This is a genomic window from Xenorhabdus lircayensis, assembly GCF_016306625.1.
GTDB classification, from domain to species: Bacteria; Pseudomonadota; Gammaproteobacteria; order Enterobacterales; family Enterobacteriaceae; genus Xenorhabdus; species Xenorhabdus lircayensis.
Window position 1 is genome coordinate 1 of record NZ_JACOII010000038.1, and the last position, 57,671, is coordinate 57,671.

Annotated in this window: 50 protein-coding genes and 3 pseudogenes (1 of these 53 running past the window's edge); 33 read left to right on the forward strand and 20 right to left on the reverse strand. The window is 44.9% G+C overall.

What is annotated here, in order from left to right:
• Nucleotides 1-5: 5 nt before the first annotated feature.
• The 4 genes from H8A87_RS10485 to fruB form a co-directional block, all read right to left on the reverse strand.
• Nucleotides 6-473 (reverse strand): hypothetical protein, encoded by a 468-nt coding sequence (locus tag H8A87_RS10485; RefSeq protein WP_198689922.1) that lies wholly within the window; start codon nucleotides 471-473, stop codon nucleotides 6-8.
• A 267-nt stretch (nucleotides 474-740) separates the two neighbouring features.
• Complete coding sequence (gene fruA / locus H8A87_RS10490; RefSeq protein WP_198689923.1) at nucleotides 741-2,444, reverse strand: PTS fructose transporter subunit IIBC; 1,704 nt, start codon at nucleotides 2,442-2,444, stop codon at nucleotides 741-743.
• Nucleotides 2,425-3,381, reverse strand: a complete 957-nt coding sequence (gene fruK, locus H8A87_RS10495; protein ID WP_198689924.1) for a 1-phosphofructokinase — start codon at nucleotides 3,379-3,381, stop codon at nucleotides 2,425-2,427. Before fruK ends, fruA begins: the two co-directional genes overlap by 20 nt.
• Before the next feature lie 11 nt (nucleotides 3,382-3,392).
• Nucleotides 3,393-4,523 carry a fused PTS fructose transporter subunit IIA/HPr protein gene (gene fruB / locus H8A87_RS10500; RefSeq protein ID WP_198689925.1) on the reverse strand — a complete coding sequence of 377 codons (1,131 nt, stop codon included), beginning with the start codon at nucleotides 4,521-4,523 and terminating at the stop codon, nucleotides 3,393-3,395.
• 737 nt (nucleotides 4,524-5,260) lie between these two features.
• Between fruB and potA the strand changes: the two genes are divergently transcribed.
• The 3 genes from potA to potC are packed head-to-tail and all read left to right on the forward strand — an operon-like array spanning nucleotide 5,261 to nucleotide 7,996.
• Nucleotides 5,261-6,376: a spermidine/putrescine ABC transporter ATP-binding protein PotA gene (gene potA, locus H8A87_RS10505; RefSeq protein WP_198689926.1), complete on the forward strand. Its 1,116-nt coding sequence runs from the start codon at nucleotides 5,261-5,263 to the stop codon at nucleotides 6,374-6,376.
• Nucleotides 6,360-7,220 carry a spermidine/putrescine ABC transporter permease PotB gene (gene potB / locus H8A87_RS10510; protein WP_198689927.1) on the forward strand — a complete coding sequence of 287 codons (861 nt, stop codon included), beginning with the start codon at nucleotides 6,360-6,362 and terminating at the stop codon, nucleotides 7,218-7,220. Before potA ends, potB begins: the two co-directional genes overlap by 17 nt.
• The gene (gene potC / locus H8A87_RS10515; RefSeq protein WP_198689928.1) at nucleotides 7,217-7,996 is read left to right on the forward strand and encodes a spermidine/putrescine ABC transporter permease PotC; all 780 of its coding nucleotides are present in this window, start codon (nucleotides 7,217-7,219) and stop codon (nucleotides 7,994-7,996) included. Before potB ends, potC begins: the two co-directional genes overlap by 4 nt.
• Nucleotides 7,997-8,102: 106 nt before the next feature.
• On the opposite strand, the gene H8A87_RS10520 is transcribed toward potC, so the two are convergent.
• Nucleotides 8,103-8,261, reverse strand: a complete 159-nt coding sequence (locus tag H8A87_RS10520) for a hypothetical protein (protein ID WP_198689929.1) — start codon at nucleotides 8,259-8,261, stop codon at nucleotides 8,103-8,105.
• 220 nt (nucleotides 8,262-8,481) lie between these two features.
• Here H8A87_RS10520 and potD point away from each other — a divergent pair, with 220 nt between their 5' ends.
• Both potD and H8A87_RS10530 read left to right on the forward strand, forming a co-directional pair.
• On the forward strand, nucleotides 8,482-9,534 hold the full coding sequence (potD, locus tag H8A87_RS10525) for a spermidine/putrescine ABC transporter substrate-binding protein PotD (RefSeq protein ID WP_198690032.1): 1,053 nt from the start codon (nucleotides 8,482-8,484) through the stop codon (nucleotides 9,532-9,534).
• Nucleotides 9,535-10,078: 544 nt separating this feature from the next.
• Nucleotides 10,079-11,647 (forward strand): ATP-binding cassette domain-containing protein, encoded by a 1,569-nt coding sequence (locus tag H8A87_RS10530; RefSeq protein WP_198689930.1) that lies wholly within the window; start codon nucleotides 10,079-10,081, stop codon nucleotides 11,645-11,647.
• A 217-nt stretch (nucleotides 11,648-11,864) separates the two neighbouring features.
• Here the strand turns inward: H8A87_RS10530 and H8A87_RS10535 are convergent, their stop codons facing one another.
• Nucleotides 11,865-12,737 carry a phosphorothioated DNA-binding restriction endonuclease gene (locus tag H8A87_RS10535; RefSeq protein WP_198689931.1) on the reverse strand — a complete coding sequence of 291 codons (873 nt, stop codon included), beginning with the start codon at nucleotides 12,735-12,737 and terminating at the stop codon, nucleotides 11,865-11,867.
• A 276-nt stretch (nucleotides 12,738-13,013) separates the two neighbouring features.
• Nucleotides 13,014-13,922 (reverse strand): hypothetical protein, encoded by a 909-nt coding sequence (locus tag H8A87_RS10540; protein WP_198689932.1) that lies wholly within the window; start codon nucleotides 13,920-13,922, stop codon nucleotides 13,014-13,016.
• Between the two features lie 631 nt (nucleotides 13,923-14,553).
• On the opposite strand from H8A87_RS10540, the gene H8A87_RS10545 reads away from it, so the two are divergent.
• The 6 genes and pseudogenes from H8A87_RS10545 to H8A87_RS10570 all read left to right on the forward strand — a co-directional run.
• Nucleotides 14,554-15,219 (forward strand): phosphatase PAP2 family protein, encoded by a 666-nt coding sequence (locus H8A87_RS10545; protein WP_198689933.1) that lies wholly within the window; start codon nucleotides 14,554-14,556, stop codon nucleotides 15,217-15,219.
• A 646-nt stretch (nucleotides 15,220-15,865) separates the two neighbouring features.
• Nucleotides 15,866-16,864 (forward strand): 3-oxoacyl-[acyl-carrier-protein] synthase III C-terminal domain-containing protein, encoded by a 999-nt coding sequence (locus H8A87_RS10550; protein ID WP_198689934.1) that lies wholly within the window; start codon nucleotides 15,866-15,868, stop codon nucleotides 16,862-16,864.
• A complete protein-coding gene (locus H8A87_RS10555) occupies nucleotides 16,861-17,880 on the forward strand; it encodes an NAD-dependent epimerase/dehydratase family protein (RefSeq protein ID WP_198689935.1) in 1,020 nt (339 codons plus the stop codon). Before H8A87_RS10550 ends, H8A87_RS10555 begins: the two co-directional genes overlap by 4 nt.
• Entirely contained in the window at nucleotides 17,873-18,679 is an 807-nt protein-coding gene (locus tag H8A87_RS10560) for an MBL fold metallo-hydrolase (RefSeq protein ID WP_198689936.1), read from the forward strand. The genes H8A87_RS10555 and H8A87_RS10560 overlap by 8 nt, the downstream gene beginning before the upstream one ends.
• Complete coding sequence (locus H8A87_RS10565; protein ID WP_198689937.1) at nucleotides 18,676-19,953, forward strand: F390 synthetase-related protein; 1,278 nt, start codon at nucleotides 18,676-18,678, stop codon at nucleotides 19,951-19,953. Before H8A87_RS10560 ends, H8A87_RS10565 begins: the two co-directional genes overlap by 4 nt.
• 136 nt (nucleotides 19,954-20,089) lie before the next feature.
• Nucleotides 20,090-20,185, forward strand: a pseudogene (locus H8A87_RS10570) (AbrB/MazE/SpoVT family DNA-binding domain-containing protein); the annotation flags it as partial.
• Here the strand turns inward: H8A87_RS10570 and H8A87_RS20475 are convergent.
• Nucleotides 20,184-20,303 (reverse strand): hypothetical protein, encoded by a 120-nt coding sequence (locus H8A87_RS20475; protein WP_408646910.1) that lies wholly within the window; start codon nucleotides 20,301-20,303, stop codon nucleotides 20,184-20,186. The pseudogene H8A87_RS10570 and the gene H8A87_RS20475 sit on opposite strands and share 2 nt — an antisense overlap.
• 851 nt (nucleotides 20,304-21,154) lie before the next feature.
• Between H8A87_RS20475 and H8A87_RS10580 the strand changes: the two genes are divergently transcribed.
• Together H8A87_RS10580 and H8A87_RS10585 are read left to right on the forward strand one after the other, a co-directional pair.
• Nucleotides 21,155-22,375, forward strand: coding sequence for a tyrosine-type recombinase/integrase (locus H8A87_RS10580; protein ID WP_198689939.1), 1,221 nt, complete (start codon nucleotides 21,155-21,157; stop codon nucleotides 22,373-22,375).
• Nucleotides 22,376-22,501: 126 nt separating this feature from the next.
• Complete coding sequence (locus H8A87_RS10585; RefSeq protein ID WP_198689940.1) at nucleotides 22,502-22,786, forward strand: helix-turn-helix transcriptional regulator; 285 nt, start codon at nucleotides 22,502-22,504, stop codon at nucleotides 22,784-22,786.
• 117 nt (nucleotides 22,787-22,903) lie between these two features.
• On the opposite strand, the gene H8A87_RS10590 is transcribed toward H8A87_RS10585, so the two are convergent.
• Nucleotides 22,904-23,089, reverse strand: coding sequence for a YlcI/YnfO family protein (locus tag H8A87_RS10590; protein ID WP_198689941.1), 186 nt, complete (start codon nucleotides 23,087-23,089; stop codon nucleotides 22,904-22,906).
• 311 nt (nucleotides 23,090-23,400) lie between these two features.
• On the opposite strand from H8A87_RS10590, the gene H8A87_RS10595 reads away from it, so the two are divergent.
• The 3 genes and pseudogenes from H8A87_RS10595 to H8A87_RS10605 all read left to right on the forward strand — a co-directional run.
• Entirely contained in the window at nucleotides 23,401-23,760 is a 360-nt protein-coding gene (locus tag H8A87_RS10595) for a hypothetical protein (protein WP_198689942.1), read from the forward strand.
• A gap of 3 nt (nucleotides 23,761-23,763) precedes the next feature.
• Nucleotides 23,764-24,000 carry a hypothetical protein gene (locus tag H8A87_RS10600; RefSeq protein WP_198689943.1) on the forward strand — a complete coding sequence of 79 codons (237 nt, stop codon included), beginning with the start codon at nucleotides 23,764-23,766 and terminating at the stop codon, nucleotides 23,998-24,000.
• Nucleotides 23,904-24,914 (forward strand): annotated as a pseudogene (locus tag H8A87_RS10605) (DNA primase family protein); the annotation flags it as partial. The gene H8A87_RS10600 and the pseudogene H8A87_RS10605, both read left to right, overlap by 97 nt.
• A 745-nt stretch (nucleotides 24,915-25,659) precedes the next feature.
• Here the strand turns inward: H8A87_RS10605 and H8A87_RS10610 are convergent.
• Together H8A87_RS10610 and H8A87_RS10615 are read right to left on the reverse strand one after the other, a co-directional pair.
• Nucleotides 25,660-26,994, reverse strand: coding sequence for a reverse transcriptase domain-containing protein (locus tag H8A87_RS10610; RefSeq protein WP_198689944.1), 1,335 nt, complete (start codon nucleotides 26,992-26,994; stop codon nucleotides 25,660-25,662).
• Nucleotides 26,994-27,557: an SLATT domain-containing protein gene (locus H8A87_RS10615; RefSeq protein ID WP_198689945.1), complete on the reverse strand. Its 564-nt coding sequence runs from the start codon at nucleotides 27,555-27,557 to the stop codon at nucleotides 26,994-26,996. Before H8A87_RS10615 ends, H8A87_RS10610 begins: the two co-directional genes overlap by 1 nt.
• Before the next feature lie 441 nt (nucleotides 27,558-27,998).
• On the opposite strand from H8A87_RS10615, the gene H8A87_RS10620 reads away from it, so the two are divergent.
• From H8A87_RS10620 to H8A87_RS10665, 10 genes and pseudogenes are all read left to right on the forward strand, one after another.
• Complete coding sequence (locus tag H8A87_RS10620; protein WP_198689946.1) at nucleotides 27,999-29,150, forward strand: phage major capsid protein; 1,152 nt, start codon at nucleotides 27,999-28,001, stop codon at nucleotides 29,148-29,150.
• Nucleotides 29,151-29,194: 44 nt separating this feature from the next.
• Complete coding sequence (locus H8A87_RS10625) at nucleotides 29,195-29,743, forward strand: HK97 family phage prohead protease (RefSeq protein ID WP_198689947.1); 549 nt, start codon at nucleotides 29,195-29,197, stop codon at nucleotides 29,741-29,743.
• A 2-nt stretch (nucleotides 29,744-29,745) separates the two neighbouring features.
• On the forward strand, nucleotides 29,746-30,963 hold the full coding sequence (locus H8A87_RS10630) for a phage portal protein (RefSeq protein WP_198689948.1): 1,218 nt from the start codon (nucleotides 29,746-29,748) through the stop codon (nucleotides 30,961-30,963).
• A complete protein-coding gene (locus H8A87_RS10635) occupies nucleotides 30,960-31,298 on the forward strand; it encodes a phage head closure protein (RefSeq protein WP_198689949.1) in 339 nt (112 codons plus the stop codon). Before H8A87_RS10630 ends, H8A87_RS10635 begins: the two co-directional genes overlap by 4 nt.
• Nucleotides 31,291-31,592, forward strand: a pseudogene (locus H8A87_RS10640) (head-tail connector protein). Before H8A87_RS10635 ends, H8A87_RS10640 begins: the two are co-directional and overlap by 8 nt.
• Nucleotides 31,592-32,026 (forward strand): HNH endonuclease signature motif containing protein, encoded by a 435-nt coding sequence (locus H8A87_RS10645; RefSeq protein ID WP_198689950.1) that lies wholly within the window; start codon nucleotides 31,592-31,594, stop codon nucleotides 32,024-32,026. Before H8A87_RS10640 ends, H8A87_RS10645 begins: the two are co-directional and overlap by 1 nt.
• Nucleotides 32,027-32,152: 126 nt before the next feature.
• Nucleotides 32,153-32,506, forward strand: coding sequence for a phage terminase small subunit P27 family (locus H8A87_RS10650; RefSeq protein WP_086954148.1), 354 nt, complete (start codon nucleotides 32,153-32,155; stop codon nucleotides 32,504-32,506).
• The gene (locus H8A87_RS10655; protein ID WP_198689951.1) at nucleotides 32,503-34,164 is read left to right on the forward strand and encodes a terminase large subunit; all 1,662 of its coding nucleotides are present in this window, start codon (nucleotides 32,503-32,505) and stop codon (nucleotides 34,162-34,164) included. Before H8A87_RS10650 ends, H8A87_RS10655 begins: the two co-directional genes overlap by 4 nt.
• Before the next feature lie 323 nt (nucleotides 34,165-34,487).
• Nucleotides 34,488-35,327 carry a phage tail protein gene (locus H8A87_RS10660; RefSeq protein WP_198689952.1) on the forward strand — a complete coding sequence of 280 codons (840 nt, stop codon included), beginning with the start codon at nucleotides 34,488-34,490 and terminating at the stop codon, nucleotides 35,325-35,327.
• Between the two features lie 412 nt (nucleotides 35,328-35,739).
• Complete coding sequence (locus H8A87_RS10665) at nucleotides 35,740-36,003, forward strand: helix-turn-helix domain-containing protein (RefSeq protein WP_198689953.1); 264 nt, start codon at nucleotides 35,740-35,742, stop codon at nucleotides 36,001-36,003.
• A 378-nt stretch (nucleotides 36,004-36,381) separates the two neighbouring features.
• Here H8A87_RS10665 and fis read toward each other — a convergent pair whose 3' ends face one another.
• The 5 genes from fis to H8A87_RS10690 all read right to left on the reverse strand — a co-directional run bounded on the left by fis (nucleotide 36,382) and on the right by H8A87_RS10690 (nucleotide 40,538).
• Nucleotides 36,382-36,678: a DNA-binding transcriptional regulator Fis gene (gene fis, locus H8A87_RS10670; protein WP_010847912.1), complete on the reverse strand. Its 297-nt coding sequence runs from the start codon at nucleotides 36,676-36,678 to the stop codon at nucleotides 36,382-36,384.
• A gap of 7 nt (nucleotides 36,679-36,685) precedes the next feature.
• Complete coding sequence (gene dusB, locus H8A87_RS10675; RefSeq protein WP_198690033.1) at nucleotides 36,686-37,669, reverse strand: tRNA dihydrouridine synthase DusB; 984 nt, start codon at nucleotides 37,667-37,669, stop codon at nucleotides 36,686-36,688.
• Nucleotides 37,670-37,953: 284 nt separating this feature from the next.
• Entirely contained in the window at nucleotides 37,954-38,835 is an 882-nt protein-coding gene (gene prmA, locus H8A87_RS10680) for a 50S ribosomal protein L11 methyltransferase (protein WP_198689954.1), read from the reverse strand.
• A 25-nt stretch (nucleotides 38,836-38,860) separates the two neighbouring features.
• Complete coding sequence (gene panF, locus H8A87_RS10685; RefSeq protein WP_198689955.1) at nucleotides 38,861-40,306, reverse strand: sodium/pantothenate symporter; 1,446 nt, start codon at nucleotides 40,304-40,306, stop codon at nucleotides 38,861-38,863.
• The gene (locus H8A87_RS10690) at nucleotides 40,296-40,538 is read right to left on the reverse strand and encodes a YhdT family protein (RefSeq protein WP_198689956.1); all 243 of its coding nucleotides are present in this window, start codon (nucleotides 40,536-40,538) and stop codon (nucleotides 40,296-40,298) included. Before H8A87_RS10690 ends, panF begins: the two co-directional genes overlap by 11 nt.
• A 737-nt stretch (nucleotides 40,539-41,275) precedes the next feature.
• Here H8A87_RS10690 and H8A87_RS10695 point away from each other — a divergent pair.
• A complete protein-coding gene (locus H8A87_RS10695) occupies nucleotides 41,276-46,459 on the forward strand; it encodes an inverse autotransporter beta domain-containing protein (protein ID WP_198689957.1) in 5,184 nt (1,727 codons plus the stop codon).
• Nucleotides 46,460-46,688: 229 nt separating this feature from the next.
• On the opposite strand, the gene accC is transcribed toward H8A87_RS10695, so the two are convergent.
• From accC to acuI, 4 genes are all read right to left on the reverse strand, one after another.
• Nucleotides 46,689-48,038 (reverse strand): acetyl-CoA carboxylase biotin carboxylase subunit, encoded by a 1,350-nt coding sequence (gene accC, locus H8A87_RS10700; RefSeq protein ID WP_198689958.1) that lies wholly within the window; start codon nucleotides 48,036-48,038, stop codon nucleotides 46,689-46,691.
• Between the two features lie 12 nt (nucleotides 48,039-48,050).
• A complete protein-coding gene (gene accB / locus H8A87_RS10705; protein WP_198689959.1) occupies nucleotides 48,051-48,497 on the reverse strand; it encodes an acetyl-CoA carboxylase biotin carboxyl carrier protein in 447 nt (148 codons plus the stop codon).
• A gap of 27 nt (nucleotides 48,498-48,524) precedes the next feature.
• Entirely contained in the window at nucleotides 48,525-48,977 is a 453-nt protein-coding gene (gene aroQ, locus H8A87_RS10710; protein WP_198689960.1) for a type II 3-dehydroquinate dehydratase, read from the reverse strand.
• 155 nt (nucleotides 48,978-49,132) lie between these two features.
• Nucleotides 49,133-50,107 carry an acrylyl-CoA reductase (NADPH) gene (acuI, locus tag H8A87_RS10715; protein WP_198689961.1) on the reverse strand — a complete coding sequence of 325 codons (975 nt, stop codon included), beginning with the start codon at nucleotides 50,105-50,107 and terminating at the stop codon, nucleotides 49,133-49,135.
• Between the two features lie 721 nt (nucleotides 50,108-50,828).
• Between acuI and mreB the strand changes: the two genes are divergently transcribed.
• From mreB to yhdP, 6 genes are all read left to right on the forward strand, one after another.
• Nucleotides 50,829-51,872, forward strand: coding sequence for a rod shape-determining protein MreB (mreB, locus tag H8A87_RS10720; RefSeq protein ID WP_099142737.1), 1,044 nt, complete (start codon nucleotides 50,829-50,831; stop codon nucleotides 51,870-51,872).
• A 108-nt stretch (nucleotides 51,873-51,980) separates the two neighbouring features.
• Complete coding sequence (gene mreC, locus H8A87_RS10725; RefSeq protein ID WP_198689962.1) at nucleotides 51,981-53,036, forward strand: rod shape-determining protein MreC; 1,056 nt, start codon at nucleotides 51,981-51,983, stop codon at nucleotides 53,034-53,036.
• Entirely contained in the window at nucleotides 53,036-53,524 is a 489-nt protein-coding gene (gene mreD / locus H8A87_RS10730; protein ID WP_198689963.1) for a rod shape-determining protein MreD, read from the forward strand. The genes mreC and mreD overlap by 1 nt, the downstream gene beginning before the upstream one ends.
• Before the next feature lie 62 nt (nucleotides 53,525-53,586).
• The gene (locus H8A87_RS10735) at nucleotides 53,587-54,174 is read left to right on the forward strand and encodes a Maf family protein (protein WP_198689964.1); all 588 of its coding nucleotides are present in this window, start codon (nucleotides 53,587-53,589) and stop codon (nucleotides 54,172-54,174) included.
• Nucleotides 54,171-55,640 (forward strand): ribonuclease G, encoded by a 1,470-nt coding sequence (rng, locus tag H8A87_RS10740; protein WP_198689965.1) that lies wholly within the window; start codon nucleotides 54,171-54,173, stop codon nucleotides 55,638-55,640. The genes H8A87_RS10735 and rng overlap by 4 nt, the downstream gene beginning before the upstream one ends.
• Before the next feature lie 76 nt (nucleotides 55,641-55,716).
• Nucleotides 55,717-57,671: the 5' portion of an AsmA2 domain-containing protein YhdP gene (yhdP, locus tag H8A87_RS10745; protein ID WP_198689966.1), read on the forward strand. Its footprint extends 1,882 nt past the window's final position; the window shows 1,955 of its 3,837 coding nt (coding positions 1-1,955); its start codon is at nucleotides 55,717-55,719; its stop codon lies beyond the right edge, outside the window.

The following is a 57,671-nucleotide window of genomic DNA, read 5'->3' on the forward strand; positions in this document are numbered from 1 at the left end:
ACCATTTAATACATGACCGAAATTAGAGGTATGTCAGGTAGAAGTTTAGGTGCATTAAGTAATTTCTTATCTGTAATGGTCATTATCAAAACCCCTACGGGGAATCCTCTAAAATTTGTTACAAAACACTGGTATTTTTCTTGTTGGCTAATATCTTCCTTTAATACTTCACATACTCTTTCCTTTATAGATTGAAAAACACCACAAGAGTATATGCATCTATCATTCCAATTTCTCAATTCTACATCCCTTCTTTCTTTTTTATTCAGTTTAAGTTTCCATTTATCATTTTCTATTTGAAGTTGTATGTGTTTTGCAATCTCATATGCTTTTGATAAAGAAACTTTCTCTGGGACTAAAGATGCTTTAGCATCAAAAGACATTGAAATCAGATCAGGGCTAGATTTAGAACGATTTAACGAACTGAAATAATCTGGTCTATTAGTACTGAACGATTTTGACCTGAATATCATAAATAGTCTCCCTTAGTCATAAGAATGAAGGGCTTACTAATTACCTATTGGCATGGCGTAGTGTGAATTAAATTGCATAATAGTAGAATATAAAGGAATCCGCTGTTATTACTGTGGCTTAAATCGCATTAGCAGTTATTTATGGCAGAAAATCTCTGACAAGAGAATTCATTACTGTTATCAGTGTCACGAAGAGCTATACCGAACTGGTGATTAGATAAATTTCTGGAGTTGCGGTTATTCGCAACTCCTCCTACACAATAAATCTCAACCAACGACCTCAACATCTTTCCTCTTTACCACCCCATAAACCCCAGCGGTAAGTATCGTGCCAACCAAAATAGCCCCCAAATAAATCAACACCGGCGTAATCGCTCCCGGTATCAACAACACAAACAGCCCGCCATGCGGAGCCATCAGTTGCACGCCAAAGTACATCGAAAGCGCCCCCGTAACCGCACCGCCCAGAATACAACTCGGCAGCACCCTTACCGGATCTTTCGCCGCAAATGGAATCGCTCCCTCGGAGATAAAACACAGCCCCAACACCAGCGCCGCTTTTCCTCCTTCGCGTTCACTCTGGTCAAACTTATTCCGCGCAATGACTGTTGCCAGCCACATTGCCAAGGGGGGGACCATCCCCGCAGCCATAATCGCTGCCATCGGGCCATACGTTTGGGCACTCAACAATCCCACCCCAAACGCATATGCCGCTTTATTCACTGGCCCACCCATGTCGGTACACATCATGCCGCCCAGAATGGCACCGAGAATCACTGCATTCGTTGTTCCCATGGATTTCAGCCAATGTGTCAGCCATTCCATAATTGCCGCAACGGGTTTGCCTACAACGTAAATCATGATTAATCCGGTTGCTAATGTTGCTACCAGTGGAATGATTAAAATCGGTTTCAACGCCTCCATGCTTTGCGGTAGATGCAGTTTGGTTGTCAGGAATTTGGCAACGTAACCTGCGAGGAAGCCCGCGATGATCCCACCGAGGAACCCAGCTCCGGTGCTAACGGCGAGCATGCCACCGACAAGGCCGGGAGCTAGTCCGGTGCGTCCTGCTATGGAGTAGGCGATGTAACCGGCGAGTACCGGAACCATCAGGGCAAGTGCGGAGCCACCGCCGATTTGCATCAGTGCTGCCGCCAACGTGCTGGATTCTTTGAATGCTTCGATGCCGAACACAAATGACAATGCAATGCACAGGCCGCCCGCGACAACCATCGGGAGCATGTAGGAAACGCCGGTCATGAGATGCTGATAGGCGCTGGTGCTTTCCTGTTTTTTATTGTTTGAATTATTGGAATAGTTGGATGAGGAAACGTTGCCTTTGGCGGTATAAGTCTCGGCTTCGGTCAGTGCCTTATCCAGCTCTTGGGCGGTTTTTTTCAAGGCTGCGCCTGTGGAGGTGCGATAGAGGCGTTTGCCGGAGAATTGGGTGAGGTCTACGTCGATATCTGCCGCCACAACCACCAGATCCGCTGCCGCGATTTCTCCTTCGTTGATGGAGTTGCCAGTTCCCACGGAGCCACGAGTTTCTACTTTAATCTGCCAACCGCGTTTTTGAGCTTCCGTCTCCAGCGCTTTGGCGGCCATAAAGGTATGGGCGACGCCGGTCGGGCAGGCGGTGATGGCGACGATATTTACGGGTTTATGTTGAACTGCGTTATCCGTCGCGTTGGCGGTATCTTGCTGTTGATAAATGCTGGCCTGTGTTTTGGCATTTTGGAGAAACTTTCCGGGTTCGCGGATCGCTTGTTCTGCGAAACCTGTGAAGACTTTTTTGCCGTGCAGGTTCAGGGTAATGGGTGCAGATTCACCGATGATGATCACCAGTTCGGCATCGTTCATGTCGGTAACAAGAGGAAGGCCATATTTGGCGGCGGCGTTCTCCAGTGTATGTCGGGCGAGGTAAGCGCGCGCCTGTCCCTGTTTATCGTTGCTAATAATGAGTGTTTTCATGCAATTCTCTTCTTATTGTTGTTTTCGCCATCAATCGGGCGAGTTGTTGGCGGTCGATGTTGCCAACGTTGCTTTGGCTGACGGTCATAGCGGAGATGGCGGTAGCAAGGCGTAATGTGTGCTCGCAGGGCTGTCCCATTATCAGGCCGTAAATCAGGCCGCCGACCATGGCATCGCCCGCGCCGACGGTGCTGACGATTTCACAATGCGGTGGTTTGGTGAGCCATGTGCCCGCTGCGTTGACCAAAATAGCGCCTTCTTCGCCCAGTGAGACGATGACGTGCGAAATCCCCGCAGCGCGCAGTTCATGGGCGGCGGTGATGATATCTTCTTGTGTCGGCAAGGATTTGCCTGCCCAGATCTCCAGCTCGTGGCGGTTCGGTTTGACCATCCACGGCAGGGCTTTGAGTCCGGCGACTAAGGCTTCTCGGCTGCTGTCGAACACTACGCACATGCAGACTTCGCGCAGGCGTTTCATCCAGTCGGTGAAGTCATCCAGCTCGACGCCCGCTGGCAGGCTGCCGCTCACGCACACCATGCTGAATTCACTGAGCCATTTGAGGGAGTCTTCGGCGAAACGCTGCCACTCTTCTTTGCTGACACTGAATCCTGAGAAGTTGAAATCCGTGACGAGGCCGTTCTGCTCAGTGAGTTTGACGTTGATGCGTGTCTGTCCTTCCACAATCTGGAATCGGTTGGTGATGCCCAGTTCTGCGAAGGTTTTTTGAAAGCCGCTCTGGTTATCTTTGCCCAGAAAGCCACCCACGGTGACGTCGATGCCTAGGGTTGTGAGGATCTTGCCTACGTTGATGCCTTTGCCCGCCGGATATAATCCGGCGGTCTGGATACGATTGACTTCGCCGGTTTTAATATCTCCGGTTAGCCCGACTAAATCATAAGCGGGGTTTAGGGTGATGGTGGCGACTCTTTTGTTCATGCCATTCCTGCTCATGCCACTTCCTCACCCAGATTCTTGTTGATAAGGGCTTCAATGGCGGTTAGCGCGTCTTTGGCATCGGAGCCGATAGCGGTAAAACGAATCCGCTCGCCTTGTTTGATACCCAGACCCGCGACTTGCATTAGTTTACGGCCATCGACAGGAACGCTGCTTCCATCAAGGCGAGTGAGGGTGATGTGGCTGTTGAATTGTTTGATGGTGTTGACCAGCAGCGCGCTGGGGCGGGTATGTAGCCCGTGTTCATTGGGCAGGATGAAATCTGCGGTCAGGGCGTCGGTTTCCTGCGGCATATCCATTGTCAGCAGCGTGATGATGTCTGCGTTATCTTTGGCATGTAACAGGCGTTCTCCTTCACCTTGTTGTAGCAGGGTGCTGAGTTGGTTCAGCAGGGTATGCAGTTGATCGTCTGCGCAGTTGATGGTTAGCAGCAGGCCGACAGGTTGTTTATCAAGGGTAAAGGGGGTTTTGGGTCTGGCGATGGCGACCGCATTGTGCAGGTTGCCCAGCGAACTGTCACTTAACCAGATCCCTTGCCCGAGGTTTATCGGTGGTCTGGCGAGGACATCGGCAATAAAGTCCGCATTCACTGCGTTAGCTTGTTGCAGACGGGCGATGTTTATAGCCTGCAAGGTTGTCAGATCACACGTATCGATATCCAATGTGATCGTGGAGGCATCCAGCAGATAGGACGGTTGTGAGTTCATCAATAAACGGTATAGTTCATCAACCAAGGTGGTTTTTGCCATCTGGCTGGCACGGTTTTCATCACTGATGATGGGGATCAGTTGATGCAGCAGGTTAAGGTGTTCGCCAGATTTTGCGGCGATGCCGATAACGATGTAGACGGGCTGGTGATCGCCCCATGTGACGCCATTCGGAAATTGCATCACCTGTACACCAGTGTTTAGCACGTTGTTGCGGGTTGTGGGGGTGCCGTGTGGGATGGCAATGCCATTGCCCAGATAGGTTGAAGACTGTATTTCACGATCCAGCATCCCTTCAACGTATCCTTTACTGACATATCCCGCAGCGGTCAGGGCGTCGGCAACTTGGCGAATGGCGCTTTCTTTATTATCAGCATGCGCTGCCAGATGAATATCTTGTAACGATAGATGAAACATTGAATTTTACCTTCCTATAATAAGTTGAAACGATTCAGCTTTTTGGGCAAAAAAATGATGCTGAATAAACTCATGTTATTTTTATTATCGAATAAGCCAAATAATTTTATTTATTATTCGCCAAAGAGTTAGGGTGTAAAGTGAGATTTTGGATTATTTTCTTAAATAGTGATAGCGGTCTTAGTTATTTGCATTCCAGTAAAAACAATGGATTATAAAATTCATTATTAAAACAATAAAAAATAATACTAATGAATTAAAGGATCCCAATGCCAAAAAAGAAATCGTCATCGGAATGATGATTGTGGGGAGTTGTGGGGATGAAAAGGGAGTCAGAATGCCATAACTGGAGAAATAATATTGAAGTTTCTTGGAAACACCGGCGAGTAGGACATTGATGGCGATGGAGCCTGCTTTTGCTGGTTGCTGGAATTTATTGAAAAAAGATACTCTTTTTGATTGCAAAATAATCAATAGGAAATTATTTCTAACCGGGAAAACGAGGCGCAAAATGGTGCGCATCGTTATCATTTATGAAATGATAATAAAAAATGACATATTGTCGGTGTTTCAGCTTTCAATTTGGGCTTACTGCGTTTATTATGCGCGCTTCGTAATTTCAACCGGCGCCACTGGCTTTGAGCTTTAGCGGAGAAATGATGCCTCCTGCTAGCTGACACAGTCTTTTCCCGTGGCGGTTCTATCTGCATTCTTCCAAGGGATAGATGATAGCATAAATGACTGAGCATACCTCTCTGACACCACTTGTTGAACTGAAAGCCTTGAGTAAGGGTTTCGACGGCAAACAAGTTATTTCACAGCTCGATCTGACAATCAATGATGGCGAGTTCCTGACCATTCTTGGGCCATCCGGTTGTGGCAAAACCACAGTACTCCGTCTGATTGCCGGGTTAGAAGATGTGGATTGCGGCAAAATTTTACTGGAAGGGCAGGATATTACTGATATTCCCGCCGAGCACCGTCATGTCAATACGGTCTTCCAAAGTTATGCCCTGTTCCCCCACATGACAGTATTTGAAAACGTCGCTTTTGGACTTCGAATGCAGAAAACACCGGAAAAAGAGATTGCTCCGCGTGTTGAGGACGCATTGCGCATGGTGCAGCTTGAAGAGTTTGCCCAGCGTAAACCTGCACAGCTTTCCGGTGGTCAACAGCAGCGCGTGGCGATTGCCCGTGCGGTTGTAAATAAGCCCAAAGTTCTGTTGCTGGATGAATCGCTGTCCGCGCTCGATTACAAATTGCGCAAGCAGATGCAAAATGAGCTGAAGGCGCTTCAGCGCAAGCTCGGCATCACCTTTATCTTCGTGACCCATGATCAGGAAGAGGCTCTGGTCATGTCAGACCGTATCGTGGTTATGCGTGACGGACGTATCGAGCAGGATGGTTCTCCGCGTGAGATTTATGAAGAGCCGAAAAACCTGTTCGTTGCCCGCTTTATCGGCGAAATCAATATCTTTGATGCCAGCGTGCTGCATCGCATTGATGAGCAGCGGATACGCGCCAATGTTGAAGGCCACGAGTGTGATATTTTCACCGCGCTGCCCGTGATTGTTGGGCAAACGCTGAAAGTGCTCCTGCGCCCGGAAGACTTGCGCGTGGAAGAGATCAATAACGGTGAGCAAGTCTCTGGCCTGATTGGTTATGTTCGTGAACGTAACTATAAAGGGATGACGCTGGATTCTGTGGTCGAAATGGAAAATGGCAAAATGGTCATGGTCAGCGAATTCTTCAACGAAGATGATCCTGATGTTGACCATTCCCTGAACCAGAAGATCGCCGTCACTTGGGTAGAAAGCTGGGAGGTTGTGCTGGTCGATGAAGAAGACGCGTAAACTATTCCAGAATATCGTCATTACGGGTATGGTCTCGTGGTTGATGCTGTTCGTTTTTCTGCCGAATTTGATGATCATCGGAACCAGCTTCCTGACCCGTGATGATGCCAATCTGGTGCAGATGGTATTTTCGCTGGATAACTACACCCGATTGTTCGATCCGCTGTATGCCGAGGTATTGCTGCACTCGCTGAATATGGCGATTGTGGCGACGCTGTGCTGTCTGGTGATTGGCTATCCGTTCGCTTTTTTCTTGGCGCGTATGCCGAAGAAACTGCGTCCGCTCATGCTATTTCTGCTGATCGTCCCGTTCTGGACGAACTCATTAATCCGCATTTATGGCTTGAAGATGTTTCTCAGCACTCGCGGTTACATGAATGATTTTCTGCTGTGGGTGGGAATTATCGATAAACCGCTGCGCATCATGTATACCCCTGAGGCCGTCGTGTTGGGGCTGGTTTACATCCTGCTACCGTTTATGGTGATGCCGCTCTATTCCAGCATTGAAAAGCTGGATAACGCCTGTCTGGAAGCGGCGCGCGATTTGGGTGCCGGAAAATTGCAGACTTTTATCCGTATCATCGTACCACTGACCATGCCGGGCATTATTGCGGGTTGTTTGCTGGTATTGCTGCCAGCAATGGGGCTGTTCTACGTGGCTGATCTGATGGGCGGGGCGAAAAACCTGCTGATTGGGAATGTGATCAAGAGCCAGTTCCTTAACATCCGTGACTGGCCGTTTGGCGCGGCGACCAGCATCTGTCTGACGCTGGTGATGGGGCTGATGTTGTTCGTCTATTATCGTGCGGCTAAACTGCTGAACAAAAAGGTGGAGCTGGAATGATAGGACGCCTGTTGCGCGGTGGCTTCATGACCATCGTTTATGCTTACCTGTATATCCCGATTATTATTCTGCTGGTGAGCTCGTTTAACCAGTCACGCTTTGGCATTCGCTGGCAGGGTTTTACCACCGAGTGGTACAGTCTGTTGTTCTCCAATGATAGCCTGCTGCAAGCGGCAGGTCATTCTCTGACGATGGCGGTGACATCCGCCACGTTTGCCACGTTGATCGGCTCCCTGACTGCGGTTGCTCTGTATCGTTATTCGTTCCGTGGCAAAAAGTTCGTTGGCGGGATGCTGTTCGTGGTGATGATGTCGCCGGATATCGTGATGGCGATTTCATTGCTGGTGCTGTTTATGCTGCTCGGCGTTTCGCTTGGATTCTGGTCACTGCTGTTCTCGCATATCACCTTCTGTCTGCCGTTTGTGGTTGTGACGGTTTACTCCCGCCTGAAAGATTTTGACGTCAAGATGCTGGAAGCGGCGCGCGATCTGGGGGCTGGCGAATTAACCATCCTGCGCAAAATAATCCTGCCGCTGGCGATGCCGGCTGTCATGGCGGGTTGGTTGCTGAGCTTTACCCTGTCGATGGATGATGTGGTTGTTTCTTCATTCGTGACGGGGCCAAGCTATGAAATCCTGCCACTGAAGATCTATTCAATGGTAAAAGTAGGCGTTTCGCCGGAAGTAAACGCATTGGCAACGATTTTGCTGCTTATGTCGCTGGTTTTAGTGCTGATTAGCCAATTTGTGATGCGTGATCGCACGGGTAAGTCTTAATCTTCTTTTAAGCGTGGTTGCAGGTTGGCTACGCTTTTCTTATTTGTAACAGCGTTCCATAGGTAAACTATTCCAGTCATCACTCCATTGATGGGGATGTGCCTGATCATTTATTTGTTAGCTCTCTGTTTGATGAATCGAATAGGTCGATGATCTCAGCAAATTCAGCATCCTGTTTCGCTTTCTGTCGTGTTTTATATTCTTCTTCGTTGATAATAATCGCAGTTAGGTTTTTGCGGGTGTGTGAAATGGTGAATATGTTCACGATACTTTCCTCTATTTGTGTTTTTTTTACACATAAAAATGGCGTCTTGTCATTAAAATAGATGAACTATACAACTCATCATCCTACAACATAACAAGTGGCTTTACCCTACAAAATGCGGCTCTTATAATAGCCGTTTTTCCGGGGATAGGTTCACGTCGAACCTATATATGATATTAACGCACCAACTGCGAGGGGGAGCACTTACATGAAAAACAACATGAAAAAGTGGTTCTATCTGTTAGCCGCTGGGATGATGGCATTAAGCATTGGTTCGGTGAATGCGGCGGCTGCAAATGACGGCAAAACGCTGTATTTCTACAACTGGACTGAATACGTTCCGCCTGGTTTGCTCAACCAGTTCACTAAAGAAACTGGGATCAAGGTGATTTATTCCACCTACGAATCCAATGAGAGCATGTACACCAAGCTGAAAACCTATAAAGACGGCGCTTATGATTTAGTGGTTCCATCCACTTACTTTGTCTCAAAGATGAGTAAAGAAGGGATGCTGCAAAAAATCGATACAAGCAAACTAAGCAATTTCCATAATCTTGATCCGAACTTGCTCCATAAGTCTTTTGACCCGAATAACGATTACTCTATCCCTTATATTTGGGGGGCAACGGCGATTGGCGTTAACAGTGATAGCGTTGATCCCAAGACCATTACTGCTTGGGCTGATTTTTGGAAGCCAGAGTATAAAAACAGCTTGGTATTGACTGACGACGCCCGTGAAGTCTTTCAAATGGCGTTGTTGAAGCTTGGTTATTCCGGCAATACCACCAACCCAAAAGAGATTGAAGCCGCTTATCAGGAATTACAAACGCTGATGCCAAACGTGTTGGCATTCAACTCTGACAACCCCGCCAATCCATTCATGGAAGGTGAAGTGGATATTGGTATGATGTGGCCGGGTTCTGCCTATGTTGCACGTCAGTCGGGAACACCCGTTGATATTATCTGGCCGAAAGAAGGCGGAATTTTCTGGATGGATAGTCTGGCGATCCCTGCCAATGCCAAGAATGTCGATGGTGCGATAAAGCTGATTAACTTCCTGTTGCGTCCAGAGATTGCAGCACAAGTGGCTAAGAAAATTGGTTATCCGACTCCGAATCTGGCTGCGAAAAAATTGCTGCCTAAAGAGATGACAGAAGATAAATCTCTGTATCCTGATGAAGCCGTGATCCAAAAAGGGGAATGGCAGAGTGATGTTGGCAATGCCAATATTCTGTACGAAGAGTATTTCCAAAAACTGAAAGCGGGTCAGTGAACCGGCATTGAGTTTGAATGAAAGGGAGCAATTATGCTTTTTTTTATCGGATAACATCAGTTGAGCCTTGGAAGCAATACTTTTGGAAACAATACTCCATAAAGGCTCTTGTCGGTAAAGAGACATAGCAATTGTCAATTGCAAAGTAACCGGCTCTAAAATAAGGATTTTAGAGCTTTTATAACGCATTGGTAGGAACGTTTAACCGATCATTTTTTGCTTAACTGATTGGCGTTAAACCATAACGGCTGGCTTTTTTCTGACGATAAGAAAGCCATATTAATGACTTCATTTATTATATTTCTTATTATTTTTTAGACCATATTGTCTAATGCTATAATCTCTAATTATAATACAGCCGTTATTTCTCTGACAAACCTAACTAAGAAGGCGTTTCCCTACGATGAACTAAGTACTGCCAGAAAATGTATACAGATACCCAATGGTATTCTTTTTTCTGTTCCTGGCAGGCAATAGTTATCATCCGTTTCTCTCCTGAAAAGAGATCCCTGCGTTGTCTGCCACCTGTATTCAGGAGGTACGCATGACGATAGCCTGTCATTTTTCACAACTTAGTATCGAATTTAATCAAAAGGATCTTTTTCCGCCGCTGAACGGTACACTGTTTTGCCAGCAAACTGCACTGATCGGCAGTAACGGAAAAGGTAAATCAGTACTGTTACGGCTGCTGGCACAGAGACTATTATCTACCTCAGGACATATAGTCTGGAATATGCCCTTTACCTATGTTGACCAACTGACCCGACTGGCAGGAGAAACCATTGCCGGTGCCTTGGGTGTCACAGCTCTCTATCACTCTTTTCAACGGGTAGAAGCCGGGACAGCGACAATGGATGACTTCGAAAGACTTGATGGTAAGTGGCAGCAACCGGCTATGTGGCAGAACCTGCTGGACTCCGCCCGTTTACCTGTATCGATGGAGACTCTGGTACAAAACCTCAGTGGAGGGCAACAAACCCGACTTGCCCTATGCCGCGCTTTTCTGCATAGCGACCACTTTCTCCTGCTGGATGAACCGGATAACCATCTTGACCATGAGGGGCGGCAGTGGCTTACCGACCGGCTGGAACAACACAAAGCAGGTTCACTGGTGGTCACTCATAACCGTGCGCTACTTGCTCATATGCAGACGATTCTTGAGTTAACCGACAAGGGACTCTGCGAATATGGCGGCAACTATACACTTTATGAAGAGCAGAAGGCTTCCTCCATAGCATCACTTGAAGCGGCCTCTGAGCGTCTGGATACCCGTATCCGTAACGAAAAGCGTCAACAACAGACCAGCCTTCAGAAAGCAGCTCAACGGCGCAGACAAGGAGAAGCTATCCGCCGCAGTGGCTCTCAGTCACTCCTGTTACTGGATATGCAGAAAAATCGTGCGGAACAGCGGCAGTCTAATGCAGCCCAACGTCATCAACGGGTGCTGGGAAACCTGCAAACACAATCACAGGAGCTCAATGAGAAAAAGACACATACCCGACAACAAAAAATGGTTCTGAACTACCAGCCGGACGGACAGAAGATAACCCTATTTGTCTCAGAGCTCAGATTGCCCTACGGCTATTCTGAGCCACTCTCATTCACGGTTTATAGCGGAGAACACTGGCACATCAAAGGCAGTAACGGCAGCGGCAAATCAACACTCTTGAAAGTTCTGAGTGGAGAAATTCTGCCTGTATCAGGAGAATATCGGATAAATGATACTTTTTGTTACCTCGACCAGCACCTGAACCTACTGGATAAAACCCTGCCAGTTGCTGAAGCATTACATCACTACCAACCTGCATTTTCTGTCGAACAATGGCGGACTCAGCTTGGTATGTTACGGATAAGAGGGGATAAATCGCTACAGCCTTTAAATCAGCTCAGCGGGGGTGAACAATTGAAAGCCACGCTGCTTGCCCTGACACACAGCCCCTCACCTCCGGCCGTGCTCTTGCTGGATGAGCCGGATAACCACCTTGATCTGGATTCAAAGCAATTGTTAGAGAACTTACTTTGTGAATATCAGGGGACATTACTGCTGGTTTCCCATGATGAGGCATTCGTTGAAAATTGTGGTATCACACATGAACTGAATCTTTCCGACTGAGACAAAACAGGCTGCTTTGTGGGTAATGCCGATCAGTTAAGCAAAAAATGATCGGTTGAACGTTCCTACCAATGCGTTATAAAGGCTCTAAAATCCATCTTTTAGAGCCGGTTACTTCGCAATTAACCATAACCTTCTCCCTTACAAATGGCTATGTGTTTAAACAAATTCATCTGATATACCGTTTTTGGTTAGAAGCAGCAGAGACGCTTGTGGATTATTGCTTAAACACTTGATCACGATGCCAGGTAATAAAACCTTCCAAAGGGTAATAGTCTCTGTTTTGGGGAAGTAATATTTGTTTTTTCGCGAAATTCCAAAAAAGATGCTTAACCATCGGGCCGCCATTAATACTTTCTGAAATCAGTAAATTCATATTATTGTCAATGCCGATTGATCCCATATCGAATGCAGAATGATGCAGTGAACACAGGGCGAGTCCGTTATTTACGGTACAGGGACCACCGTATTGTTTCCATTTGATGTGTGCTGCTTCCAGACCAACGGGAGTATCGTCATGTCGAAGATTGTAGCCACAAATTGCACATTCGTAGTTATAGGCCCGCAATATTTGTTGGCGAAAACGCGGATCACGTATTTTGCGGATATCACTTAAAGAAAAGTCCAGTTGATTGGCAAGCAGCTCCTGTACGCTGTCAGGGAAATGCTCACTGAGGATCTGCTGCGCCAATTTATCGATCACAGCGGGATTTTTGCGTAATAACTGATAACTTTGTTGGTCGAAACCCGCTTTAACACCAAATTCAATCAATTCACGCTTTGGCGGTTGCCTGCTGCCTTTTTGTGGTGTGCATAGTTCAGTATTCTGCAACGCCCAAAAACCGTCGCCACGTAACCGCCAGAACGGTAAAGAAGGATCGTGATTTTTGCGTTTTGGGCCAAAATGGTTGAGTAGATTCAGCAACGGCTGGTGGATCTCTTCCCCGTAATCAAACAGTCGTTCATGGCCTTTCTGATATTGAGAGAGCACATACAGCAACAATAACGGCTTATGTGGCGCACGTTGATCACCCTTGCGCCATATAGAAAGGTTTGAAATTGCGGTTTGTAGTTCTTTGATTGTAGGCATGTAATTTGTTTAATTAATGGGACAAGGTATTGCGATCATGCTCGCAAAAGTTGGAGAGGGCAAGGTGTTGGTTTGGAAGAGGTTTATGGCGGGTTATATATGACTTGTTGAAGAAGGTGTATAGGCAGTAAAATGTACGCCATACACCTTTTATTTAGAATAACATGTAAATGAGATTTATGTGGATCAAGAACCCTATTCGGTTCGCTAGCAATAGATTTCAACTTGCAATGTAGTAAAATAATTTTTCCTGAAGAAAGATAATCGCCATGATCTTTAGGGATTCCAATTATGTGATAATTTGGGAAGTTCTATTCCAGTGAGCTCAGGCCCCAAATAATATTGGTAATATTCTAATACCTCTTTACTGTATTTCTTTCCATACACTAAACCAGTAAAAACTTCTGCAACAAACTCATTAGAATTATTTTTCTGTATAACATAACCGCTCACTTGTTCAGCAATTTTTGCTGGGAGAGTATATTTCTCTTGCTGACTAGTCTTTCTGGCAAGCCAAAATTTTTCTTTTGATTCAATCCGTTGTGCATGAATGATATGTCCGATTTCATGTACGATGGAAGCAATGACCTTCGTTGAACTTTCGGGGTTTAATTCCAATGACTTCCTACTTCCTGATATGGCTTCGTGATAAAGTTGATCTGGCACACCACATTCAATTTGGACCGAGCTATTTTTATTTATACCCCTATTCCTTCTCCAGAAGGAATGTTGACGAGATTTAATTTCATTTACTTTTTTAATGTTTTGAGCATTTATATGAAGATAGGGGTCATCAATACCTACTGCTTTTGTTCTCGATATATTATCTGCCATTTTGTCTTCTTTTCCTGGCCACCTAACTTCAGTTAGCCCCATTTTCTCTTCTATATAAATGTTAATATTTCTCACTATCTTAGATAAATCATCCACTCTTGCATAAACCTTATTAATAGCGTAATAAACAGGGAGAAGAAACTTCATTTTAATGTCATCAGAATGTTCTTCATTCTTGCCAAAGACTTTAAGGTTAATGCCACAAATATAACTATCGAATAAGATAAATTTGTTATCACCATAATAATCTAAAAAGTTTATCTCCTGATGCAGGATGATTTCTATCGTTTTACTATTGATATCGCTTTTGGAGGTTACTCGATTATTTCCCTCTTTTTTCTGCTTACACAAAACGATCTCCTATATAACTTTGTAGGACTAGAGTAATTAAACTTACTCCCTTCAAGAATAAAAAATAAAATAATAAAAAGTTATAATTACGTATGAAATTAATATATTTTTATCTATCATCATAAAATGTCATGAGATCCAGATGAATAACTAACTGTATTTACAATAGTTGTAAGTACAGCTATAACTACTTAACCAAACGGTAACGCTGATGTTCCCCTCTCCCTATGCCATGTTTTTTCACGGATTGTAAAATCAACATTTGACTTCTACCGTTGCCATCTATGCTCTCTCCGAAAAAGTGAAGACCATACACAAAGAACAACACCTTGAATACATTACCCACAAAATGATATTGAGTGATTTAAAAAATATTTTTCGAAATGAAATTAAATGTGGAGGTATTTCTTAAAAAGATTCTTAAGTTAATGTAATTGGAATGTAATTTTCTTCTATTTAAGAGATATCTTCTTTCGATTCTCTCAATTTCCTGATAAATAGTAGTTTACTATGAGTCTATACTTAGAGCCTATTCCATTAGATTCTTATAGATTATTCTTTTTCTGAAAAAAACGAATTTAAGTCAAATATAATAAAACGGAAATATTCTGTGAATGATTAGGAGGTCAGAATGAGCTGGCGTATTGAACGGTTAGGATACCGCCTATTATGTTGTTTATTGGGATGGGGGTTGGTTGGTATTGTTTACCAGTTCACAACGAACTATTACCTTACAACAACCTATCACGCTCAAGTGACTGTATTGCCACTTTCTGCCATTGATGAATGGATAGCGTTTTCTTCCAATGGTATCTGGCTCTATCTCTCTTTCTTTTTGTTAATACCGTTGGCTTATCTGTTCTGTCCGTTGTCCAGAGTTCGCTGGTTTATGCTGGCAATGCAGGGTTGCGCTCTGTTTTCTGGCCTGATCTATTTGCTTTATCCTACCACACTCGATTACCCACCTATTATGGGTGATAAGATCGCAGATCGTTTGCTCCATCATTTGGTCGCGATAGATTCGGCACAAAATTGCCTGCCTTCACTGCATGCTTCGTTAACTGCATTATCCGTGTATGCACTTTGGCAAGGGAAGAAAAAGGTTTGTCGGCTATTGTGGTTAACGTGGGGCGTGTTGATCGGCTTTTCCATCATTCAGTTGCGGCGGCATTTATTCATCGATCTTGTGGCTGGGATATTAACGGCGATTGTTATTGGCATTTTGAGCCAGATAATTCTACAGGTCATGGCAGCCCGTTCTGATCGCAAGCAAGCCTATAAACGCAGAGTTTCATGAACGCACTGAACATTATCGATAGGTTCTAAATTCATGCTCCGCTTCCTTATGGAAACGGGGCAAAGGAAAAAATGAAACAAAGGGAAAAATAGTATTTTGTTTAGTGGAGCTATTTGTCTAAATAAAATCTGCTTCTTCAGAAGAATAATCTCAGTATTTTTATTTTTAAAAGATATATGTTTTGATAAATTGAGGATTTGCTTTTATTTAATCATAAAAAGAACTGAAAATATTGGATTAATGCTTAAGTGATATTTTATTGATTTTTGTCATTTTAATGATTTACTTATGAAATAAAAACTAAAATTAACTATTTTAAATAATTAAATCAAGTTATTTAATTTGTAAGTTAATATTTATTTTTATTTTACATAAACACAACAAACTCCATGATGAAATCTCATGAAGCGTTTCCTTCATTAAAAAAAATTTATGACACTGAAATAGTAAATTGATAAAAACTTTTATTTTTCATATAGCTGTATTGGATATTTCAATTTAGTAATATGATGTATCATAAATGTCTACTTCCTGTTTAATAGACTATCTGATAAATACTAACTTGTTATAAACCCTATATTCAGAACTCACTTCATATTCTGAAATATATTTCAACAAAAAATTAACATTCGGAAGTAATAAAAAAATGAAAAGCTCAAACGAATTGATCCCATTAAAGATCATTGCCTCTGGCACTGCTTTGCCAGCGCATAAGGTATATTCATCCGACTTAGATCTGAAATTAAATAAACCGAATGGTTTTGTACAAAAGCGTTCGGGTATTGAATATCGCTATCATTCTGACTATGAAGCGTCTCCGGCTAAATTGGCTGCAGAGGCATTGCATAATACTTTACAGACACATCAGATCTCGCCGGGCTCTATTGACCTTTTGATTTCAGCTTCTGCAATACCTATTCAGGCCTTACCTTATTCTGCTGCGCATATCTTAAAAGAGAGCCAATTAAAGGCAGGAATCGCTTGTTTTGATATTAATGCAAGCTGCGTCAGTTTTGTCTCAGCTTTGCATGTTGCAGGTGGATTGTTAGCGACGAAGCAGTATCGACGTATTGCGATTGTCTCTGCGGAGATGGCTTCCCGTGGTATCGATTGGTCACATCAAGAATCCTCACTGATTTTTGGTGATGGGGCGGCTTGTATGATCGTTGAAAGAGGGGATGGGCAGAGCGGGATTGTTACCCATAAGCATGAAACCTATCCAGAAGGTCTTGAGTTATGTGAAATCCGCGCTGGCGGAACCCGTAAGAATCTCCGTGCGGGAATGGAAAATAGCGATTTCTTGTTCCAGATGCAGGGTAAGCCACTGTTTAAGCTCACCGCTTCATTGATTGAAGATTTTACAGAGCGCTTACTTGCCAGTGCCAATCTTCAAATGTCTGAGATTGATACAGTGATACCTCATCAAGCCAGTCATTTAGGGTTGGAACATATCCGCAAACGGCTGAATATCAGGGATGAGCGATTTGTGAATATCTACCGTTATCGCGGCAATCAAGTGGCAGCATCGATTCCAAGTGCGCTGCATGAAGCGATTATAACCGATCGCTATTATGGCCGTGATTATGTGATGTTGCTTGGTACGGCGGCTGGCCTTTCATTAAGTGAGATGATTTTGAAACCATGAAAATTCTTGTAACTGGCGCAACAAGTGGCTTAGGACGAAATGCCGTCGATTACCTGTTATCGCGTGGGGAGACGGTTGTGGCAACCGGACGCGATCAGCAGGCGGGAGAGGTATTGACTCAATTAGGAGCGGAGTTTCGCCGTGCTGAATTGGAAACGTTAACGGTGGATGAGGCAATCGAGCTGATGTCAGATTGTGCTGCGATCTGGCATTGTGCTGCCAAATCTTCCCCCTGGGGCGATCCTGATGAATTTGAACGTATCAATTTGACCGCGACGTGCGTGCTGGCACAAGCGGCGGGAATATGCGGTATCCAGCGGTTTGTTCATATCTCGACTCCGGCCGTGTATTTTAATTTTTCACACCAACAGCACATTACCGAAGATCAGCGTAGCCAGCGTTTTGCCAATGATTACGCCCGAACGAAATTCTTGGCAGAGGAGCGCATACTCCAGCTTATCCGCCGGTATCCTGAGACAACTTATATTATCCTGCGCCCCCGTGGGCTATTTGGCCCGCATGACAGAGTATTGTTGCCGCGTCTGATGGCACAGGTTAAGGCCAGTAAAGGGGCAATGGCCTTGCCTGCGGGCGGGAAGAATGCACTGGATCTCACCTATGTAATGAATGTTGTCCATGCCATGTCATTGGCGACGCATCGTGAAAGGTTACAAAGTGGGGCGATATATAACATCACCAATCAGCAGCCACAGCCATTGGCGAAGACCTTGGGGCAGCTATTTGACGAGATGCAGTTTGATTATCGGGTTAAATCATTGCCTTATCCGCTTTTGTATGGGATTGCGGCGGTGTTGGAGGGGATTGCTATGATCACCCAAAAAGAGCCGTTACTCACCCGTTATGGGATTGGCGCGGCCTATTATTCCATGACGCTGGATAACTCAAAGGCACGAGAGGAGCTGGGTTATTCGCCGATTTATACCATGGAAGAGGGCATTCATTTGACGGCCAATTGGTTAAAACAGACGGATGAACAGGCTGGTTCACATGGTTAAAATGCGTGTTTTTGAAGTGGGATATTGCACTCACCCCGGCTGCGTGGCATTGAAAGGTGCCCGTTTTCGCGTGTGCAATTTTCCAGCCCGTGCGTGGCTGCTGGAGTGCAACGACAAGCGCTGGCTACTTGATACGGGATATGCCAGCCATTTTTACGATCATACCCGCAGTGGGATCATTCGGCTGTACCGCACTGTTACGCCCGTCTACTTTGACACCAAAGATTCCTTGGTGATGCAACTGAAAGAAGAAGGCATCCAGCCGCGTGATATTGATGGCATCATTATTTCTCACTTTCATGGTGATCATATTGCTGGATTGCGGGATTTCCCGCAGTCCAAATTTATCTGTTCGGGAGAAGGCTGGCAACAAACGCGAAATTTGCGTGGCATTGCGGCGTTGAAACGGGCATTTGTGCGGGGATTAATCCCAGAGGATTTCGAATCCAGAGCCAGCTTTTACGAAGGTTTTGAAACTTCCCCGTTGCCAGAAGAATTGGCGGTATTGGGTGAAGGGTATGAAGTGCCAGAGAGCCAGAAACAGATGTTTATTGTTCCATTGCCCGGTCATGCGGCGGGGCATCTTGGCCTTTGTATATTCACTGAGCAGGGGTGGATATTGCTGGCAGGAGATGCCGCATGGTCTCCGAGCAATTATCGTGAACTGCGTGGGCCCGCGCGGTTGGCAAATATCATTATGGATGACAGCCGAGCCTATTACGAAACGTTGAATAAGCTGCACCAGATTGATCAAAAGCAGGTTCCTATCCAGCTATGTCATGAGGGAGATTTGGAATGATACTCAACACTCTTTGGTACTATTGGCGCACCAAGAAACAGTGGAAATTTTCCAGCCGACAGCAGCTTGAACAACATCAATCAAGAGAGTTAGCGGCATTTCGACGTAATGTTCTGACGAAAAGTCCTTATTTTTCCTCATATGGCGATTTACCGTTGGCGGAATATCCGCTGATGAACAAAGCCATCATGATGGAAAACTTCGACCAGATGAATACAGCAGGGCTTAAGCGTGATGAACTCTTGGAGTGCGCGCGGTTGAGTGAGCAGTCGCGTGATTTTAAGCTGACAGTCGGCAAATTTAGCGTCGGAATGTCGTCGGGCACGTCAGGGCAGCGCGGTATTTTCGTAATCAGTCCTAAAGAGCGGAGCATTTGGGCAGGAACCATGCTTGCCAAAATGCTGCCAAACGGCTTATTTCACGGTGAGCGGGTCGCGCTGTTTTTACGCGCGGGAAATAATCTCTACGATAGTGTCCAAAATCGTTGGATATCCTTCCATTTTTTTGATTTGTTTGCGGATTTTAATCAGCAGGTACAAGCGCTGGTGGAATACCAGCCAACTATCGTTGTTGCTCCTGCTCAAGTGCTACGGGGGCTGGCATTGAAAATCCAGCAAGGTGAAGTGTCATTATCGCCGGTTAAGGTGATTTCAGTGGCAGAAGTGCTGGAACCGCAAGATCGTCAACTGTTGGAGAGCGTATTCAAGGAAGTGGGAGAAATCTATCAGGCAACGGAAGGTTTCTTGGCGTGTACCTGCCCGCATGGGACGCTGCATCTTAATGAAGAATTCCTCCATATTGAACCCAAATGGATCGATGAATCGCGCTTTAACCCGATCATCACGGATTTTACGCGGGAATCTCAGCCGATTGTGCGTTATCAGCTTGATGATATTTTGGTGGTGAAGAAAACCCCGTGTGCTTGTGGTAATCCGGCACTGGCGATAGAACGTATCGAAGGGCGCAGTGATGATCAGTTGATTTTGCCAGCGCATGATGGGGAGAGCGTGAGTATTTTTGCTGATCCCTGTTCGCGAATTATTGCCAATACCTTGCCGCTGACAAGTGATTATCGATTGACGCAGAGCGACTTAATGCTGCGATTGGAAGGAGATTGCGATATATCTATCCTTCACCAATGCCAGTTAGCATTGACCGACCATTTCGCCAAACAGGGCGTCGATGTTGATAAAATTGAGTGGCAGTGTGTATCGCAGACGATATCGCCGGATCTGTTTAATAAACGTCGTCGGATTATCAGAAAAAAGGGATAATTTTGTCGGGTTGAATATTGCTCGTTATTGGGTAAAACTCAAACAAACTGGGCGTGGTATATCCCATTGACATATCCCAGAAAGGTTCTATTTTTTTCAATGAACTTAATCAGAAGACTTTATTTCGGAGGCCAGTATGGTAAAAACAACAGTCTTTAAAAGTAATCGAAGTCAGGCTGTACGTTTACCCAAAGCTGTTGCTTTACCGGAAGATGTAAAACACGTTGATATTAATAATACCAGTGAATTTGAGCGCGTTTTGGGGTTAAGAATTGAAGATTGGGTGAGAGATTGACCCAATCTTCCAAACTGAGTACAACCACTGTCTTACCGTTCTGACGCGTGATCATGATTGGTTGATGAGCCTCGTTCACTTTACTGGGGTACTGGTTAAATGAGCACGAAATGCTGAACAATTGTTGGTGTATCAAGGTCTTTCTTTTTTCTTCTGTTCCACTGGTTGATAGGTCAGTTTATCAGGGTCTAATTGCTGTAATACGTAGAGGAATGCCATCCGTGCAACTTTGCTACGGATATCAGTGCCTACAAGGATTTCATAGACTAGACTATTATGCTCAATAAAGTAACTGTAACCGCTATTGATAGAAGGTGAAGTATCGTAAATAAAAATATGTTTACCGATCCTACCGATCCATTTTCCTTGAGGGGCTTTTTGAACTCAGAGACTACCTCATCCATGGATTTCTGATGAAAATAATAATAAATTTTTGAATCAAATATATCAGATGGAAACTTTACTTGTATGAAATTAAAACTACTTCTCCTTCTGCGCTTGAACTCCGGAGTATATTATTGTCTTGTCATCATGACCTCGCTTTCGTTGATTAATTTGAAAACAAAGTGGGCACTAAATCAAGGACAGATCACATGAAATATAAACATTTCCCCATGTATAAACATTTGTATAAACACCAACAAAAAAAGCACTTCCCCTAAAAGAGAAAGTGCTTTCTTAACAACATGATCTAAGACTAGGATCAGTTCATGCCGTATTAGAGTAATTTATGTTTCCGTGTTTTCTTGTGATTTTATAAAATCATTATAAATCAAAAATATAACACAATTTTTAACTGTGTATTGTTCCAGTGCTTATTGACGTTGTTTCACTCTTACATCAAACTGTGGGGTAATCGGTGGGGGGATCCGAGATGATGTGAACTGATTCTTTAGGGATATATACATGGCTATATTAAATAAGTTGACTGATAAAAAACTCAGAACGTTACACGGAACGGAAAGAGATAAGTTAGTAAAACTTGCCGATGGTGCAGGGTTGATGATCCGTGTTACTAAAAAAGGTGCTATCAGTTGGTTTTTTAAGTACAGGATTGGGGGGCGGGAGACCGAGGCCGATATCATAACTCTGGGGCGTTATCCTGACATGAGCCTTAAAGAAGCCCGTGAAATTCGTGATAAATGTCGGAACTGGCTTTCACTCGGCAAAGATCCAAAACTCCAGCTTAAGCTGACAACACAAGAGTCATTAAAACCAGTCACAGTAAAAGAAGCTATAGAATATTGGATAGAAAACTACGCAAAAAATAACAGAGAAAATATTGATAAACACATTTCTCAGTTACAGAAGCACATATACCCTTACATTGGTAACATGGCATTAGCTGATTGTGAAACTCGTTATTGGCTTCAATGTTTTGATAGAACTAAAAAAACAGCCCCTGTTGCTGCTGGCTATATATTTCAGATGTGTAAGCAAGCTCTCAAATTTTGCCGAGTGAGAAGGTATGCTATCAGCAATGTACTGGATGATTTAACGATTCCTGATGTTGGTAAAAAGCAGAATAAAGGCAAAAGATATTTAGAGGATAATGAGCTGGGTCAACTATGGAAATCTCTAAATACAAATATGTATTTACCTTACTATAATAATTTATTGAGAATATTAATTGTATTTGGCTGTCGTTCACAAGAAGCTAGATTATCCAAATGGTCAGAATGGAATGTTGATTCCATGTTATGGACTGTCCCAAAGGAAAATAGCAAATCAGGTGATAAAATTATTCGCCCAATACCTGAATCAATGAGATCATTTTTAGAAAAACTCATTTACCAAAATCATAAAAGTGGTTATCTACTAGGGGAACTTAAAAGTCCTGAAACAGTATCACAATGTGGCAGAAATATATGGAAAAGATTAGGACATGATGAAGAATGGTCTTTGCATGATTTAAGGCGAACCTTTGCAACAAAACTAAATGACTTAGGTGTAGCGCCACATGTAGTCGAACAACTTTTAGGCCATGCCTTACCGGGTATTATGGCTATATACAATAAGAGTCAATACCTACCAGAGAAACTAGATGCTTTAAACAAATGGTGTGAGCGGTTGGGTGTATTGGCGGGTAATTATGAGAATGTGGTTATATTAAAAGCAGTTCAATAATGGGAATGAATGAGTTTGATTATGAACATGATAATTGTGATATATACGTAACAAATGTGCTTCCTTTTGTAATAATTTCTATTAAGTAAAATACCCTCACAAAAACAACTAAACAGTGAGGGTAACATGACCATTCAATATATAACTCCGACACCTAAAGAACGGCGCACTATCCTTGCCGAATATGGTGAATCTTATGATCGTCTTATCCGTGAGAAGGAACGCCAGCACATTACCTCTATATCCAGAACGTCAGCATGGAAACTGGAAAATGAAGGCCGTTTCCCTGCCCGTAAGCCATTAGGCCGCAATTCCTGTGCTTGGTTGCTCAGTGATCTGCTGCACTGGGTACGTAATCCGCCAACCGTAGAAAATATAAATAATCCGTATAGCCGTAAACCTACTAATTAAAAAATAACATTATGGAAAAATTAAATGGATTAAGCCCCGTTGAATACAGGGCTCAATCAACCTCTCTTAACCTTTAGTCTAACTTTATGGGGTCAGATCATTTAGAGGGTTAGTTAATTATTCTTGCTCAGATGATGCTTTGGATTTTCGCTGGCGGCGTTTGATTTCAGTTTTCATAGCAGTGACTATAAACTGCGCCTTGCTTTCGCTTTCAGTTCTAACTTGCTCCATCAAATCTACTACTTCGTGTGGAACACGAGCCGTCATGAATTGTGACTTTGCATTCTTGTTACTAGTTGCCATTGCTGAAACCTCATTAATTAGGTGTGTATCATTATACATCAAAATAATGATGTTAAAACTATTGACGCACGTATCTGCAAAGTCTAAAGTGATACACACCTTAACTAATCAGTACATAGAAAAAAGAGCGCCCTCGAATAGTATTCTCAGTACCAGACGAGGGCTAACCAAACCGTTAATAGAGGTAACGATTATGGCTGATATACAGCATACTCAAACTCGCCTTAAATTTACATTTCTAATTGCGTTAGGCAATCAACGACTGACAGATATTTATTCAACATGGCTTATTTCCATTCAGGAGGTAAGCCATGTTTAAGATCGTTGTTACCACCATAAATCAACGTACTGGCGAAGTAAAAAAAGAAATAGCCCGTTACAAATACAAGACATTGCACGGTGCGGAGAAAGCCGCCATGCGTATTCGTGATACTTGTCTGCCAGATGATAAATCTATCGACGTTGAAATAGTCAGAGTATACGAACGGAGATCGCCTATTTCACTTGCTCAGGCCATGCACAATACAGGGCTGGCAACTTCTTTATTTTGCGTCATTCTTGAAAAAGCCAAAGACGAATGCTCTATCGATTTAAATAACTTAATTGCGCTGGCCTGTGATATCAATCAGGACGTCTATCATGCGCTTCAAGCGGCTGTTTATGAGGAATAAACGATGAGTCAATCATCTTCATATGGATATAAAACCTATAAATACAACGCAGAAATTAGCCTAATCGACTTTATCCAGACCGTAAAAAAATCAGCGACAAATCATTGGCAACATCTTTTGCCAGCTTGTGGTATTGATGTTCCTTTACCCAGCCTGCTATCGGTGAAAACTTGTCGGATCATGCCCCTGACTTTTACCGCTGGTTATCCCATACAGCGGGTCAGAATGAAAATAAGATGAATCGCATCAAAGCTGCCCTGTTTATGATTCTGGCAAACCGTTATGACTGGCAGCTATTTATTGAAGTCACCGGCGAAGGCGGCAGCGGTAAAAGTGTCTTTACTTATATCGCTACCTTACTGGCAGGTGAACATAATACCGCCAGTGGAAATATGAGAACGCTGGATGAAGCCAGAGGCCGTTATCAGTTTGTCGGCAAAAGCTTAATTACGTTGCCCGATCAGGTTAAATATGTCGGTGAAGGGGCAGGCATTAAGGCCATTACAGGCGGCGACCTGATTGAGGTTGACGGAAAATACGAGAAGCAGTTTTCAACGATTATTAAAGCCGTGGTATTAGCCACCAATAACGAACCGATGAGCTTTACAGAACGTAATGGCGGTATTGCACGGCGACGGGTGATATTCCCGTTTAATATTCCGGTTAAAGAATCCGAGAAAGACCCACAATTGCCGGAGAAAATCAGTCGGGAACTGCCGGTGATTATCCGTCACTTATTAAACGAATTTGCCGACCAGAATAAGGCTAAAAAACTGCTACAGGCGCAACGTGATTCGAACGAAGCGTTAACGGTAAAGAGTCATTCCGATCCGTTGTACCGCTTTTGCGGTTATTTGATGTCCGTCAATGATACAACTGGGATGAAGATGGGCAATAAGAATATCAGCCCACGAGCACCGAGAATGTATTTATATCATGCTTATCTTTCTTTTATGGAAGCGCACGGCTTTGAACGTCCGTTAACACTGACTAAGTTTGGTGAATCCATTCCCAAAATTATGTTGGAGTACCGAAAAGAGTATCGGAAAGTGCGAACCAAGAAAGGCTATTCTTATAACGTTGAATTATCGGAAGAGGCCGAAGAATGGCTACCCTCTGTGCCTGAGTGTCGAGACTTTAAATCACCTGTATAAAACTTTTGGTTTTAGGTCTGCATTCCATACACCATTTTAAATATCTAACTGTATTTAAAAGAAAATAATAGATGTATAGTTATTTTTTAACTATACATCAACTCTACATTCTCTTCATTAATCTAAAAAATGAGTGAACAGATGATACAGTCAGTGAATATCATATTAATTGCATCAAACCCAGATGTAGCAAGGCTTTCAGGGTATTGTGCAGAGGGTGCATAACTGAGAGGGCGAAAAAGATTTTCAGGGGGTAGGAAATAAAAGCGCTTATCTAAGCACCTCAGTTGTATTAGTCATCACTTCATCTAGCAGAACACCCCAGACAGAGAAGCATACAAATACAGTAAATAAGATATAGTAGAGAATGTTTGCTTCTGGCTTTGTGCCCTCTACAGGAAGATACTTAGGCGGTTATGAGCAAAAAAACAGACTTACCGGCCTTTCAATGTACAAAAGCTATCAGTTCACAACGTAGGCATTACAAACAACAGTGTGTTTTAATCGACGTGGAGCATATCAGTATTATTCCAGACCTTAATTAAAAATTGACTATTATTTGTACATGTATCTATCAGATTAGATCTGGTTTAAATTCTTCCCTGACCTGATTCGCTTTCCATCGAGTAATGTTTCCGTTGGCATCCACCAATATTATGATAACACGTGGATTGAAATGCAGCCTGCTACATGTTGATGAAAACTTATAACCATGCTCAGATGGTGCAATGGTATTCTAATTATGTTAGTAGCTAGCATCTTTAACATCTGTCTCAATATCTTTAACTTGTTTAGCTATTCTTTTGCTAAAATGATAGTCAATTTCTTCATCAGTCATATCTTTGACACTCTTATTAAAGTAGTGGGTTAAGACATATGCTTTCTGAGATATATTATATTCATCAAAGTTAGGAATATAGTTAGTTTCTCGCCGATTATATTTAATTTGAAAAAATGTTCTTACAAATGACTTAAAATTCAAAGTAACACTAAATCTATTACTCAATCTCTTCAAAAAATCATCTAGTCCATGTAATAATGTTTCATCATTAATTTCCGAGAAAAAGTACATCCATCCTCTTGATTTATTTTGAAATATACAACCTGTAATCCTTAGATTAATTCGCCATTCCAAAAACTCAGCACTTTTTAATTTAGAATGCTTGTAACCTGTAAATATAGCGAGCAATGATTCACGTAAATTTTCGACAGAACCTTTTCGTGCAGTTACTTTTCCAGTATCAAAATAATAGCCTAAATATCCAAATTCACTTCCATTTAAATAACCAGTACTTGACTTGTCAGGATTTTTTTTAGGATCATATACATTCAATCCCAGACGTTTAAAGCGAGAAATAAAATCATAGGTTATTTCTGGTGCATCTGAAGACTTACAGAGAATCATCACATCATCAACATATCTGTAATATTTGATACCAATTTTGTTGCGATAATACATATCAACATTTAAGAGATAAATAGCTGCCAATATATTCGAGATTGATAAACCTTGTGGAACTCCACGTTCAGAGGGCAAATCATCACGTTTTGGCTTAGACACTGTAGCAGAACGAATAGCTCTTGCAATCAAAGATAAAATCTTTTCATCTCTAATCTTGGCGCGTAACCTACTGATCAACTTATCATGCACAATTGATGGATAAAAATTAGCCACATCAAATTTCATGAAAAATTCATAATCTTCGTCGTTAATATTGTTCTTAACATTATTTACCATATCTTGTGGTAAATCAAAAAATACCAATCCTTGGTATATTTCTTGTAAAAAATCACATATTGCTCGAAGAGCGATCTTATCTCGGATAGTAGGTATAGAAATTTCTCTTGGTGGTTTTCCTCTACCTTTACTGATAAGTTTTAATTTATATTTATTGAATTTATAGTCACCTAAAAGACACTTTCGCTTAATGGTTTTTATTTCTTCTTTTTGAAATTTACAGAAAGTTTCATGTGACATGTTATCTATGCCAATAGCAGGAGATAATGAAATAATATCTTTATAAATTCTCTTGAGATTCTTTACGCTAAAGTGCTTTTTAAATATATCAGATGAACTCATTACGCTTCTCTCAACACAAATAAAATAGCCAAAGGAAATAAAAACAGAACTAAGAAGATAGCGAAATTCCGTAATGTGTAAAACCAAATCTGCACTCTATGCCACCATGTTGGGTGTTTTGTTAATAAATTTTTATCACATGTATTAAAGTCTTCATCAACCATTGCTTTAATAAAATCTCTTTCAAGATGGTTCTCTGAAACAGTTAATATCGATTGATACTCTTTATCTAGTTCGGTAAGGGTTGTGCTAATCAGGGAGGAAGTGTGAATTACACTTAACTTCTCATAACATTGTTTTATAAGCATCGCACGCCCTTTGAAATTCATATTGTTAATGAAAAGAGTCAGCACAAGAATTAAAACAGATAATGCAACCATGATAACAGATTCATTATCGTTTGCAGGTGGTTTTACAAGTGAGTAAATAGAATAACAAACTAAGAATGAGGAATACCATAGCAAAAGAAACTGAGAATAATAATCTAAATTTAAAAGTCTACGCTCAGCTTTTATTTTAGCCTTACGTGTCCACCAAACTTTATCAGAGAAAGTGCTTTTCATAAAAAATCCGTATTAAGGTGAGGCGTCTAAGGTAGTAATAATGTAACGCCTGTAAACAGACTAGTAAACTAGAGGACAAGCCTCCCAAAATTAGTTGCACCCAGTATGACTGGATGATCGCAAAGCGATACGCCTCGTATAAGAGAATACTCCTGTTTTTAATAAAAAAAAACTTTTTATGGCAAAAAGCTGCCTACTGATCTAACCCACGTCTTGCGGACATAGCTCTTCTCATCATTTTCCTGACCTGCTCCTGTAATATTAGAAATGTTTGCTTCTGGCACAAAACAGGTTGTCAGATTACACGAAATAATAAGCCTTTGTTTAGACCTGTTTCTGATTTTGTGTGATCACCTATCATAAATAGATAACTTCATATTATTTTTCATAGTGTTAAAAATAATAACTAATTTAACCCGATATACTTTATATAAAAACACCATGAAAAAACTTATCGAATTACGTCAACAAAAATCCGATTTAATTCAGCAAATGCGTTCACTGCTCACCAAAGCCGAAAACGAAAAGCGCTCACTGAATACCGATGAAGCCAAACAGTTCGACGAACTGCGCAGTCAGTCCGACACGCTGAATACTGAAATTGCCCGTTATGAAGCATTGGCTGATGAAGAACGCAGTCAGGCAAAAGCCCAGCCGACCAGCAAAAAACTCAACAATGATGAATTGCGCTACTACATCGTGACGGGCGAAACCCGCACCTTGTCTACGGCGGTTTCCTCAGACGGCGGCTATACCGTTATCCCCGAACTGAACAAGCAGATTATGCAGCAACTGGCGGATGAATCCGTCATGCGCCAAATCTGTACCATCAAAACCACACGCAGCAACGAGTATAAGCAGTTGGTTTCTGTCGGTGGCGCAGCAGTGGCGCACGGGGAAGAGGGCAAGGCACGCGGTGAGACGTCCACGCCGAAGATGGAAGAAGTCAGCATTAAGCTATTTCCTATCTACGCCTATCCCAAGACCACGCAGGAGATTATCGATTTTAGCGATGTGGATATCTTAGGCTGGCTGACGTCTGAAATTGCCGACACATTCATTGATACCGAAGAAACAGATCTCGTCAGCGGTGACGGTAGTAAAAAAGCGAAAGGCTTCCTGTCTTATCCGCGTGATGATAAAACCGACAAAGTACGTGCATTCGGTACATTGCAAAAACTGGAAGTTACCGCGCTTTCCGCCGATAGCCTGATTGACCTGAAATTCTTACTCAAGAACAAATATCGCAAAAATGCCGTCTGGGTGATGAACTCCGGCACAGCCGCTCAGGTGCAGAAGCTGAAAAACGGCAATGGTGATTATATCTGGCGGGAACGTTTACAGGCCGGTGATCCCGATATGCTGCTGGGCTTGCCTGTCCACTACCTCGAATTTATGCCGGAAGGTGTGATCGGTCTGGGTGACTTCAAACGCGGCTATTTCATTGTTGACCATGAAACCGGCATTCGTACCCGCCCTGACAATATCACCGAGCCGGGTTTTTATAAGGTACATACCGATAAATATCTGGGTGGCGGGCTGGTGGATTCCAACGCGATTAAGGTACTGGAAGTGAAAGCAGCCAGCAACTAAGCAGAAGGGGTATCGCGCCCCTTTCCAAGTCTTGGAGTCCATCAATGAAAAATGATTTTGAAATCCGCACTGCTTTGTTGTCTGCCAACAATAAGACACTGACAGGTTATGTGATTAAGTGGAACAGCCGATCCCATGTGCTGTGGGATGAGTTTGTCGAACAATTCGCGCCGAATGCGTTTAACGCCAGCTTAGCGGCAGAGGCTGATATCAGGGCGTTGTACGAGCATGACCCGATGAACCTGTTAGGCCGCACCACGTCCGGTACGTTACAGCTTGCCGAAGATGCCACCGGATTACATTTCGAGTTAACACCGCCAGATACGCAATTAGGACGTGATGTACTGGCGCTGGTTGAACGCGGTGATATACAAGGGATGTCCTTTGGTTTTCGTGCCATTAAAGATCAGTGGGATACAGGTCAAACACCTTATATCAGAACTGTGTTAGAAGCCGAATTACGGGAAATTACCATTACCAGCTTGCCCGCCTATCCTGAGAGCGGCGTAGAGATTGCCAAGCGTTCGCTGAATACCATTAAACCCAGCGACACTGACTTGCGTCATTACTGGCTGCAATTGTCTGAGGTGTAACTATGTGGCCGTTTAAGCGCAAAGCACCTGAAACCCGTAGTATGACGATGGAGGAGTTTCTTTCTCTGGCAGGCGTATCTAACACTAAATCGGGGGAGCATGTTTCACCCTCCACAGCGGAAGGTTTACCCGCCGTGATGAATGCCGTCACGGTGATTAGTGAAGCCGTTGCATCCATGCCTTGCTACCTCTATCGGGTTCAACACCAGAACAGCAAAGAGTCCCGCGAATGGCTGAGTGATCACCCGGTGGATTACTTGCTCAATGAGTGCCCGAATGACTGCCAGACCCCGTACCAGTTCAAGCGAACTTTGATGCGTCATTGCCTGCTGAATGGTAATGCGTATGCAGTGATTATCTGGGGGCTGGATGGTCAGCCGCAATCTCTCCACCCTTATCCTCCTTCTGTGGTCGTACCACAACGATTACCGGATCACCGGTTCGCCTACACCATTACCGAACCCTATAGCGGCAAGGTAAAAACCTATTTACAGGAAGAAGTCCTACACCTGCGCTATGCCACCGAAGACGGCTTTCTTGGCCGCTCACCCGTCACCATTTGTCGTGAAACCTTGGGCTTGGGGCTGGCACAACAACGCCACGGAGCCAGCATTATGAAAGAGGGCATGATGGCGGCGGGGGTGATTAAAGCCGCTGACTGGCTGGACGGAATCAAGGGAAACAAGGCACTGGAAGCCCTCGAACGTTATAAGGGTGCACGCAATGCAGGGAAAACGCCGATCCTTGAAGGCGGGATGGAATACCAGCAGTTAGGCATGAGTAACCAAGATGCGGAATGGCTGGCTTCCCGTCGCTTCACCATTGATGATATCGCCCGTATGTTCAATGTCAGTCCGATCTTTCTGCAAGAATATTCGAACAGTACCTACAGCAATTTTAGCGAGGCATCCCGCGCTTTTCTGACCATCACTATGCGCCCGTGGCTTGCCAATTTTGAACAACAAATCAAAGCGGCCTTGCTGATGAGTTCTCCAAAACGGGGTATTCGTTATCAGGTGGAATTTGACACTGCTGACTTACTGCGTGCTAATCCGAAAGAACGTTTCCAGAGTTATGAAACTGCCATTAAATCCGGCGTTATGTCACCGAATGAAGCCCGCGAACGCGAGGGATTATCGCCCCGTGAGGGCGGTGATGAATTCAGTCAGGCATGGAAACAAACGGTCGAAGTGAAAAAACCAGTGGAGAACAAGGCATGAGAGCAGGCAGATTGAGACACCGGATCACTCTTCAGAAAAATGAAATCACACGTGATGATTTTGGTTCGGTGATAAACAAATGGGTAGACGTTGCCGAAGTTTGGGCGGAAGTCATCGCAATTAGCGGGCGGGAACTGGTCGCATCGGGTGCAGTGCTATCCGAAGCTACCGTGCGTATCTGGCTGCGTTACCGTGATGATATCACCACAACAAATCGCATTGTCTATCAAGGCGCTAGCACCCACGGTAAGAGTTTTGCCATCGTTGCTGTTATCTCTGATCCGAAACACACCCGCTTAGAACTGCTTTGCAAGGGAGGCGTGAAATATGTCTGATATTGACATTCCCCTGAGTGAAATCAAACAACACTGTCGGATTGATGAAAGCGATACCCTTGATGATGCCCTCCTTACCACTTACGCCGAAGCCGCGCTGGAAGTGTGCCAGCAACATATCGGTAAGCGATTTGATAATGGCTTGGTTTTTACGCCAGCAATCAAAGTGGGTTGCCTGCTTTATATGGCTTGCTGTATGAAAATCGGGAAATGGCAACCGATATTGAGCTTAAAGAAGTGCCTTTTACCATAAAATCGCTGTGGTCTGTCTATCGTGATGTGGGAGTCTACTAATGCCGTGGCAACCGTTGAAACGCTGTAGCTACCCACATTGCCGCGAGCGGGTGAAATCAGGCCGATGCGAGCAACACCAGCGGGAAACCAGACATCAGCAGGACAAGCAACGCGGCACCCGAACCCAGCGAGGCTACAGCAATCGATGGGGACGCTATCGGCTGCTCTACCTGAAAGCCAATCCATTATGTGTTCATTGCTTACCGCAGGGTATTTACACGCCTGCAATCATTGTGGATCACATCATCCCGATACAGGGTGATGCTGATGTGCTGTTCTGGCCTGCATCCAACCATCAGGCATTATGCCAGACCTGCCATAACCGTAAGACCGTACAGACTGACCCCATCACCAAAGCAAAGCGCAAACAGGGGATTTATCGGCAACAGGAAACCGAAGCGGCAAGGTATCGAGACTGGTTATCAAATGAATAATAACAAAACGAAATAACGGGGTGGGGGTATCAAAAATGACAAATGTCCCTCCCAGCGGAACCGCCCCCTCCTTTAATTTTTACGCACGGCACTTTTTTTGAAAATAAAACAACAAGGAAAAAAATCATGGCAAGAGCGCCAAAACCGCCCACTTACCTTAATGATATCGCCGCCAGCCAATGGAAAGCCAAAGGTAAAATTTTAAGTGAGCGGGAAGACCTGAACGCCGCTGACTGGAACAATCTAGAACTCTATTGCGTGAACTATGCCATTTACCGAAAAGCGGTGGCAGACCTTGATATCAGGGGCTTTAGTATTGTTAACAGTCAGGGTAGTGAGAGTCGAAACCCGTCATTGAGTGCCAAAGCCGATGCTGAAAAAATCATGATAAAAATGTCGTCATTGCTGGGTTTTGATCCTGTATCACGGCGTAAAAATCCGGTGGAAACCGAGGAAGAAGACGAGCTGGATCGCCTATGAACATATGGGAACAATACGCTTTTGATATCGAAAACGGTAAAATTCCGGCCTGTAAACGCGTAAAACAGACCGTGAAACGCTATTATAACGACCTGAATAACCCGCTTTATGTGTTTGATTCGGCAGTAGTCGAGCGTTTTATTGCCTTTTCCCGTGTCTGTCCGCATGTCAAAGGCCACTTGCGTGGTAAATCCATCATCCTTGAACCGTGGCAGCAGTTTGCTTTTGCGAACCTGTTCGGCTTTAAGGTAAAAGTGACCGGACGCAGAAAATACCGAAGCGCTTATATTCAGGTGCCGCGTAAAAATGCCAAATCCACGGTGGCGGCAATACTGGCTAACTGGTTCTTAGTGATGGAACAAGGCCAGCAGGATATTTACACTGCCGCTGTCAGTCGAGATCAGGCGCGTATTGTGTTTGATGATGCCCGCCAGATGAGCCTGTTATCAAAGCCATTGAAAAAACGGGTAACTATCCAGCAACACAAAGTCACTTATCCGAAAACTAACAGTCTGTTAAAGCCGCTGGCCGCCAAAGCCGCCACCATTGAAGGGACTAACCCCAGTCTGGCGATTGTCGATGAATATCACTTACACCCTGATAACGCCGTGTATTCAGCTCTTGAGTTGGGGATGGGCGCACGTCCCGAAGGTATCCTGTTTGCCATCACCACCGCAGGCAGTAACGTTATTTCGGCCTGTAAGCAGCACTATAATTATTGTTGTCAAATACTGGGCGGGGAAGAACAAAACGAATCCCTGTTTGCCTTGATTTACGAACTGGACGACGAGAACGAGATTGATGATGAATCCCTTTGGATTAAAGCCAATCCCAATCTGAATGTGTCAGTAGATAGTGATGCTTTGCATGACACCATCCAGAAAGCGCGAGGCATTCCCTCACAATGGACGGAGATGTTAACCAAACGCTTTAATATTTGGTGTCAGGGTGAAACGCCGTGGATGGGTGAAGGCGCATGGAAAGCTTGCCAGCAAGATTATGATGAAAACGACCTCAAAGGGCTGGAGTGCTACGCCGGACTGGATTTGTCTTCAACAGGGGATATAACCAGCATTTGTTACATGTTCCCCGTGGATAATGAGCTGTTATTACTGACCCGTCATTATCTCCCCGAAGCCCAGTTACAGAATCCCGCCAATAAAAATCGGGCTGTCTATCGCCAATGGGCACAAGCAGGCTGGATACGTACCACCGCAGACGACTGCATTGATTATGACCGTATCCGTGATGATATTCTTAACGACAGCCAGCACTTTGATATCAAGCTGGTCGGCTTTGACACATGGAACGCCACGCACTTAAGAACCCAACTACAAGGCGCAGGGCTGGATGTTGAACCCTTCCCGCAAACCTATCTGCGCTTTAGTCCCGTGGCTAAATCTGCCGAAGTCTTCGTGAATCGCAAAATCATTCGTCACAACGGCGATCCGGTTCTCGCATGGGCCATGTCCAATGTCGTAATGGAAACCGACGCGAACGCCAATATCAAACCGAACAAGAAGAAATCCGCGAATAAAATCGACCCTGCGATTGCATTTCTGATGAGCTTTGGCACATGGCAGATTGAGCATGAAGAGTTTGCATTTAGCCTCAATGATGAATATAAACAGAGACTGGCTAGCTTTGATGGTATTTAATTTTCTTAATTCCCAGATAGAGCAGAGATTAATAAAACCAATGGCTTAAAAGGTGAGAAATCTCACCTTTACTCTGCTAAATTTTATCAGTCATCTGATAAAATTCATTAATTCCTCGTGTGTTATTTTATGTCATCCTGCCATCAACACATGCAACTCACCTATTGAATTAAATCAAGCTGTACTCTCCAATATTGATGAACCGATTTTATTGATGTTCACAGGCGGAGAAGTACCCCTCCGCCTCATATTGCCAAAGATATTTTCAATAAACCTCTTTGGTTTAATTAGCAATCTATATTGTTAATACATGAGGAATAAATATGAGTATTCAAGATAAAAAGCCTGAGTCAAAAGCCTTAGATGATGACGGCCTTGTTGTCGTTACAACACCAGAATATGTCAAAGATTCGGTTAGAGAAGCGATTGAAGATCATGCTCAGAGTCGTAATCATCCAGATGCGACGCTGCAAGATAAAGGATTTGTTACACTGAGCAATGATGTTGGTAGTGATAGCGAAACTAGTGCAGCAACGCCAAAAGCGGTTAAGACAGCATACGACTTAGCAAACAAAGCAAATAATAATGCTGATATCCGTTTGGCGAAAGACCAGAATGGAGCAGATATACCTAACAAAGAGGAATTTGTTAAGAATCTTGGATTAGAACCACTAATGGAAGGATTAGCATTACCTGTTGGAGTTCCTGTCCCTTGGCCGACAGAAAACCCTCCAGAAGGCTGGCTTATATGTAACGGTGATTCATTTGATAGAGCAAAATATCCGAAACTTGCTCTTGCCTATCCGTCTGGGGAATTACCTGATTTGAGAGGGGAATTTATTCGTGGGCTAGATAATGGACGTGGTATTGATCCTAAGCGCACATTACTCTCTGAACAGAGAGCAACCATGTTACCGTCAATTGCTACCTATAAATACAGTGATAATAATGGTGTTTTAGTTTCACCGCCAGTAGGATCATATCCTGACAATTCAAATACCTTAGCTAGTGATTATGAGGAAGCTACAACTCTGCCAGACGACCAGAATTCAGGCCACCCGTATCTTAGTGCCAGACTTACACCATATGGCTCTGTAGGCCTCGCGTCGTTTCGTGTTCGACCTCGCAATATAGCATTCAACTATATAGTGAGAGCTGCTTGATTCTGAGTTGATACAGATAATTTCCAACACGTAATTTTCTTCGGTTTCATATCAATCCCACCTATTATTTTTATTTCAGCATCAGGGGCAATCAGCCCCTGTTCTTAAGCATCTTAATGTGTTTAATGAAATATAACGCAAAAAGTTAAGCATTTATACGAGTTCGCTTATTGAACCAGATAAGACAATTCGTTAAAGTAGCCCCGCCATTGGCAAAATCCAATGGTCAGGGATTTGCAACCCTGTAGAGCTATCCACTGGTAGGATGTTTCTACCAGTGTGCCTGCGTTCGCCTTTTCTATGGTGGTTCAGGCAGGGGAGGCTTCGGCCTCGCCGGACGATAGCTCCCGGTATTGCAAACCCTGTCTGAATCGCCACCATCAATGCTTAATTAATGGAAGGGGTAGCAGGAATGAATAACGTTAGAAATGACTGGCATCAAGCCGACATTATCGCTGCATTACGTAAACGTGGTACAACCTTAGCGGCGGTATCCCGTGAAGCGGGACTCAGTTCTTCCACATTAGCGAATACACTTTCTCGCCCGTGGCCTAAAGGCGAATGGATTATTGCCAATTTTCTCAATATTCACCCGTCTGAAATCTGGCCTAGCCGTTATTTTGATATGAACGGTAATCTTATCGAACGTAAAGTTCGCGATAAATCATCAAAGTAATTATTCTAATACTGGAAAAACATCAGGGAAATAGTCACCTCATTTCATTGCTCACAGAATGTTATTGGCGTTGATGGGGTGGCACTATCGGTGATGTTATTACGGAAAGGTCAGATGATAACCGTTACGGGGAAATCTTCTTACTGGCGGGGAACTTCAGTCTCTCAATAGCTTTCGACGAAATGCGTCGCAACCCTCTATAGCTCCGAACACGCCTTAATTTTAAATATCTTTATTTTTCTTTCTGGTACTTATGCTTTTCAACGCGTCTTTATGTTGAGCCATTTTTGGTGGGGTAATCGGTGGGGTAATTTTAAATAAATAAGCACTTCTTCATATGAAAAAGTGCTTATTAAACAACATGATCTAAGACTAGGATCAGTTCATGCCGTATTTTTTCAGTTTCTTACGCAGAGTACCACGGTTGATTCCCATCATCAGTGCTGCACGGGTTTGGTTACCACGGGTGTATTGCATCACCATGTCCAACAGTGGTTGTTCTACTTCAGCCAGTACCAGCTCATACAGGTCATTAACGTCTTGACCGTTCAGTTGAGCAAAATAGTTCTTCAGTGCTTGTTTAACTGAATCACGCAGAGGTTTTTGAGTCACCTGATCTTGTGAATTTACAGTAGCAACGGTTAGTACATCAGAATTTACGCGTTGTTCGAACATAGTTCTGTCAGCTCTTTTCTTTATTTACGCAAAAATTTTCGAAGTATGCCTCCAACGCCTCCAGCTGTTCGCTGGCATCCTCAATGGCGTTGAATGTGCGCCGAAACTGGTCATCAGGAGCATGTCCCTTGAGATACCAAGATACATGCTTGCGTGCAATACGAACTCCTTTGCCTTGACCGTAAAAGTCATGCAGTTCTCGTACATGCTCGCTCATTAAACGCTGCACGTCGCCAAAGGGCATCGGTGGCAGCAATTCTCCTGTTTCCAGATAGTGCTGGATTTCCCGAAAGATCCAGGGTCTTCCCTGAGCAGCGCGGCCTATCATCAGGGCATCAGCCCCGGTGTAGTCAAGCACTGCTCTGGCTTTTAGCGGGTCAGTAATGTCACCATTAGCAATAATTGGAATGGCAACAGTCTGCTTAACTGTCCGAATATTGTCGTACTCGGCCTCACCATTAAACAGGCAGGCTCGTGTCCTGCCATGTATCGTAAGAGCCTGAATACCACAACGCTCGGCCAATTGGGCAATTTCTACACAGTTACGTTCTTCCGGTGACCACCCTGTGCGAATCTTCAGAGTAACAGGCACATCAACCGCATTGACTACCGCAGAAAGGATTTTTTCAACCAGTTCTGGATAACGCAGTAATGCAGAGCCTGCCAGCTTACGATTCACTTTTTTGGCTGGGCACCCCATATTGATATCGATGATCTGAGCGCCATTGTTGACGTTAATTTTCGCCGCCGCCGCCATTTCATCGGGATCACTACCGGCAATTTGTACAGAACGCACTCCGGGTTCGTCGCTATGAACCATACGCAGCCGAGATTTATCCGTCTTCCAAACCTGTGGATTGGAAGAAAGCATTTCTGAGACTGCCATTCCTGCGCCCATATGATAGCAAAGAGATCGAAACGGGCGATCTGTTATGCCGGCCATAGGGGCTGCAATAAGACAGTTTTTCAACTGGTATTGTCCGATACGCATAGGCGAAGAAAGAGTGGTCAACTGTGACTAAGGGCGCGTATATTACGCATTTTTCACAAGATATGAAAGGCCAAACTTTGAGCGAATCGATATTTATAACGGATTTCTTCCAGTTGATTTTTTAAAAATTAGTTAATTATCTTTAAATAACATTAACTTATGTTTTATTGATGAAATTTATTATTACCTATATTTCTAATCACAAAGAGAGCGGATTACCACCAATTAACCTCCCAAGTAATCATTTTAGTGGATAATCTCGCTTTTCAATAGACATTGATTGATTATTTTTTAATCCCTGTGATGCGGCACCACTCTTCTTGTTCTGCTATCGGATCGATAATGAATTCATCGTTATAGGCTTGAGCAACGCCTTCAGCCTGACTTGCCAGAACGCCAGACAAGCCCAATAATCCACCAGATTTAGGCAATGAACCGATGATCGGTGCCAATTCACGCAGTGGGCCAGCCAAGATATTGGCAATCACGATGTCACATTCGAGGTCACTAGGTTGATCTTTAGATAGATAGAGGGTTAATTGGCCAGATACACCGTTGCGTTCGGCGTTATCTCGGCTGGCCTGAATCGCTTGAGGGTCGATATCAATACCGATGGCCTGTTTCGCTCCCAGTTTCAAGGCCGCGATAGCTAAGATTCCTGAACCACAGCCGAAATCGATAACGGTTTTACCTGCTATATCAAGACCGTCGAGCCATTGTAAGCAAAGGGAAGTGGTTGGGTGAGTACCGGTTCCGAACGCCAGACCGGGATCAAGCATGACATTGACGGCGTCAGGTTCTGGAACTTCGCGCCAGCTAGGACAAATCCACAGACGGTCGCCGAAGCACATGGGGTGGAAGTTGTCCATCCACTCTCGCTCCCAGTCTTTATCTTCCAGTTGCTCAATTTTGTGGATGAAACCCTGACCTAACTGTGGAACCTGTTCTAATTGGCTCACAACGGCTTTCATATCCATTTCAGCATCGTACAGGCCGATAACATCGGTATCGCCCCATAAACGGGTTTCGCCCGGCAGGGGCTCGAAAATAGGGGTATCGTGGCTATCTTGAAAAGTCACTGATACTGCGCCACTTGCCATTAGCTCATCGCCCAATGCTTCAGCTTGTTGTCCCGTGGTGTTTAATCTTAATTGTATCCAAGGCATAAAAATTCTCTTTTTGTGAATCGATTTATTGTGGAGCAGCGGTTTGTTGCGTGCGTTTATTACCCATCATATTTCCTATCCCGAATGCCAGTAAACTCAATAAAAGAGATGGCACGATTGGATGGAAACCAAGAAGTTGGATATTGAAAGTCGCCAGCAGCGTGTAGGTGGTGGCACCTATCAGCATTGAGCTGATCGCGCCGTGGGCATTGGCTTTTTCCCAGTATAACCCCAGCACCAGAGGCCAGAGGAAAACAGCTTGCAGACCGCCAAATGCCAGCAGGTTTAGCCAGATGATCATCTCAGGTGGGCGCCATGCAGCCAGCAGCAGTAATGCACCTAAAAACAGGGTGGAGTAGCTGGAGATGCGCGAGAGTTTTTTCTCTTGGCTGATCTGTTGAGGAAACAGGTTTAAATAGAGATCTTTGACGATTGTGGCCGAAGATTGCAGTAGTTGGGCATTAATGGTGGACATAATCGCCGCCATTGGTGCAGCCAAAAAAATCCCCGCAGCGACAGGAGGCAATACGGTGATCATCAAGGTTGGGATCACTTGGTCGGGAATGGTTAGATCAGGAATGATCGCCCGACCGAGTGCGCCAGCAAGATGCATGCCGAACATCAGGATCGCCATGACGATAGTGCCAATGATAATACCGCGATGAACCGCCTTGCTATCTTTGTAGGAAATGCAGCGCACGGCAGTATGTGGCAGCCCAATCACGCCAAAGCAGACCAATACCCAGAAGGACGCCATAAATGGCCCTGTGAGGATATTACCGGCACCGTGAGGCGAAACCAGATTCGGGTCAATGGCTCGTAGTGTCGTCACTGCTGCTGATAGCCCACCCGCTTTGTAGATAACCCCTGTCAGCAATAACACGGTTCCCAGCAGCATCACCAGCCCTTGCAAGGCATCATTAAGGACACTGGCTCTAAATCCGCCAAATGCGGTGTAAAGGGCAATCGAAACGCCAAAAATCAGCAGCCCCGTATCGTAAGGGATACCTGCGGCTGTCTCCAGCAAACGCGCTCCGCCGATGAATTGTACTGTCATCGCACCGACAAAGGCGACCAGCAGGCTCAGGCTGGAAAACCAGACCAAAAAGCGGCTCTGATAGCGTGCATAAAGCATATCATTGAGTGTGACCGCGTTGTAACGGCGGGCGAGGATGGCAAATTTTTTCCCCAGTACGCTAAGGGAGAGCCATATCGCGGGCAGTTGGATCAGTGATAGCAGCACCCAGCCGATACCGTACTTATAAGCCGCGCCTGGGCCACCAATAAATGAACTGGCACTGATATAGGTTGCTGTAATGGTCATGGCCAGTACAAAGCCGCCCATTGAGCGATTGCCGAGAAAATACTCATTCAGGAAGTCGCCCGTTTGACGGCGGCGGTAAGCATAGATTGATAGCAGGAAAACCAATGCCAAATATCCCACTAGAGGCAGAATCACTTCACTTTGCATCAACGTCCTCCAGCGGAACTTCCTTGAATATAAACTTCACCATTAGCCAGCAGAGGATGATAAATAAGGCGGGCAGCAGCAGGCAAGCCAGTTCAAACCAGCGAGGCAATCCAGTTAATCCAATAGTATCACTGGGTAAATAGGCACACAGTAGCCAACCAACAAGATAAGCCAACGTTAGGAACACTGCCCAGCGTGCTTCTTTATTGGATTGAACAAATCGTCCGTCCATCCGTTCTCCGGGTAACTTACATGAAACAATATGAGGGGAATTGTACGGTAACGTGCAGATTTATTCAGGGAAAAATGTGCCATAGAAATCAGAACAAAACCATAATGCCGTCTTATTTTTTGACAAGATAGCGCCTGATTGAAGTCCGCATATATTTTGCCGATTTGTTAACAATGGAGAAATGAGTTTAAAGTCTGATAAGAATGGGATTAAATTTGAGACGTAAGAAAGCATTCTTGAATGAATGCCGGATATTTTTCTGAATGCGATTTCCCCATTTTGGTAAGAAGATTGAAATGAAAAATAGATTACATTTAGCAACGAACTGTTAACTCGTTGTTCTCCTGATAATAAGACAAACTGATATTATATCTACTGATTATAGTTTTTTTAATTTGTTGATATTGAATGTAAAATATTTATATCAGCTAGCTCATTATAATGAATTTGATTGTTATTTTTTTATTTTTCCACTCACTGAGTTGATTTTTTTTGGGTTTTTAATTAAATAAGGTAATGCGCATAAAGATCTTTTTTATATTTGAGTTACCTGTGATTGCCTAATTAAATTATTTTTTTCTGTTAAAAAAATTGGTCTCATAGATGATAATGAATAATATTATTCACCTGACTTATATTTTTATTTGGAATTTGTCGAGTATAGGAAAGAGGCGTGAATGTTATCAACTCATTGCATCGAACAAGGTAAAGAGTATTAATTGCAAGGGTTGGTTAACATGCTAAAAAAACAAAGCAGGCTGTGGACAGATAAACAGCATCACTTACTCAAATGGGTGGTCTGGGTAAATATTTTTGCCCAGATTGCTTTTCCGGTGGTGGGGGCCTTCACGCCCACCGTAGCGGTTGCCAAAACACCGACTATTGCACAGGAAAGTCGTCCCCTTAGTAAACCTTTTACGGAACTCGGAGAGGGGGATGAAATTGACGTCCCCAAATCTTCTCCCAGTAAACCGCTGGCGGAAAGTCTGAGTCAGGCTTCTGCCAATGAATCCCCCGAAAATGCCACCGAACGCTGGCTGGCGAATGCGGCTTCCCGTGCTGCTGGGGTGCTGAAAAGCGGCAACATGGTGGACAGTGTCAAAAACCAGTTACACGGTATGGCGCTCAGTGAAGCTAATCAGGCTGTGCGAAACTGGTTGCAACGTTACGGTACGATCAAATTGCAGGCCAATGTGGATAACCGTGGGCGTTTGGACGGCAGTCAGTTTGATATGCTGTTGCCGCTGTATGACACCGAAAAACAGATGGCCTTTACCCAGTTTGGCCTGCGCCGAATTGACAGTCGCACCACGGCTAACTTGGGTCTGGGGCAGCGCCATTTCTTCGATACCAGCATGTTTGGCTATAACGCCTTCCTTGACCATGACATTACCCGTGACCATACCCGTTTTGGGATTGGGGCCGAGTATGCCCGTGATTTTATGAAATTCGGGGCAAATGGTTATTTCCGGGTGAGTGGCTGGAAAGAGGGGAAAAAACTGAAAGATTATGAAGAACGTCCAGCCAATGGCTTTGATCTGCGTGCTGAGGGTTATGTGCCAATCTATCCCGAACTGGGCGGTAAGCTGGTCTATGAGCAGTATTTTGGTGATGAAGTTGGCCTGTTGAGTGAAGAACGCCGGCAGAAAAATCCATCTGTCTTTACTGTGGGGGCCAACTATACCCCGATCCCATTGGTGACGTTGGGCATTGACCGCAAACAGAGTGCGCAGGGGCACGGTGAAACCCAGTTTAATTTCGGCCTGAACTATGAATTGGGAACGCCGTGGTCAAAACAGATTGACCCGGATGCCGTGGCCTTTAAACGCAGTCTTCAAGGCGGGCGTTATGATTTGGTTGAGCGTAATAATCAAATCGTACTGGAATACCGGAAAAAAGAGCTGGTACACCTGATGATGGGAGACAGGATTAAAGGGCACGGAGGTGAAGTGATCCCATTGAATGTCAGTGTCAGCGCCAAACATGGTCTGAAAGAAATTGTTTGGGATACGGCAAATCTGGTGGCCGGCGGCGGCAAGCTGGAAAAACTGGATGAACAATCGGTTCACGGGGAAACGCGTAGCCTGTTCAAAAGCGCGGTTGTCCTGCCCGTTCGCGGTGGAACGCATTATGTGCTGACTTTGCCACCGTACCATAACAAGGGCAACAACGCTTATGCCTTGTCTGGCGTCGCCTATGACAATCAGGGCAACGCCTCTGAGCGGGCGGAAACTCAGATACAGGTGATCCCTTTGTCTATTGATCTTAAAGGCTCGGGGTTTGAGCCGCCCCGTACATCCATGGTGGCGGATGGGAAAATCCAAACTGTGATCCGGCTGAAACTGATCGATAAGGATGGAAAGGCCGTCAGCAGGGCTGTGGGTCATATTATATTAATCCCTGACTTGAGTGGCCTGAAAGGTGAAGGTAAAAACCCAGAATTGGGCACAGAAATCAAAGAAGTGCCGGAAGGGAGTGGTATTTATGAAGTGATCGCCACTGCCGGTACCAGACACGGTAAATGGGCAATCAGGGCAAAAGTGGATGGCTATGAACTGCCTTCTGCCGTTGTTGATTTTTACTTATCATTGGCGGAGATGGTGGATACGGAAAAGTCTCAATTTAAGGTATCAAAAGAGAGTGTCTTCGAGTCAGATGAGTCAGGATCCTTCCAACTGGATTTATTTGATAAAAGTGGTTCTATTATCACAGGAGTAGCAGACCACTTTACTTTGGAGATCAACGATAGTGAACTGTATGGTGAAGGTAAAAAACCGACTATAGGTGAGGTAAAAGAAGTACCACCAGATAGTGGTCACTATGAATGGCCTTTTAAGGGGGAAGATACGCAAGGCAGGTTATCGGTCACAGCAATAGTTGATGGGCAGAAGATAAAAACGGTCAATGTAATCTTTGGCAATGTGTTAGCAGATATCATTAGTGAAACATATTCCACGTTTAATGTAGATTCCACGACGCTGGAAGCCGACGGTCAGCAGCAAACCACACTGGCACTGGTTCTGAAAGACACTCAAAATAACCCGATCCCCAATATTCAGCCGCGCCTCCGGTTTACTGGCAGTGGATTGTCCGGCAGCGGGGATGATCCGACGATAGAGGCGATTCAGGAAGATCCGGCTCACAGCGGCACGTATACCGCCAAAGTAACCGCCGGCACGAAAACCGGTGCATGGGCGGTGACGCCACAGGTGGATGGTAAGGTGCTGAGTAAAATTGCCGTCAAGGTGACGTTTAATCCGCCCTTAGCCGACGTTGTCAGTGAAACACGCTCCACGTTCAGCGCTGATCCCAATATGCTGGAAGCCGACAATCAGCAACAGGCGACACTAAAGCTGGTGCTGAAAGACGGCCAGAATAACCCCATGCCCAATATTCAGCCGCGCCTCCGGTTTACTGGCAGTGGATTGTCCGGCAGCGGGGATGATCCGACGATAGAGGCGATTCAGGAAGATCCGGCTCACAGCGGCACGTATACCGCCAAAGTAACCGCCGGTACGAAAACCGGTGCATGGACGGTGACGCCGCAGGTGGATGGTAAGGTGCTGAGTAAAATTGCCGTCAAGGTGACGTTTAATCCGCCCTTAGCCGACGTTGTCAGTGAAACACACTCCACGTTCAGCGCCGACCCCAATATGCTGGAAGCCGACAATCAGCAACAGGCGACACTAAAGCTGGTGCTGAAAGACAGCCAGAATAACCCCATGCCCAAGATTCAGCCGCGTCTCCGGTTTACTGGCAGTGCCTTGTCCGGCAGCGGGGATGATCCGACGATAGAGGCGATTCAGGAAGATCCGGCTCACAGCGGCACGTATACCGCCAACGTGACCGCCGGTACGAAAACCGGTGCATGGACGGTGACGCCGCAGGTGGATGGTAAGGTGCTGAGTAAAATTGCCGTCAAGGTGACGTTTAATCCGCCCTTAGCCGACGTTGTCAGTGAAACACACTCCACGTTCAGCGCCGACCCCAATATGCTGGAAGCCGACAATCAGCAACAGGCGACACTAAAGCTGGTGCTGAAAGACAGCCAGAATAACCCCATGCCCAATATTCAGCCGCGTCTCCGGTTTACTGGCAGTGCCTTGTCCGGCAGCGGGGATGATCCGACGATAGAGGCGATTCAGGAAGATCCGGCTCACAGCGGCACGTATACCGCCAAAGTAACAGTCGGTACGAAAACCGGTGCATGGACGGTGACGCCGCAGGTGGATGGTAAGGTGCTGAGTAAAATTGCCGTCAAGGTGACGTTTAATCCGCCCTTAGCCGACGTTGTCAGTGAAACACACTCCACGTTCAGCGCCGACCCCAATATGCTGGAAGCCGACAATCAGCAACAGGCGACACTAAAGCTGGTGCTGAAAGACAGCCAGAATAACCCCATGCCCAATATTCAGCCGCGTCTCCGGTTTACTGGCAGTGCCTTGTCCGGTAACGGAGATGATCCCAAGATAGAGGCGATTCAGGAAGATCCGGCTCACAGCGGCACATATACCGCCAAAGTAACAGTCGGTACGAAAACCGGTGCATGGACGGTGACACCGCAGGTGGATGGTAAGGTGCTGAGTAAAATTGCCGTCAAGGTGATGTTTAATCCGCCAACAGCTCCAACTATAAGAAATCTGAAACTGAAAGTTGACAATCAAAAAATGCTGGTCGTGGGTGAAACACTGCAAGTTGAATATGTATATGAACACAGTGGTGGAAATAAAATAGATAGTTCTGTCTATGCTTGGGGTGAGGAAGGAAAAACAGTCGCAGCCGTGGAAGAGTTGGCGAATGCCGGAATCAACGGGGCAAATTCTAATTTGCAGAGCAACAGTGGAGGTTTGGTAAAGGGTATAGTGAATAATGGGAAGATACAAGACTACCTTATTATAGAAGAACATGCCGGTAAAGTGCTTGAATTCTCAATATTGGCGAGAAACGGGCTGGATATCCGTGCAAAAGATATTTTAACACTCACAACCAACGATTCTAAAAATCAGGGCAATGATACAGTGAGTAAAATACCTGGAGGTAGGGTTGCAAACTTTGCGGATGCTGTTGAAGTTAAGCTGGATGCTCAGGGCAAGGGTGATACAGTAACCATAGGTAATAATCCAGTTGTTAGACTTAGGGCTAGAGCCAATCTTACACCAAATGCTGATATAGACTCTGCTCAGTTGACGGTTACACCTAAAAAGTATGGTAAGTCTGTAGCTTGGGTACCTGTGGCTATTAATATGAGTGGGCTTAATCGACAAGGTAACCAAGTACAGCAGACGGATGTCAAAACCATGTTAGATGGTCAAGAGGGATCGTTTACTGGCTATACAGATCAGACTGGTCAGCTGGTTATGACTGTCTCTGATCCAAATGGCATAGGTATAAGAACAACGTTGAAGGCTGTTGCGGATGGTGCCACAGTGCCTATAGAGGAGGAAACTGATATTATCTTCACGGTTATTACCAGCCCAGATGTGAAAGAGGCCAACTATTGGGGGCATATGTTTGAATGGATTCAGGTTGGTGCTATCTACTTTCAACGTTCATACCTGTACAAAGAGGTAAGCAGTTCGACAAGTCAGCAAATTTCACCAGCTCGTGAAACAAATGAAGATTGGGTATTAGGTGTCAACTATTTCGCTGAAGAGGTCTGCCAACAAGTAAGGATGAGAATGCCACGCATAGAGGAGTTGGAAGCATTAGGAAATCAAGTGCCTGTAGGGAAAAATGAATTTACTAATAAATACGGTTGGCCCACCCATTCTCAGTTTGCGTACTATCGTTCAAGCTCTAGCCCCCCGGATAGCGGGGGGATAATAAAGTATCACGATAATTACACCTACGACCTGACTACGAAACAGACGCATGTTAATGGAGTTGATGATAGGAGAATGGTTTCTTGTGTATATGAGTAATGTATAGAACTCTTATTTGGGGAACATTCAGATGGCAAAGATTGATGTTATCTGCCAACCTTGTCAGCTTTTTTCAACATCAGTTGCAAATTAGAAACTCTGTTTACGATTTTATAAGGTGACCGCTTAGGCGGTCATCGAATTCCGCCCTAAATAAAAATCCCATCTTAAAAAAGATGGGATTTCATTAACTCAAACCAACAAACTCTGAACAAGAGCCAAAGAAACCTTACTTATCCTGCAAGCCCAATTTCTTCTCCAGATAGTGGATATTGGTTCCGCCTTTCTGGAAGTTCTCATCATTCATGATTGCCAGTTGCAGGTCGATATTGGTCTTGATGCCATCAATGATCAACTCGGCCAGCGCATTTTTCATACGCGCAATGGCCACTTCACGGGTTTCGCCATAAGTGATCAGTTTACCGATCATGGAATCATAGTAAGGCGGTACGGTATATCCTGCATAGATATGGGATTCCCAGCGCACGCCAAACCCGCCCGGAGAGTGGAAATGCGTGATTTTGCCCGGACTTGGCAGGAAGGTTTTCGGATCTTCCGCGTTGATACGGCATTCGATCGCATGACCTTTGATTTCGATATCTTCCTGCTTGATGGTCAGCGGCATACCTGCTGCAATACGCAGTTGCTCTTTGATCAGATCAACGCCAGTGATCATTTCAGTCACGGGGTGCTCAACCTGAATACGGGTATTCATCTCAATAAAGTAGAATTCACCGTTTTCGTACAGGAATTCAAACGTACCTGCTCCGCGATAACCAATTTCAACACACGCATTGGCACAGCGCTCACCGATGCTGCGGCGCAGCTCTGGTGAAATGCCCGGTGCAGGCGCTTCTTCCACCACTTTCTGGTGACGGCGCTGCATAGAGCAGTCACGTTCAGCCAGATAGAGTGCGGTGCCCTGACCATCGGCCAATATCTGAATTTCAACATGACGTGGGTTTTCAAGGAATTTCTCCATGTACACCATGTCATTGTTGAAAGCAGCCTTGGCTTCTGCGCGGGTCATGGCGACGGATTGTTCCAGATCTTTGTCGCTGCGTACAACGCGCATACCACGACCGCCACCACCACCCGATGCCTTGATGATCACCGGATAACCGATGCGGTTTGCGATCGTTTTATTTTTCTCGGTATCGTCACCCAATGGGCCATCAGATCCGGGAACGCAAGGTACTCCGGATTTTTTCATCGCGCTGATTGCAGAAACTTTATCTCCCATCAAACGGATGGTGTCCGCTTTCGGGCCAATGAAAATAAAGCCGGAACGCTCAACCTGCTCGGCAAAGTCGGCGTTTTCAGACAGGAAGCCATAACCCGGATGGATTGCCTGTGCACAAGTGATTTCCGCCGCAGAAATAATGGCAGGAATGTTCAGGTAACTTTTTGCTGAGGCCGCAGGACCGATACAGACGGTTTCATCCGCCAGCAAGACGTGTTTCAGGTCACGGTCTGCCGCAGAATGCACAGCAACGGTTTTAATCCCGAGTTCCTTACAGGCTCTCAGGATACGCAGTGCAATTTCACCGCGGTTAGCAATGACAATTTTTTCAAGCATGGGGGCGCCTCGTTATTCGATGACGACCAGTGGCTCGTCGAATTCAACAGGTTGACCGTCTGGAGCCAGAATCGCTTTTACTACGCCAGTTTTGTCAGCTTCGATCTGGTTCATCATTTTCATGGCTTCAACGATGCACAGGGTTTCGCCCTGAGTCACATGCTGGCCGACTTCGATGAAAGGTTTCGCATCTGGGCTTGGTGAACGGTAGAACGTACCGACCATTGGGGAACGAACAATGTGACCGCTAATTTCCGCCGGTTTGTCAGCAACGGCTGGCGCTGCGGCTTGCACTGGCTGCTGAACAGGCGCAGAGATATATTGCTGAGTCATTGGCATCGCTGGAGCTACTATTGTGCGGCTGATGCGTACTGACTCTTCACCTTCAGAAATTTCCAGTTCAGAAATGCCAGATTCTTCAACCAGCTCGATCAGTTTTTTTATTTTACGAATATCCATGAGTGTGATTCCGTACTCTTATATAAATTAGTTGGATGTTGACAAGCGGTTGACCGCTGCCTGTAATGCAAAACTATAACCATCTGCACCTAACCCGCAGATTACGCCGACTGCAATATCGGAAAGATATGAGTGGCGGCGGAAGGGTTCACGGGCATGCACGTTGGAGAGGTGAATCTCAATAAATGGGATATCCACTGCCAGAAGTGCGTCGCGTAGTGCCACGCTGGTATGCGTGTATGCTGCAGGGTTAATCAAAATAAAATCAGTATATTCCCGTGCCGAATGAATTCTCTCAATCAGTTCAGATTCTGCGTTGGATTGCAGATGGGATAATTCGACGCCCGATTGGTGAGCTTCTTTTGACAGTTTGTTAACGATGCCATCGAGCGTTAACTTGCCGTAGGTCTCTGGCTCTCGTGTTCCCAACAGATTCAGGTTGGGGCCATTCAAGAGTAAAATGCGAAACTTGTCTGCCATTGTGCTGGTATCTCCGGCAATCTGTCAACAATCGATCAAGATAACTCGATGTCAACGGTTTGTCATCTCTTTCTGATATCTATATTTGTAAACTTGGCGATAAAGCCCGACATTATAAACATATCGTGGCATTTAGCAGCTAAATACTGGTCTTATCAGCGCACCTTCACCACTGTTCTGCCAGTAACCTGATTGTTTATCAACTTATTGGCGTATTCGATCACTTGGTCTAATGCAATTTCATTGGCTGCCCGTTGGTAAAAGGTATCTGGCAGCAACTTTTGCAATCGCTGCCAAATAGCGGGGCGTTTCGAGGCGGGAACAGTGACGGATTCAACGCCCTGCAAGCGAATATTGCGCAGGATAAAGGGCATCACGGTGGTTGGGAGATGGCTGTCACTCGCCATACCGCAGGCGGCTACCGTACCGTTGTAATGCACCTGTGCCAGCAAGGTCGCCAGTGTTGTACCTCCTACTGTATCAATCACACCGGCCCAACGCTGTTTTTCCAATGGGCGTGATGGCTGGTTAAAGTCACTGACAGGCAGGATAGCTTTTGCACCCAGCGAGAGCAGATAACCTTGATTATCGGGTTTGCTGCTGATTGCGACGACGGAATAACCCAACTGTGACAGCAAGGCAATTGCTGTGCTGCCAACACCGCCACTGGCACCCGTTACAGCAATTTCCCCGCTTTCAGGTGTCACTCCCCCTTGTTCCAACACCATGACACACAACATGGCCGTGAAGCCTGCCGTGCCGATGATCATCGCTTGTCGGGTACTTAATGCTTGCGGCAATGGCGTTAGCCATTCACCAGATACTTTCGCTTGTTCTGCCAACCCGCCCCAGTGCGTTTCCCCCACGCCCCAGCCAGTTAGCAAAACGTGCTGACCGACATGAAAACGAGGATCTTCGGAATGATGAACAACACCGGCAAAATCGATCCCCGGCACCATCGGAAATTGGCGGATGATTTTCCCTTTGCCGGTAATGGCAAGGGCATCTTTGTAATTGAGCGTTGACCAATGGACATCAACGGTCACATCACCTGATGGCAACTGAGAGGCATCAATATCCTGAATGGATGCGAATAATGTTTCGTGTTGTTCAAGCAATAAGGCTTTCATGATCATTCTCCCTTGATGGGTATCTACCTGACACCATTACCTGTTTGGCATCACCACAATTTTTGGCGTTATCACAATATAGATAAAATCCGATGAGCTGAAACGGGCAGGCAACAATATTGTGATAGAGAGTGGCAAAACTGTGGTTACTTATTTTTGTTCAGGATGGCACTGTAAAAGATAATAATATACAGGATAACAATAAGGAGAATGGTTTGAATAACAGGCTCAGAATCATCCTTATTTTTGCCGATTGTTGTTGAAGATAACGATATTTTTTCAAATCTGATCCTTAACCTCACCGAATTTATTTATTACTTTTATACTTAAAGAACCATTTTTTTACCCCGTGGGAAGAAGAAAATTTTTGAGGGAATGTGAATATTGGTTGAACTTGCTGAAATGATTATAGGGCAACATAGAAGCGCGAAAAGCGGGATAGCCATATCCCAATATGCACTATAATGTTGGTTTTTTGGTGTATAAGGTGATTTTGGGATGCTGTGATGAGGTTATTGGTCAAATTAGCCCATTTTTATGCAGTTTTTTTCTGCTCCGTAAGAGAAAAGTAACGTAGAATATCGTGTTTCTGATGTGAATAACGTAGCCACTTTTATTGAAGTAGTAAAAGTAGTTAATTACGCGCCTTGTCGCTGCTTCATGTGGTTGGTAGAGTAGACGGACAATCTCCGTCCCCAGCTTGCAGGATTATCCTTTCGTTATGTTAAAGAAATTTCGTGGCATGTTTTCCAACGATTTGTCCATTGACTTGGGTACTGCCAATACCCTTATTTATGTCAAAGGTCAGGGAATCGTATTGGATCAACCCTCTGTTGTTGCTATTCGCCAAGACAGAGCAGGTTCACCAAAAAGTGTTGCAGCAGTAGGGCTGGAAGCAAAGCAGATGCTGGGACGTACTCCGGGTAATATCGCAGCTATCCGTCCTATGAAGGATGGAGTTATTGCTGATTTTTATGTCACGGAAAAGATGTTGCAGCATTTTATCAAGCAGGTTCACAATAATAGTTTCATGCGTCCAAGTCCGCGCGTGTTGGTCTGTGTGCCCGTTGGGGCGACTCAGGTTGAACGTCGCGCCATTCGGGAATCAGCCCAAAGTGCAGGTGCCCGTGAGGTATTTTTGATTGAAGAGCCAATGGCGGCCGCTATCGGCGCAGGTTTGCCTGTTTCTGAAGCAACAGGCTCCATGGTGGTAGATATTGGTGGGGGAACCACTGAAGTTGCTGTTATTTCCCTCAACGGTGTTGTTTATTCTTCTTCTGTACGTATCGGCGGTGACCGTTTTGATGAAGCCATCATCAACTACGTTCGTCGCAACTATGGCTCCCTGATTGGGGAAGCAACGGCAGAACGCATCAAACATGGAATTGGTTCTGCCTATCCAACCGATGAAGTGCGTGAAATTGAAGTACGTGGCCGTAACCTTGCAGAAGGTGTACCCCGCAGCTTTACTTTGAACTCCAATGAAATTCTTGAAGCCCTGCAAGAACCATTGACGGGCATTGTAAGCGCTGTCATGGTGGCTCTGGAACAATGTCCGCCAGAACTGGCTTCTGATATTTCTGAACGCGGTATGGTGCTGACCGGTGGTGGTGCATTGCTGCGTAATCTTGATCGTTTGCTGATGGAAGAAACAGGTATTCCTGTCATTGTGGCTGAAGATCCACTGACTTGTGTTGCCCGCGGTGGTGGCAAGGCGCTGGAAATGATCGACATGCACGGTGGCGATCTGTTCAGCGAAGACTGAAAGTAACTCTGCGAGCTGGGAGGCGAGCATGTTCTATTGGTGCCTCCTTGCTGATTGTTCCGGAGTTTTATCCTTTATGAGACAACCCAGCTCAACAATGCGCAATTTATGAAGCCGATTTTCAGCAGAGGGCCTTCTCTGCAACTACGACTCTTTTTTGCTGTTATTATTGCCATTATTTTGATTGTGGCAGATAGCCGCCTCGGTGTTTTCAATAAAGTCCGTAGCTACATGGATACGGCTGTGAGTCCTTTTTACTTTCTTGCCAATGGGCCGCGCCAATTTTTGGACGGTATCTCTGAATCTTTGACTAGCCGCAATCACCTTGAGCTGGAGAATCGCACCCTGCGTAATGAATTGCGGTTGCAGAGCAGTAAACTGTTACTGTTGGGGCAACTGAAACAGGAAAACTCCCGTTTGCGTGAATTACTGGGCTCGCCTCTGCGTAATGATGAACACATGATGGTATCGCAGGTGATTTCGGGAGGTATGGATCCTTACCGTGATAAAGTTGTCATAGATAAAGGCGCTAAAGATGGTGTGTATGAAGGGCAGCCAGTTATCAGTGATCGGGGTGTTGTGGGGCAAGTCATTTCTGTGAGCCAGTTAAGTAGCTGGATATTACTGATTTGCGATCCAACTCATGCACTGCCGGTACAGGTACTACGTAATGATATTCGTGTTATTGCTGGTGGAGCAGGGTGTACGGATGATCTCCAGCTAGAACCTCTGCCGAGTGATACTGACATTCGTGTAGGTGATGTACTGGTGACTTCGGGTCTGGGGGGGCGTTTCCCAGAGGGTTATCCTGTGGCGGTGGTTTCTTCTGTCAAAATCGATAACCAGCGGGCTCACGCAGTTATTCAGGCGCGCCCATTGGCTGAGTTGAGGCGCTTGCGCTACTTGCTGCTATTATGGGGAGCCGATAATAACCCATCTGAGCCATTGCCACCTTCGGAAGTATACCGTGCCGCCAATGAACGCTTGATGCAGATGCTACCACAGGTATTGCCAAATCCATCAGAAGCGGAACCGCAGTTGCTGACACCGAAATCAGGCGAAGAAAAAGATGAAAGCCAAACATCATCTGCACCAAAACCAGCAGAAAAATCAGCGGCCAAACCATCACCAAAGCCATCATCAACAGCTACAGGAAATCGTTAATGAGTCAGTACCATAGCCGAAGAGGTTGGGTTATTTGGTTATCTTTCCTGATTGCAATGGTGCTACAGATCATGCCATGGCCGGAGCAGTTTTTTATGTTTCGGCCCACTTTATTGATGTTGGGCTTAATTTACTGGTTACTTGCACTCCCTCACCGCGTTAGCGTTGGTACAGGGTTTGTGTTGGGGGTTATCACTGACTTATTGCACGGAAGTATCTTGGGAGCGCATGCTCTGGCATTTAGTCTGATCAGTTTTTTGGTGGCCTTCAAATTCCAGCTCATTCGCAATATGGCACTCTGGCAGCAAGCCTTGGTTGTGGTGGGGCTTTCTACCCTGATGAATCTCTGCGTTTTTTTAGCCCATGCTTTATTACCGAAGACGACCTTCCATTCAGAAGTGTTCTGGAATGGCGTGGTCAATGGTATTCTCTGGCCTTGGCTATTCTTATTAATGCGGAAAATCCGTCGTCAATTCTCCGTTCGTTAAAGGCGGGCGAGCCTATGACAAATAAAATAGCCTTATGGGATAGACTCTAAGGATAATTCACGATGAAAACCATTTATTTAGCTTCTGGTTCACCAAGACGGCGTGAGCTGGTGGGATTGTTAGATTTTAATTTCGAGATCCTGACACCTCAGGTCGAAGAAAAATGGCGTGAAGGGGAGTCTCCGCAGCAATATGTCACTCGATTGGCCAGAGAAAAATCACAGGCTGGAGTCGCCATTGCGCCATATAATTACCCCGTTCTGGGGGCTGATACCATTGTTGTATTGAATAACCGTATTTTAGAAAAACCTCGCAACCAACAACACGCCGCTGAAATACTGAGTGCTTTGTCAGGCCAATGCCACCAAGTGATGACGGCTGTTGCTTTATCGAACAGTCAATATACCTTGAGTGAGATAGTGATTACAGATGTGATATTCCGCCAGTTATCCCAACAGGAAATACAGGAATATATCGCAACTGGGGAGCCAATGGATAAAGCCGGAGCTTATGGCATTCAAGGTAAAGGTGGTTGTTTTGTGATAAAAATTAATGGCAGTTACCATGCTGTTGTCGGCTTACCATTGGTGGAAACGTATGAATTAATTACACAATTTTTAGCGTTAGCTGATGGGAAGAACTATTCATGACAGCAGAGTTATTAGTCAATGTAACACCATCCGAAACGCGGGTTGCTTATATTGATGGCGGTATCTTGCAAGAAGTTCATATTGAACGGGAAGCCAGAAGGGGCATTGTTGGGAATATTTACAAAGGGCGTGTGAGTCGGGTTTTGCCCGGTATGCAGGCGGCTTTTGTGGATATCGGGCTGGAAAAAGCCGCCTTTTTGCACGCTTCGGATATTATGCCTCATACTGAATGTATTGCAGGTGAAGAGCGGAAGAATTTCCATGTCAGGGATATTGCCGAACTGGTGCGCCAAGGGCAGGATTTAATTGTTCAGGTGGTGAAAGATCCCCTTGGTACAAAAGGCGCCCGTTTAACGACGGACATTACTTTACCGTCACGTTATCTGGTATTTATGCCGGGGGCATCGCATGTTGGTGTTTCACAGCGCATAGAGAGTGAAGAAGAGCGTGATCGCCTGAAAAGCATTGTCATGGATTATTGTGATGAGCATGGCGGGTTTATTATCCGTACTGCCGCTGAAGGTGTGGGAACAGAAGAAATTGCGCAGGATGCGGCATTTTTGAAGCGCCTGTGGAGTAAGGTGATTGAACGTAAGAAACGCAATATCACCAAAAATAAAGTATACGGTGAATTGGCGCTGGCCCAGCGTATTTTGCGTGATTTTGTTGGTGCTCCCCTTAATCGCATTAGGGTTGATTCCTGCCAAACATTTACGCAATTACAGGAATTCATTGAGGAATATATTCCTGAGATGAACGCCAAGCTGGAACTTTATCAGGGAAATCAGCCGATATTCGATCTGTATGGTGTGGAAAATGAAATCCAGCGGGCGCTGGAACGTAAGGTGGAATTAAAGTCGGGTGGTTATCTGATTATTGATCAGACAGAAGCCATGACAACAATTGATATTAATACGGGTGCTTTTGTTGGGCATCGCAATCTAGAAGAAACTATCTTTAATACCAACATCGAAGCAGCACAGGCGATCGCCCGACAATTAAGGCTGCGTAATTTGGGTGGCATCATTATCATTGATTTTATTGATATGGGTAATGAAGAACACCGCCGCCGCGTATTGGCTTCCTTGGAACAGGCATTAAGCAAAGATCGTGTGAAAACAACTATCAATGGTTTTTCACAATTGGGGTTGGTTGAGATGACGCGCAAGCGTACACGGGAAAGTATCGAACATATTTTATGTGATAACTGCCCAACTTGTCAGGGCCGTGGCACGGTAAAATCCGTCGAAACCGTGTGTTTTGAGATCTTGCGTGAAATTGTGCGTGTTAATCATGCAATTGATGCCGATCGTTTTCTGGTTTATGCCTCTCCAGCCGTAAGTGAAGCCCTAAAAGGGGATGATTCCCACGCCTTGGCGGAAGTGGAAATTTTTGTGGGCAAACAGGTTAAGGTGCAGACAGAACAACTCTACAGTCAGGAGCAATTTGACGTTGTTATGATGTAAGGCACTGGTTTACAGAGAACCTGTTTGCAGAGAATCTGTTTGTAGAGAAACAGCGCTGACAACCAAGGAGAAATGCGTGAGGCGACTGCCGGGGATATTATTAGCGACAGCCGCAATAGTCATTATCATTGTGGCTTTGCTTGTCAGCGGGTTGCGTTTCTTCCTGCCACATCTCAATGAATATCGTCAGCAATTGACTGAGAAAATTGCTGACGTGACAGGTATACCCGTCAATATTGGTTACATCAATGGTCATTGGGAATCATTTGGCCCCAGTCTGGAAATCCGCGACATCAGCGCGAAAGCAGAGCATGTTGACATTCATGCTAAAAAGATAATGCTTTCTTTGGATGTTTGGCGTTCACTTTTGCAGCGGCGCTGGCATTTCCGGGAGCTGTCCTTTTATCAGCTTCAAGTAAATTATGATAAGGCTCTGTTTGGGCAAGGTGGCGAAAGTATGCTTTCCGAACCCAATAGCCTCTCCTCTCTGTTTCTGGAGCAGCTCAATCATTTTGATTTGCATGATAGCCGTTTGACTTTTCCGGCACCATCCGGTGAAAAGGTTGAACTGCAACTACCGCAACTGACATGGTTGAATAAAGACAACCACCATCGGGCGCAGGGCAGCGTAAACCTCTCTTCGATTAATGGTCAGGAAGGCGTTGTACAGGTGAAGTTTAACCTGAGAGATATCAATGGCGTTTTGGATAATGGCGTTATTTACTTGCAGGCCGATGATATCGACATGCGGCTGTGGTTAAGCCATTGGTTAAGGGATAATACGGGGCTAGAAAACGCCCATTTCAGTTTGGCGAGTTGGATTACCTTGAAAGGAGGGCGAATTGATAGCGGACGTCTGCAACTTAAACAAGGGAAAGCCAGCTGGCATGTCGAAAATGAAAAACACCAGCTTGTGGTTAATGATTTCCTCTTGCAGATGCGCCGTCAGGGAGAAGGGTGGCTGTTTGATATTCCAAGCCTGGCAAGCCTAAAAACTGACGATCAGCAGTGGCCGATGGGACATATCACCGCACTGTACGTTAATCAGGCTCGCAAATATCAAGGCAAAGATCACTGGCGCATTCGTGCCGAAAATATTCAGCTTGAACGTCTGAACGGAATATTGCCAATGCTCTCCTTTGTGACACCGGATATCGTCAAGGATTGGCAGCACCGGCAGCCGAAAGGAATGCTCAACAGTTTTGCCCTCGATATTACGCCAGAATTGCCCGATGACATGGGAATTCGCATGAAATGGCAGGATGTGAGCTGGCGACGCTGGAAAGACCTGCCTTCAGTCAGCCAGTTCAGTGGCATGTTAGGCGGTAATAAACAGTGGGGAAATCTCAAGTTTGCATTGAAAAATAGCACGATTGACTATGGTAGCCTGTTTCCGGCTCCGCTCGACATTGCCCACAGTGAAGGGCAGATTACGTGGAAAAATGATCAGCGCGGAATGGAAATATGGAGTCAAGGCCTGGATTTACAGGCAAAAGCGTTATGGCTCAACGGGAATTTTCATTACCTAAAACCGCAAAACGAACAACCTGTACTGGAAATGCTCGCTGGGATTCGAGTTAACGATGTGGGTGAAGCATGGCGCTATTTTCCCAAGTCATTGATGGGGGAATCTCTGGCGGATTATTTGACCGCGTCCTTGATCAAAGGAAAGGTCGATAATGCTACTTTGATTTTTCAGGGTAATCCTCATGACTTCCCATTTAAACAAAACAATGGTCAATTCCAGATCTTGGTTCCCCTGCGCCATGCAACTTTTCAATATCAACCCGATTGGCCAGCCCTGTTTGATTTGGATATTGACCTGAATTTCCAGAATAATGGATTACGGATGCATGCACCGAAAGCGAAATTGGGAAAAGTGGATGCCACCCAAGTTTCGGCGGTGATTCCAGATTATGGCAAACAGAAGCTGTTTATCGATGCTGCACTATCCGGGGATGGGAAGAATATTCATGATTATTTTAATCACAGCCCACTGGCGGGTTCAATTGGCAGCGCACTGGATAGTTT

Excerpts from the sequence above, each read along its gene's own strand:
- H8A87_RS10485 (WP_198689922.1), bottom strand. The coding sequence starts at position 473 with ATGATATTCAGGTCAAAATCGTTCAGTACTAATAGACCAGATTATTTC.
- fruA (WP_198689923.1), bottom strand. The coding sequence starts at position 2,444 with ATGAAAACACTCATTATTAGCAACGATAAACAGGGACAGGCGCGCGCT.
- fruK (WP_198689924.1), bottom strand. The coding sequence starts at position 3,381 with ATGAACAAAAGAGTCGCCACCATCACCCTAAACCCCGCTTATGATTTA.
- fruB (WP_198689925.1), bottom strand. The coding sequence starts at position 4,523 with ATGTTTCATCTATCGTTACAAGATATTCATCTGGCAGCGCATGCTGAT.
- potA (WP_198689926.1), top strand. The coding sequence starts at position 5,261 with ATGACTGAGCATACCTCTCTGACACCACTTGTTGAACTGAAAGCCTTG.
- potB (WP_198689927.1), top strand. The coding sequence starts at position 6,360 with ATGAAGAAGACGCGTAAACTATTCCAGAATATCGTCATTACGGGTATG.
- potC (WP_198689928.1), top strand. The coding sequence starts at position 7,217 with ATGATAGGACGCCTGTTGCGCGGTGGCTTCATGACCATCGTTTATGCT.
- potD (WP_198690032.1), top strand. The coding sequence starts at position 8,482 with ATGAAAAAGTGGTTCTATCTGTTAGCCGCTGGGATGATGGCATTAAGC.
- H8A87_RS10530 (WP_198689930.1), top strand. The coding sequence starts at position 10,079 with ATGACGATAGCCTGTCATTTTTCACAACTTAGTATCGAATTTAATCAA.
- H8A87_RS10535 (WP_198689931.1), bottom strand. The coding sequence starts at position 12,737 with ATGCCTACAATCAAAGAACTACAAACCGCAATTTCAAACCTTTCTATA.
- H8A87_RS10545 (WP_198689933.1), top strand. The coding sequence starts at position 14,554 with ATGAGCTGGCGTATTGAACGGTTAGGATACCGCCTATTATGTTGTTTA.
- H8A87_RS10550 (WP_198689934.1), top strand. The coding sequence starts at position 15,866 with ATGAAAAGCTCAAACGAATTGATCCCATTAAAGATCATTGCCTCTGGC.
- H8A87_RS10555 (WP_198689935.1), top strand. The coding sequence starts at position 16,861 with ATGAAAATTCTTGTAACTGGCGCAACAAGTGGCTTAGGACGAAATGCC.
- H8A87_RS10560 (WP_198689936.1), top strand. The coding sequence starts at position 17,873 with ATGGTTAAAATGCGTGTTTTTGAAGTGGGATATTGCACTCACCCCGGC.
- H8A87_RS10565 (WP_198689937.1), top strand. The coding sequence starts at position 18,676 with ATGATACTCAACACTCTTTGGTACTATTGGCGCACCAAGAAACAGTGG.
- H8A87_RS20475 (WP_408646910.1), bottom strand. The coding sequence starts at position 20,303 with ATGATCACGCGTCAGAACGGTAAGACAGTGGTTGTACTCAGTTTGGAA.
- H8A87_RS10580 (WP_198689939.1), top strand. The coding sequence starts at position 21,155 with ATGGCTATATTAAATAAGTTGACTGATAAAAAACTCAGAACGTTACAC.
- H8A87_RS10585 (WP_198689940.1), top strand. The coding sequence starts at position 22,502 with ATGACCATTCAATATATAACTCCGACACCTAAAGAACGGCGCACTATC.
- H8A87_RS10590 (WP_198689941.1), bottom strand. The coding sequence starts at position 23,089 with ATGGCAACTAGTAACAAGAATGCAAAGTCACAATTCATGACGGCTCGT.
- H8A87_RS10595 (WP_198689942.1), top strand. The coding sequence starts at position 23,401 with ATGTTTAAGATCGTTGTTACCACCATAAATCAACGTACTGGCGAAGTA.
- H8A87_RS10600 (WP_198689943.1), top strand. The coding sequence starts at position 23,764 with ATGAGTCAATCATCTTCATATGGATATAAAACCTATAAATACAACGCA.
- H8A87_RS10610 (WP_198689944.1), bottom strand. The coding sequence starts at position 26,994 with ATGAGTTCATCTGATATATTTAAAAAGCACTTTAGCGTAAAGAATCTC.
- H8A87_RS10615 (WP_198689945.1), bottom strand. The coding sequence starts at position 27,557 with ATGAAAAGCACTTTCTCTGATAAAGTTTGGTGGACACGTAAGGCTAAA.
- H8A87_RS10620 (WP_198689946.1), top strand. The coding sequence starts at position 27,999 with ATGAAAAAACTTATCGAATTACGTCAACAAAAATCCGATTTAATTCAG.
- H8A87_RS10625 (WP_198689947.1), top strand. The coding sequence starts at position 29,195 with ATGAAAAATGATTTTGAAATCCGCACTGCTTTGTTGTCTGCCAACAAT.
- H8A87_RS10630 (WP_198689948.1), top strand. The coding sequence starts at position 29,746 with ATGTGGCCGTTTAAGCGCAAAGCACCTGAAACCCGTAGTATGACGATG.
- H8A87_RS10635 (WP_198689949.1), top strand. The coding sequence starts at position 30,960 with ATGAGAGCAGGCAGATTGAGACACCGGATCACTCTTCAGAAAAATGAA.
- H8A87_RS10645 (WP_198689950.1), top strand. The coding sequence starts at position 31,592 with ATGCCGTGGCAACCGTTGAAACGCTGTAGCTACCCACATTGCCGCGAG.
- H8A87_RS10650 (WP_086954148.1), top strand. The coding sequence starts at position 32,153 with ATGGCAAGAGCGCCAAAACCGCCCACTTACCTTAATGATATCGCCGCC.
- H8A87_RS10655 (WP_198689951.1), top strand. The coding sequence starts at position 32,503 with ATGAACATATGGGAACAATACGCTTTTGATATCGAAAACGGTAAAATT.
- H8A87_RS10660 (WP_198689952.1), top strand. The coding sequence starts at position 34,488 with ATGAGTATTCAAGATAAAAAGCCTGAGTCAAAAGCCTTAGATGATGAC.
- H8A87_RS10665 (WP_198689953.1), top strand. The coding sequence starts at position 35,740 with ATGAATAACGTTAGAAATGACTGGCATCAAGCCGACATTATCGCTGCA.
- fis (WP_010847912.1), bottom strand. The coding sequence starts at position 36,678 with ATGTTCGAACAACGCGTAAATTCTGATGTACTAACCGTTGCTACTGTA.
- dusB (WP_198690033.1), bottom strand. The coding sequence starts at position 37,669 with ATGCGTATCGGACAATACCAGTTGAAAAACTGTCTTATTGCAGCCCCT.
- prmA (WP_198689954.1), bottom strand. The coding sequence starts at position 38,835 with ATGCCTTGGATACAATTAAGATTAAACACCACGGGACAACAAGCTGAA.
- panF (WP_198689955.1), bottom strand. The coding sequence starts at position 40,306 with ATGCAAAGTGAAGTGATTCTGCCTCTAGTGGGATATTTGGCATTGGTT.
- H8A87_RS10690 (WP_198689956.1), bottom strand. The coding sequence starts at position 40,538 with ATGGACGGACGATTTGTTCAATCCAATAAAGAAGCACGCTGGGCAGTG.
- H8A87_RS10695 (WP_198689957.1), top strand. The coding sequence starts at position 41,276 with ATGCTAAAAAAACAAAGCAGGCTGTGGACAGATAAACAGCATCACTTA.
- accC (WP_198689958.1), bottom strand. The coding sequence starts at position 48,038 with ATGCTTGAAAAAATTGTCATTGCTAACCGCGGTGAAATTGCACTGCGT.
- accB (WP_198689959.1), bottom strand. The coding sequence starts at position 48,497 with ATGGATATTCGTAAAATAAAAAAACTGATCGAGCTGGTTGAAGAATCT.
- aroQ (WP_198689960.1), bottom strand. The coding sequence starts at position 48,977 with ATGGCAGACAAGTTTCGCATTTTACTCTTGAATGGCCCCAACCTGAAT.
- acuI (WP_198689961.1), bottom strand. The coding sequence starts at position 50,107 with ATGAAAGCCTTATTGCTTGAACAACACGAAACATTATTCGCATCCATT.
- mreB (WP_099142737.1), top strand. The coding sequence starts at position 50,829 with ATGTTAAAGAAATTTCGTGGCATGTTTTCCAACGATTTGTCCATTGAC.
- mreC (WP_198689962.1), top strand. The coding sequence starts at position 51,981 with ATGAAGCCGATTTTCAGCAGAGGGCCTTCTCTGCAACTACGACTCTTT.
- mreD (WP_198689963.1), top strand. The coding sequence starts at position 53,036 with ATGAGTCAGTACCATAGCCGAAGAGGTTGGGTTATTTGGTTATCTTTC.
- H8A87_RS10735 (WP_198689964.1), top strand. The coding sequence starts at position 53,587 with ATGAAAACCATTTATTTAGCTTCTGGTTCACCAAGACGGCGTGAGCTG.
- rng (WP_198689965.1), top strand. The coding sequence starts at position 54,171 with ATGACAGCAGAGTTATTAGTCAATGTAACACCATCCGAAACGCGGGTT.